Consider the following 52,118-nt stretch of genomic DNA (forward strand, 5'->3'; position numbering starts at 1 on the left):
CAAAGGTTCGAATCCTTTCGCGCTCACAAAAAACCTCACAATTTCTATTGTGAGGTTTTTTGTTTTTATTACCTTCATACAAATTGATCTCCACGATTTATTTTCATCAAAAATCTTGAACTTTTTGATAATTAAGTTTGAGCTAAAGCCTATTTCACAGAAAGCCGGATAATCTCTGTTTAATCCCTGATAAGCTGTTTAATTTCGTCCTGATATTTTCTATTCTGCTTTCTGATTTTTATAACAAAATAGGAAAAGATACTTAGTATAAAAAGTCCAAGAATCATCATCCCAGCCATAAAATAATTATATCGGGTGGCTAGCTTTTCACTTTTTTTCCGGGTCTCTATATTATGAACATCAATAGCGTGATTGATAGAGCTTAATTCACTCTGCTCTCTTTTGAATTTCGTCTCAAAATATTTCTTGCTGTACACCTGGTAAAGATCAGGATTTCCCATTGCCAGATAATTATCCGCCATTTCCATATAAATTCCTTCATTAAGAGTCAGGTCTCCTGCTTCCCTACCCAGTTCTTCAGCTTTTATCAACAGTGTAAGGGCTTCCTGATTCTGATGTTTTTGTTTATTCATCTCCGCAAGGCCTTTTAAAGCAAATGCCTCCAGACTTTTCGCTTTGATTAAGCTTGCCAGATTCATAGATTTCATAAAAGCTGTTCCGGCATTGTCAGGCTGGTTCAGATTGAGATAACAGTTCCCTATATTGTAATAAATGATGCTTTGGTTAAAATATGTTTTCTCCTGCTCTTTTACTTTTTCAAAATTTCTGATGGCAATTAAAAATTCCTGAAGAGCTATTTCCGGATTCGACTGACTTTTATAAATCATTCCTCTTAATGCATAACTTCTCGCCGTTTCAAAATATCTCAGATAAGAATCTTCCGGAAGTTTTGTAAGATATTCATCAGCTTCGTCCAGTGTTTCAAGACTTTTACTGAAGAGTTCCATTTGCTGATACTGCACGGCAGCCGCAATCAAAAAACTGGTGTGAATTTTAGGGTCATTCGTTTTCTGAAGCAACTCTCTTGCTTTTAGAATATATTGCAGAGATTCATCAAAGTTTCTTTTGGCAATTCCCGCTGTGGACAAAATCAGATAAATTTTAATGGATTTCTCAAGTCCGTTTTCTTTTCTAAGCAGTTTTTTTCCAATACTGGTAGCATAATCCGGATTGTTATAAATCTCACGGTTGGCAAGCTTCATCAGGGAATCATCAGAAATTTTCTGTCCTGAAAGAGTTGTCTGGAAAAGCAAAACACTCAGTAAAATGATATGGATAAAGAATTTCATCAGCATTTATTTTTTATAATTTCCTGAATGTAGGTATTTGGAGACATTCCCGTGATCGATTTAAACACATTTGTAAATGCTCCGTGAGATGAAAACCCTGCGTATTCCGCCAGATAGCTTACTTTATAATTCAGATAGGCAGGATCTGTTTTCAGAAGACGTGCAATGTGATCAATTCTGAGCTCATTGATATAGCCGTTAAAATTTTTTCCTTTGTTATTGTTGATCACTTCCGACAAATACTTGGTATTTATTCCTGTCTGAGCAGATAAGATCGCCAATGACATGTTCTTGTTCAGGTAACTGTCAGACTTTTCCCAGTCTTTGAGCTTCTGTAGAATTTCTTCTTCTTTTTCTTTTGAAATTTTAGAGAGATCTTTTTCCTGGGCTTTATTTTCTTTTAAAATTTCGATTGATCTTTCAGCTGCCCCTCCTGCTATTTCTTCTTTAAATTTCAGTTTTTCAAAAAAAACAAGCTGTTTCTTAAGGTCTTTGGATCTTGCGGATTCAATCAGGAAATAAGCAGTTGTTATCAGGATAAGAATTAACATAATACTTCCTGCTATCCGAAGCTGGCTTACCTTATTTTGCTTCTGAAATTCAAGATTTTTATTATGGTACGTTTCAAGCAGCTTTACAACATACTGAATCCCTTCTTTTTTATTGGAATCCAGCTTTGCTTTAAGATCCGTATATAATTTATTGTAGTAGTAATATTTTTCATCATTATTAAGAGCCAGATAGTTGCGGGCAAACAATTCGTAAAAAATAATTTTCAGATCGTTATAAGGAAGATTTTCGATTTCAGAGAATCCTTTTTCCAGCTTTTGGATGGCTGCATTATAGTCTCCTTTCATAAAATAGTATCGGGAAAGACTTTCATAAGCAAATGCAGAGATAAAGGCATTATTTCCATGCTTTTCAATATCCGCAATGACACTATCAAACAATTTTTTTGATTCTTCCAGTTTGTTCTGACGTAAGAGAAAAGTAGACCTGAAAATGCTATTTTCCCATCTGATAATTCTGTTTTCTTCATTTGTACCAGTGAGATAAGAATCACTCTTATCCATATTCAACACAGCAGACTCATAGTCTCTTACCATCCCTGCATTGATAGCCTGAAGCTGAAATAGCTTGGCGAGAACCATACGTTCCTTTGGATTCTGGCTCTTTAGCAGATCCGGATCTTTTAAAATACCTGCAATGATTTTTTTTGACTGCCCATACAATCCTAAATTCTGATACTGATCTGCCAGATTATAATCATCAAACAATTGGATGAATTGTGAAAGATTCCCTCTTTTATCATCTTCTTCCTTCTGATTGGAAATACTTACGGATTGCACATAGTTTCCCTGTAAGGCATAAGCCTGGGAAATAATATTCCGGAGAATGACTTTATGTTCTATATTTTTATCACTAATCAGAAGACTTTGTGAATAGCTGATACACTCTTCAGGATTCTGATATAATTTCTGAAATGCTTTATCGGTTAAAATACTGAAATCCGGAGCCGGCTGCCCATTTATAAAAACCGGGCACCACAGAATGAAAAACAATATTGTCATATTACTTTCCAGTATTTTTCTTACCATGAGGATCATTTTCCCGCTATTATTAACTGATATTTCTATCATTAGTCCTTTTAAACCATAAAATCACATATTGCTGATTTACAGTGTTTTAAATTTTAAACCCTTGTAAATTCAGCGAATTATGCAAGCATATTCCTTGATGAGGGGCAAATATAACGCTAATATTGTTCAAACCTTTAAGTCGATTCAAAATATTAGACTTATTCTCAAATTTCAATGTAGCCATCACACCTATTAACCATTATTATTAAAAGAAATTAAAGAGAATATCACTATCATCTAATATATGATTTTTTAAGACATCAATCAATCATCTGTATTCATTGATATAGAAAAGAAATAAAGATGCAGACAATAAAGGTAGTATCTAATCTTAAAAAAAATAGAAATAAAATGAGAAAACACTACTTATTATGGATGATTTTCTTCCTCTCAGTTTACCAACTGAATGCGCAGGCTTATTGTGTTCCTACTGCCGGAGCTTCAAGCCAGAACAATTATTTAAAAAATGCTGTTTTTTCTGATCAGGGAGGTTTATATTATACAGCCACCGCATATCAGACTTATGCAGATAATTCTTCCAGTCAGATCGTAACTTCCTATCCTGGAGGAACAGTGAACGTTCATCTGGATTTTGCCGGATCAGGAGTAAAATCCTATATCTGGATCGACTGGAATAGTGACGGGGATTTTGATGATTTTTATGAGAATCCACTAGGCCCTTCAAGTTATTCGGTTGTTGATGATCAGTTTTTTATTCCGCCTTCCCAGGCATTGGGAATATATAGAATCAGGGTACAGAGCGGAACTTCATTCCCCAATCCGGTAAATCCGTGCGGACCTAACAATTACGGTAATTTTGCAGATTTCAGCTTGAAGATAGATGCTTCCCCGGCCTGTTTTGTTCCAACAGCTCTTACTTCTTCCGGTATTACCAACAATTCTGCAATTATTTCCTGGACCGCTCCAACGACAGCACCAGGAAGCTATGAATATTATTATACTTCTTCCACTACTATTCCGGATGCCTCTACTCCGATATCGGGAGCCAGTAATACAGTCTCAGCACCAATCAGCGGACTTTTGCCTTTTACGACTTACTATTTTTATGTGAGATCAGTTTGCGGTACATCTAAAAGTGCATGGTCTTTAAGGGGGATATTTAAAACCAAGTGCGATGCTAAAACTTCAATGTTTGAAGATTTCGAAAATGCTGTAAGCGGGCCTAGTAACGCTGATTGCTGGGACAGAATTATTTTGGGAACAGGATATCAGACTATTGCTTCCGGTAGTGGTGTGAATAACAGTAAAGCCATGTATCAAAGTGCTAATGGGGCTGCCAATACAACCATCGCCGTACTTCCAATGTTCAGCAATGTAAATGCAGGAACCCATTGGTTGAGATTTAAAGCCAAAGTAAGCGGTACAGCCGGAGTATTAGACATTGGCTATGTTACCAGTGATACTGATGCTTCTTCTTTTGTGAATATTCAATCTGTGAATATCAGCAGTACAGTTTTTGACGGTTATGAATACAGTGTTGTAGTGCCCAATACCGTTCCTGCCAATGCAAGGCTGGCCATAAGACATGGAGGAATTCCTTCTGTGAGTATTTACTGGGATAATGTATATTGGGAGCCTAAACCAACTTGCTTTGCTCCAACAAATATTGTATTATCCAATGCTACCAGTGCAACAGCGAATATTACATGGACTGCACCCTCTCCTGCACCAGCAATGGGATATGATATCTACTACAGTACAAACAACATTGCTCCAACCTCATCTACTGCACCTAGTATAACAGGTGTAACGGCAAATCCTTATACGATACAGGGATTAAATTCTGCAACAACATATTATGTCTGGGTGAGATCAAGATGCAGCACCTCTGATCAGAGTGCATGGAGTAATATTGCTTCTGTCCTGACTCTCTGCGCACCTGTGGCTGGTTTATCCGAGAATTTTGACTCTTATGCTACAGGGCTGCTAACCAATGCTCCATGCTGGGGAAGAATTGTAACAGGAATCGCTAGCGTAAACATTAATGGAAACGGAGCTCTCTCCGGAACAAGACATATATTACAACGCAGTATTTCTGCAGGAGATGTATCCATTGCCATATTACCTGTGTTTACCAATATTAATGCCGGAACTCATTCTTTAAAATTCAATGCTTATTGCAGTGCCAGTACGGGAAAATTAGAAGTCGGATATATGACCAATCCTGCGGATGCTGCCAGTTTCACGCTGATCCAGCAGCTGGATATCACAAATACATCCTACACTCCAGCTACAGGAAGCAGTGATTACACTGTTACGATTCCCAATACCGTTCCTGCAGGAGCAAGACTGGCCATACGCAATACGTATGCTCTTTCAGGGAATGCACAATATTACTGGGATAATATTTCATGGGCTCCTAGCCAGACTATGAATGTACATGAGAATACAACCCAAACAAAAACCGGCATCTATCCTAATCCTTTCACTGATGTAATTACTTTTACTGAAAGCAAAAATCTAAAGTCAGTCAGAATTTATAGTACCTCCGGGCAATTCATCACTGAGATCAGAAATTTTGAAAATACCATTTCATTAAAGGATCTGGCATCAGGAGTATATGTAGCAAGAATGCAAAAGAAAGACGGTACTTTCCATACCGTAAAAGTTATAAAGAAATAAATGTTGTCTCTGCCATAAAAAGCGGCTGGAATTGATCTGTCGCTTTTATGGCAGTTTTTTTCTCCCTCTAAACTTATTCAATGAAAGACTTTTACTTCGTTTACAAGCCTGCTTCCGAAATAGTAAAGCACTGGCTTCTACTGGTCAGAAAGCTTTTTCTTGCAGTGCTTATTTTACATTTTGCAAGCAATATGCTTTTTTCCCAAAGAGATACAGAACATTGGTTTGCTCCGATAAAACAGGGATTTACAAACAACACCAATAAACAGGCATTGTTTTTGTCTACAGATTCTACTACTCCATTTCCTGTTACAATCTATAACAATAATACCGTTATAGGAACTGTAATTATCAGTAAAGGAAATCCTCAGTCTTTTGATATTCTTAAAGATTATATGATTACCGAATCCCAGTCGCAGGTATTTACAAACACGACCCGGGGACTTTATGTAAAAGGAGAGAAACCTTTTTTCTGTACTTTCAGATTTTCAATAGACAAACATGGAGAAATACTTACGTCTAAAGGAAAGGCAGGCATCGGAACAAAATTCTATGTTGCCCATGTCAACTTACCACAGCCTGATCCTACTTATAATTTCACCTGTAGTATTTTAGCAACGGAAGATAATACTACAGTTACTGTGTCAGGTTATAATCCAGCGGTGCAGTTCTCCAACGGAAACACAGGGGCAACTACTCCTTCCATGACCATTATTTTAAATAAAGGGCAATCTTATACTATTGATGGAAAGGGCTCCTCAGCAGGGAATCTTACCGGTTTCATCGGAGCTAAAATTGAATCAAACAAACCGATCACAGTTACTAATGGTAATTTTAACGGACAGCAGACACTGATTGGTAACGGAGCAGGAGGAAGCGATATCTTTATGGATCAATCCGTACCTGTGGAACGTCTTGGAGATGAATTTGTATTAATGAAAGGTACATCTCCTCTAGCTTATGAACTTGAAGGAGCGATTGTTGTAGCTACTGAAAATAACACACAAGTCTACCTGAATGATGAAACAGTTCCAAAAGCAACATTAAATGAGGGGCAGTTCTACAGAATAGGCGCAACGGGATATATCAGCCAGAATTTCAGCGGGCATTACAATATGCGCATCCGTTCTACTAAGAAAATATATGTTTATCAGCTAATGTCCGGCGGGACTTCCGGAACATATTACAATACAGGTGGAGCCAATTATATTCCACCGCTAAACTGTTTTTTACCAAAGAAAATTGATGAGATCGGGATGATTAATATTCTTCCCTATTTCACACCCATGACTCCTACTGTAAGATTACAGATCATTACTGAATCCGGAGCAACCGTATCTGTAAATGGAAATAATTTATCAGGTATTCAGGGACCTTATCCCGTTACAGGAAATACAAACTGGCAAACCTATTCTGTGGAAAACGTTACAGGAAATGTCACAGTTCAATCAACCAAAGCTGTTACAGCAGGAATTGTAGCTGGATATGATGCTGTCGGCTACGGTGGTTATTTCGCCGGATTCTCTTCTATACCTGTTATTGCAAGGAAAAACGGAACCTGTATTCCCGGTATGACCCTGGAGGTAGATGACAGTTATTCTTCCTATCAGTGGAATTTAAATGGAACAGCTATTCCGGGAGCAAACAGCAATACTTACACTCCTACCCAGCCGGGAAATTATACAGTGATTGTATCAGTGGGAGGAAGCTGTCCGCCTGCGACAACTCCTGTTTATAAAGCATTTTCCTGTCTGGTACATACAACAAAAGCGCTGACAGTATGCTCGACAGGCACCCCTTTGACTATAACCCCAGCTTTTACTAATTCTTCCCAAACTCCGGTTCCGGGTACTGTACAGATCATCACTCCGCCAGCCAATGGTACGCTCCATGTAAACCCTACAACGGGACTGCTTACTTATACAGCTAATACAGGGGCCGCAGCCGATACATTCACTTATAAATTCTGTGGTAACATTCCCGAATTTACCGATTGTGAAGAAGTAAAGGTAAACATTACCGTACAATCAGTGAGTGTTTTCAATACTACAATCAAGGCCTGCAATAATAACGGAACAGGAATTTTTGATCTTACTTCCGCCAATGTGGGAGGTCCGTCGGGAAGTATAAAAAAGTATTACCCAACCTTAGCAGATCTGACGGCCGGAATCAATGAAATTATACAGGCTAATGCTTATGTATCTGCTATTCCTAAAGATATTTATGTAAAAGTTTCAACTCCTGAAGGATGTTCTGCCCAGGCAAAAATCAGTCTTTTGTTCAGTCTTTCCCCACAGGTTCAGAATGCTTCTTTAACGTCATGTTATATGGATTCAGCTCCGGATAAAGGAAGTTTTAATCTTACACAGATTTTGGTTACCAATGAAACAGGTGTTACAAAAGAATATTATAAAACGATACAGGATGCTGTAGCCGGAATCAATGCTATTCAAAACCCTAATGCCTTCATTTCGACCAGCGGAACAATATACATTAAAGTAATTAATGCTAATGGTTGTTATACTATTGCAACGGTAACTCTTACCGTTACCCTGCCTCATCCTTCTCCTTTGCTTAAAGATCAGTTTATCTGTTTTAATTCTACAACCACACTGGATGCAGGAACGGGATATCAGTCATATGAATGGAGCACAGGCGCTACTACCTCATCAATCTCCGATGCAGGAGTGGGAAATTACTGGGTGATTCTGGAACATGATCATTGCTTTACCAAACAGAATATTACGATAAAGGCCGCTCCCCAACCTGTTATCAAAAATATTGATATTGAAAATAATAAAGCTACTCTTACCGTAACCGGCGGACAGCCTCCTTATCTATACTCTCTTGATGGTGCCAGCTGGCAAAGCTCAAATATTTTCATTAACCTCCCGAACGGACAGAACAAATTTTACGTAAAAGATTCTTATAACTGTGAACCTTTAAAAGTAGAATTAACAGTTATTAATCTGATCAGCGCTATTACGCCTAATGGTGATAATATTAATGACACAATTTCGTATGCAGATTTTGCTTATAAAAAAGATCTGTCTTTTACGGTGTACGACAGATATGGCAACAATGTTTTTACCGGGACACGCTTTAACAATTACACATGGGACGGTATGTTCAGTAATAAAAAACTGTTTACCGGAACTTACTGGTACAGCATCACCTGGAAAGAGCCAGCTCTGCAGGATGCCATCATTAAATACACCGGATGGATCTTGTTGAAAAATAAAGATTAATTCAAAGGCGCACAGCCACTGTCGAGTTCAATTTAATTTAATCTTCCCTACAATTTTATGAAAAGGATCATATTTATTTTTATACTGTTATTCTTATCTTCAATTGCTTATGCACAGCGGGATACAGACCACTGGTTTGCTCCCATGGTGGTAAGTTCTTCCAACGGGTCGCCGAAACAGGCACTTTATCTTTCCACAGATAATATAACTCCTTTTCCCGTCACCATTTACAATAATAACACCGTTATTGGAACGGTTACTATCAGCAAAGGAAATCCACAGACCTTTGATGTACCCTGGAATCTGATGACAGGCCAGAATACAACGGATGCCATGAGTGTAAAAACAAGAGGCCTCTATCTTCACGGTGATTTACCTTTCTTTGCTACCTACAGATTTTCAGAAATCAATCACGGGGAAATCTTAACATCAAAGGGAAAAGCTGGAATCGGAACGAAGTTTTATGCAGTGTATTCACCATTGATGAACAATCAGATCAGTCAGAACTTCACTTGTGGTATTCTGGCAACAGAGGACAATACCCAGGTTAAAGTTTCCGGATATGCCATGACTACCTGGTTTTATAATAATTTCAACGGACTTACCCATCCGAGTATTACAATTACTTTGAACAAAGGGCAGTCTTATATATTGGCAGGTTATGCCAATAAACCCGGAAATAAAGATGGTTTTATCGGAGCTAAAATAGAATCTACAAAACCGGTATCAGTAACCAACGGAAATTACCACGGTCAGTTTGGGCTGGCTCCCCCTTATAACGGAGAGGACATTGTGATGGATCAGTCTGTTCCTGTAGAACGCCTTGGTCAGGAGTTTGTTCTTATTAAAGGAATGGGCAACCTTCTTCCAGAAATCGAAGGCGCTATCATTGTTGCTACTGAAAATAATACGGAAATCAGACTGAACAACAACCCTACTCCGGTTGCTACTCTGAACGAAGGACAATATTACCGTGTCAGTGCAATGAATTATATCGTTAACGGGCCATCCCATCTCAATATGTATGTCAAAGCATCAAAAAATGTGTATGTTTATCAGCTTCTTTCAGGCATTGCAGATAATGACGCCACAGAAGGTTTTAATTACATTCCTCCTTTGAATTGTTTTCTTCCCACTGTTATTGATGAAATTGGAAAAATTGGAGAAATGCCCTACTATACGACATTCAACCCGCCACTTTCTGTAAAGCTCAATATCCTGACACAGGCAGGCGCCGGAGTGGCAGTAAATGGGGTAACACCTGCAGCGGCACAGGGACCTTTTCCCGTAACCGGAACTTCAGACTGGGTTTCTTACTCTATTCCCAATATATCCGGAAATGTTACGGTAACTTCCAACAAAGCGGTTACAGCCGGGATTATTGGAGGCAGCGGAAATCTTGGCTACGGAGGATATTTTGCAGGTTTCAATTCCATTCCGGTAATCAGTAAATCCGCCGGAGAATGTGTTCCGGGAATTGTTTTAGAAGTAGAAAGCGGTTTTGACCATTATCAATGGAATCTTAACGGCACTCCTATTCAGGGTGCGAACAATAATACCTATACTCCTACCCAAGCAGGAAATTATACCGTATCAATTACTAAAAGCACCTGTAATCCTCTCACAACATATCCCTACAAAGTATACACCTGCATTGTCAATACTGTAAAATCAATGAATGTCTGCAGCGCCGGAACTCCTACCGCCATCACTCCTGCATTCTCCAATTCTACACAGACTCCCGTACCAGGAACAGTACAGATCATTGCTCCTCCGGTGAACGGGACTTTAACAGTAAATCCTGCAACAGGAATTCTTACTTATACTGCCAATGCAGGAACAACCACGGATACTTTCACTTATAAATTCTGTGGAAACGACCCGGATTTTACAGATTGTGAACAGGTAAAAGTCAATATAACAGTACAGCCTCTGATTTTAACGGATACGACTGTAAAAACCTGCGAGACCAACGGAACTGGTATTTTTGATCTTACTACAGCTCCTGTAGGAGGACCAACCAATGCCATCAGAAAATATTATCCTACCATGGCTGACTTAAATGCAGGAACCAATGAAATTATTCCTGCCAATGCATATCCATCAGCTGCTCCTGCGACAGTATTCGTAAAAGTAACTACAGTAGAAGGCTGTACTGCTAATGCTAGAATTACTCTTCAATTTTATCCTGCTCCGAATGTGCAGAATGCAAATCTTAACGGATGCTTTGTTCCAGGCAATCCTAATACGGGAACTTTCGATTTAACTACAGCTCTTGTTACGACCACGGCTCCAGTGACAAAGAGATATTATCCAACTCTCGCAGATGCCACCAATGGAACGAATGAAATAACTACTCCTACCGCTTATATTTCTTCAAACACAACAGTTTACGTAAAGATAATTACAGGCAATGGTTGTTTTGATTTTGCCCAAATTACTTTAACTGTGATTCCACCCAAGCCTTCTGCTCTTCTGGTGGATCGGTACATATGTCCGGATGCACGCGTTACATTGGATGCCGGGCCGGGCTATACCTCTTATTTATGGAACACAGGAGCAACTACTCCATCTATCACCGCTTCCATAGGTAATTATTGGGTAATCCTGACTTCCAATGGATGTGAAACGAAACAGTTTGTAAAAGTACTATCTGTTCCTGTTCCAAAAATTAAAAAGATAGAAACTACAGGAAATACGGTTACACTTACTGTAGAAGGCGGTACACCTCCTTACCAATATTCAAGGGATGGAATGATATGGCAGGATTCTAATGTCTTTACAGGCCTTCCAAGAGGTAAAAATATTTTTTATGTGAAAGACTCCAGCAACTGCCACCCTGTAGAAGTACAGATTCTGGTTCCAAATCTTATCAATGCCATTACACCAAACAGTGACGGCATCAATGATACTCTGGATTATTCAGAGCTTGGATTTTTGAAAGATCTGAAGTTTGATATTTTCAACCGATACGGACAGCTTATTCATTCATCCGATAAAAATAATAACTTAAAATGGGATGGCACCATCGGAGGTACTCCGGTAAACAGCGGCACCTATTGGTATGAAATAAAATGGACTGATCCGGATACCCAAAAACTGGTTTCCTACACCGGATGGATTCTGGTAAAAAACAGAAATTAATTTCCAGATCAGGATTGTACTATTTTTTGTTTAAAAGACTGTCTCATTTTTTGAGACAGTTTTATTTTTCACCATTCATCAGATTGGATAATAATCTGATATTTATGCTGCACCTTTTATTTTTGCTCCATTCTTAGCAGCTTCCATTTTCTTATTATTCCTAAGCTCACGTTTCATTTTGCGGTAGTCCCAGGGAGCAACCGCATTGATATCCTGCCAAAGGCCTATCTTTTTATTCTTAGCATTTTCCTGGATCTTACCCAAAGAGGCATCTTTGGAATAAGAAAAATACCACCATCCCAATCCGGCTTTGATAAGCTCTCTGGAAAGATATTTTCCATCGTCATAGTATACTTTCGCAATGGATCTTCCATAGCGGTCTGTATTGGTTTCAACAAAGCTTACCGTTTTCCCGAATACCTGAGCAGAAGTAAACTGTTTTGCATTTTTACCGAACGCCTGCCCATTTTCCGGACAATCGACTTCAGCCAATCTCAGTTTTTTTTGCTGGTTGCCTTTTAACAGTAAAGTAATGGTATCTCCGTCTGAAATTTTAATCACTTTTCCGGTCGTCTGTGAGAATAGAAATACAGGGAAAAGTATGTACAGCAGCATTAATCGTTTCATGAGGCAAATATAGGGATTAGTGGGGCTTGTTTAATGAAAAAACCTCGCGTTTTGCGAGGTTTTTAATATTGAATTGAGTTATTTGTTTTTTCACCTCAAAGTCGGGAGACTTTGCGGAGCGGGATTCTAATAATTTTACCAGTTAAAAGGCATTGAGACATAAGTATTTTCAAAAACATTTAAAGGTAAAGTTTCTTCTGTTTTTAAATTCATTTCACTATTTTTAACTATACATACTTTAAGCAGTTCTCCTCGATGATGATAACCATTTAAAATTAATGCATGAATACCATTGGTGTCTAAAATCCTGATAAACGCTTTAAATTTATCAATATTGTCAGTTAATTCCAGAAAACTTAAATTGATATCAGTATAAGATATATTTTCATCAGTAACGATCTGAACAAAACGTTGTCCGATATCGTATGCGGTTAGGTTTTTAAATTTTTTATGTGCAATTACAGGACTGGTTTCCAAGCAATCCAGATATACTTTTCGCCCTCCTGATAGGTAATTTCGGGTATGCAGCTTAGCATCTGGTAAAACGTCAATATTACTTCTCCTGAAAGCTCTTTTCCATTCATCTATCCTTAATAAAATGCCTACATCAGCATATTCCCACAGAAAAGAATAAATTTTTTGATTAGAAAAAAGATCGGCCATTCGAATTCCATTTCTTTGACTATAAAATAACCAAAAGCTATCGTAATTGAGGAATTCACAATTAAAAAATTTTGACAGATAATAATTATTGGAATCTATATAGGATGTCATAAAAATTTAACTGAATATAATCTTATAAAAATATTTGTTTCCATTTTAGATTAAAAAATAAAATACCATGGACAGATGATTGCAGATCCCAAAAGAGGAAAAAAAAATTAAACTTTTTAAAACAAGATAAGTCTATGGTTATTAACCCGGTAAAGGTAATAAAAAAGAAATCAGGAAAATTAATTAAAAAATATTCTTCATTTTCTTTTTTTATTCCAAAAAGAATTGCAACTTTGCAGCCCTAAAAACGATGTAAATTCGTTATTAATAACACTCTCGGGGCGTAGCGTAGTCCGGTCATCGCGCCTGGTTTGGGACCAGGAGGTCGCAGGTTCGAATCCTGCCGCCCCGACTTAAAAAAATTTAGGGTGCGTAGCTCAGCTGGATAGAGCATCTGCCTTCTAAGCAGACGGTCAAAGGTTCGAATCCTTTCGCGCTCACATAAAGACTTACTGGAAACAGTGAGTCTTTTTTTATTCCCTCAAACAATCAATGATTAACCATACTCAATAGAGCATCCCGATTTGTAATCGGGACGGCAAAACTTCGAATCCTTTCGCGCTCACTTAAAGACTTACTGGAAACAGTGAGTCTTTTTTTTTACTACCCATAATTATTACAAACAAAAAAAGAAAATAGAGCATCCCGGTTTCAATCAGAACGGCAAAATTTCGAATCCTTTCGTGCCCACATAAAGACTTAGCGGAAATATTGAGTCTTTTTATTTCTCCTCAGATCCGGGTAAAATAAACCGTTTTAGCATCGAACTATAAAAAACAGCCTAAGGCTATGATTTTTAAATATGTACAATTAATCGAGAAGCAGTCATGAAAAATTAATTAAAAATTATTCCTGATTTTATTTTTTTATTCCAAAAAGTATTGTACCTTTGCAACCGCAAAAACGAAGTAAAATTCGTTACTGATGACACCCTCGGGGCGTAGCGTAGTCCGGTCATCGCGCCTGGTTTGGGACCAGGAGGTCGCAGGTTCGAATCCTGCCGCCCCGACTTAAAAAATTTAGGGTGCGTAGCTCAGCTGGATAGAGCATCTGCCTTCTAAGCAGACGGTCAAAGGTTCGAATCCTTTCGCGCTCACAAAAACCTCACAATTTTTATTGTGAGGTTTTTTGTTTACAATTTTATTTTACAATCCAACAATTTTAATGAATCAAACAGGATAGAGCATCCCGATTTCAATCGGGACGGCAAAACTTCGAATCCTTTCGCGCCCACATAAAGGCTTATTGGAAACAGTGAGTCTTTTTTGTTTTTATTATTTCTCAAAATCAGTAAACAGTATAAAAAAATCAAAATTTACTTTGCCCCAAACTAAAAGTATTTTATCTTTTTCCTAAAAATAGAGATAAATCCTATTTCAAAGACGAAGCATTGCCAAACTGAAACAAAGGGAGGGCTTGTTGTTCATAAGTAGTTATAAAGCTGATTTAACTGTTAAATGGAGCTTCACATTCTGGATGAAACCAAAGTTTCATCAATATTATCTAATAATAAAAAAATTAATTTAATGTTTAAGCTAGAAAATATGAAATAGCTAAATGCAAATTATACATTCTTAAAACTAATATAATTTAAATCAATTATTTCATTTAAATATTAAATTTCAATAAAACAGAATTAATATTTTTTCTAATATATTTTTTTGATATTATAAATAAATTAATACATTTGTGATGTTATTACAAATAAACAAAGCAATTAATTCAACTTTACACAATTATGAAAAAAATTTTATTTACAGCAGTATTATTAGCTGGAACAACATTAGGATTTGCTAAAGGCAACGTTGAAAAGTTTAATATTTCTTCCAACAGTAAAGAGCTATTATCCTTGAAAACAGCAACTGTTAGACTAAACTCCCTTGAAGAAGCTCAAAAAATCTATGGTATTTGTCATACAACTGTAATTACACCAGGTAGTACAACTTACACTGAAACCGATATGATGGGGAATGTGTGGGAGGTGACAGAGTATTATTGGGATGTGACTACTTATTGGTATGGCTGTTAAGCAAATAATAATTTAATCTAAAGGGCTGTTTAACTATTAGGCAGCCCCTTTTAATTAAAAAATGATCATATGAAATATATCCCTTTTATTTCAGTATTCCTTTTGAATTTTATGAGTGCACAAAATTTAAAAGTTGAATATGATGCAATAATTAAACTTCGCACATTGGATGTCAATACGTCACAAGCATTTAAAAATAAAGTTGATGAAGAGTTAAAAAAGCCACAAAAAGAAATTTTATATTTCTTCGATGGAGATACTTTTTTCAAAAATATTTTAAAAGAAGACATAACTATTGATGGAGATAAAAAAAAAGTTGATGAATATACTACTATGAGAAAAAAAGAAAGTTTTTCATTTCCTAAAATCAAGATTTATCATAAAAGAGGAGATAAAGGATTTTACCAATATCAAAAGATGGGGGATGAAGAATTTTACCATTACTCTATTCCCAAATTTGAAAAGATTGATTACAAAGATGAGGTTGAATATATTGAAAAATATAAATGTAAATTAGCAGAACTATTAACTGATAAAGGACAAATAATTAAAGTATGGTATACAGAGGATATTCCGACAAGTGCAGGTCCGTTTGTGTATAATAATCTGCCTGGCTTAGTATTAAAGGTTGAAACTGCAACCCAGTTAGTCTATGCAACAAAAATAAGTAACAATGCAACCAAAGAGGATTTTGAATCAATAAATCCTAAATTAAAGGTTTTAAATGATGATGAATTTTTTAAGAAAAAAGAAGAATATATTGAAGAAAGTAAAAAGGTTAAAAAGACTGAAAAAGATGTTCATTTATAATGAATTCCAAATATTTAATAATTGCTTTTTCATTGTTGTTTAGTTTTTCTTTTTCACAAAACATTAGTATTAATGTAAAAAACAGTAATGGAAAAGCTGTAGAAGAGGCTAATGTGCAGCTTTTAAAAGGAGAGAAAACATTATCTTTTCAAAAAACAGATAAAACGGGTAACTGTATTTTTCAGCTCCCTGAAATAGGAGTTTTTTCATTAAAATTCACTTCTATATTTTACAAGACAAAAATTGTCAATATTGATACCCGTGAAAAGTTAAATTTTGATGTTTCTTTGGAATCTCAAATAACAGTAATTCAAGAAGTAGAAATTAAATCAAGACCCAAAATAGCAAGCGCTAAAGAAGACACCATTACATTCAATTTAAAAGCAATAAAGGATGGCACCGAAAGAACCACGGAAGATTTGATAAAAAAGCTTCCTGGATTAGATATTAATGAGAGTGGAAAAGTAACCTATAAAGGAAATGCTATCGGGCAAGTTCTTATAGAAGGAAATGAGTTTTTTGGGAAAAACCACAAAATGGCAACACAAAATATTTCTGCTGATATGGTTGAAAGTATTGACCTTTGGCAGAACTTCACTACAATAAATGGAAATAGGTCAAAAGCTCTTAATTTAAGACTAAAAGAAGAGTATAAAAGAAAGATAACAGGCAATACCGAGAGTAATTACGGTACTAAAAATTCATATTTAGGTCACACAAATCTGTTTAAGTTTGATAAGATGGGAAATTTAGCATTTATAGCTGATGCTAATAATATTGCAAAAGACCCTATAAACTTTATGGATTTTTATGAGATGAATACCCAGGAGGATATAGATAATTCAGATACAAAAAGTAATATTGATATTCCTAGCTTTTTAAATAACGATGGTAAAGTTAAATCTAAGGATAATCAATTTGGAGCCTTACAGTATTCTAAATCAAAAAAAGATTTTAGTATAACAGCGTTTTCTATTTTAAACAATGCTCAATTAAATAAATCCTCATCCTCGCAAAGAATAGTGTTTGATGGACAACCATTGAATTTTAATTTTTCAGAACAAAAGACAGAGAATAATAAAGGGCTCTTTGGAACTACACAAATAAAGTTCAAAAAAATTTTTTCTGATAATAGTTTTCTTTATTATAATTTCGGGTATAATCCAACTGAAGATAACTTCAGTCAAAAAATAAGTAGAACGTCTTCCGAACCCTACTTTTTTGATATCCAGAACAAAATAATTAATAAAAGTATAAGCAATTATCTTTCATGGAATAAAGATGTTTCCGGAATTAAATTAATACTTGCTTTTAATCAATTGAATGAATCTTATAAAGGATACTTGGATATTGGTTCAAATAATAAATTGTTTTTAGGGGATACCAACGCTCTATCTCAGCAGTTTTCAATGAATTCAAATAAATATGGACTGGATTTTTATTTAAAGAATAAGAATAAGGTTGTAAATGTTAATTTTCATTCTGGATTTTCGTTTAAAAAGGATGATTCTGAACTTATAGAACTATCAGAAGAGGTGCCTGAAAATAGAGTTTTAAATATTTATCATTATATAAATGATTTAAATCTTTATAAGCAGTTGGGAAGGTTTGATTTATCTGCCTCAGTTAGTTCTAATTTTTTAAAGATTAATAAATTTAATGAGCATTATTTTGAAAAGAAAATAGGTCTAAGATACAGCCCACTTACAAAAGCAATTAATGAATTTGGAATTGAATATAGCTCAAGATTTGAAATACCAAATTTAAAACTCTTACAATATAACCCATTATACACTCGGAATTTGTCATTTTTTAAAAATTTTAATATAACTCCTGATTTACTAAGTAAAGTAGACAGTTATAAATTATCTTGGCATAGAACTTATTTTGAAAAAGGAAGTAATCTTTTTTTTATGTTGATGTACAACAAAACAAAACCAAGCTATACAACAAACCTAATAAATTATGGGACATTTTCAGAGATTGACAATGTTATTGGCAAATATAAAAATCGATTAATATTTCTTTTATCTAATGACCAAAGATTTAACACAAACTATGTATTGAAAACAAAACTAACTGGTGTTAAAACTGAGGAGGTAAACTTTATTAATAGTAAAGAAAATATTTCTATTGTTAAGAATTTTGAATTATCTCAAAAACTGTCTACAAACTTTAAAAATAAGCCATTGCAATTTGATTTGGGATATACTTTCAGTAAAGGGAGTTTTGAACAAAGTTTTTATAATACTACCTCAAAGCAAGATAATTTAAAACTATCATTTGGAATAAGGGCAAATATTAGAAAAGAGTGGATTGGCAATGTACTAGGTGAATATTTAATTCAAAAAACAGAACAGAATACACTCCGTGATTTTTTAATAGGAGGTCAAGTCTCTTATAGAAAGGGAAAATCAGATTTTGAATATAATTTACAATTTAATAATATTTTAAACTTAAATTCATTTGAATATATTAATAACTATACAAGTCAGTTAGGTATTGAAGAGGTGTCAACAACTTCCTTACATGGATATATACTTGGGGGGATCAAATATAATTTCTAATTAAAGACTTAAAGATGAATAAAAACATTTGAATTTGGATATTTTTGAGTATTAAAACCTTTAAGTTAAGTTAAAAACTCATTAAGCTATTATATACATTTTCCTTTTTATCAATCCCGTTCCAAAAATAAGAAATCCATATAATATGGTAGTATTTACCTTCTAAGCATAGCAAAACTTCGAATCCTTTCGCGCTTACTTAAAGACTTATTGGAAACAGTGAGTCTTTTTTTTATTCCCTCAAACAATCAATAATTACTGAATAGAGCATCCCGATTTCAATCGGGACGACAAAACTTCGAATCCTTTCGCGCTCACTTAAAGACTTACTGGAAACAGTGAGTCTTTTTTGTTTTAATACCCACAATTATTACAACCGAAAAAAAGAAACAGACAATCCCGATTTCATCATTATGTATTGAAAATAATAAGTTTATTACCCGGATAGCTTATTCTTCCTTTTGAAAAAAATCAATGTATAGTTTGTATAAAACATCTCATTGTAATCCTATCTGATATCTGATGTATTTGATATAATGTTGATTTTTCATCAGTAGATCTATTTTATATCTACTATAAAGTAGGATTTGCAGTGTTAATTCTTAGTAAAAAACACAGGGAAAGAATGACTCACCCTTATTAATAAATTATTTTCTATTTCTTGATGACATCCTTGCGCAAAAGCAAACACAGCAGCCACAACATAACAAAGCCTATCTACAGTACTTACACACTATGGACATACATCATGCATACAACATAATAAGCAACCCTACATATAGCAAAAAACAAAAATGATGTATTTATGATGTATTCAATTATTCTTCCTGTTTGTTTTTTTTTTTGAAATTGCAGACAAATTACTGATTCTAAAACACAAATAGATCAAAAAACCTTTATGATGCCAACAGGTGGGATTAATAGTCCCACCCGTTTTTTTAAATGGCATTATGCTGAATGACAATAATCAATGCACTGCAGATTATATCCTAATGAATTCATTTTATCTTGTATCCATCTCATTCCTGTATTATCTTTAATTCTACAACCATGAACACATTGAAAAACTTTGATAGAATAATCTATTGCCTGATTTTTACATTTTGTTGTTCAAAACTGTTTCCACAGCACTATAATGCACAGCAAATAGATACTTTACTTATAAAAACCAATGAAGAACTCAGAACGAGATTGTCTAACAAGGATCTTATCATCTGGAATCAAAAAATTATAAAATCAGCCATTCAGAATAAATATCCTAAAGGAGAAGCCTGGGGTTATGCCAATATTGCGAATCGTCTCTGGCTGATAGGAGAATTTAAAAAGGCCATAGAATATCTGAATTATGCCGAGGAAAAATCAAAAAAGCTTAATGACGACTTTCTTACGGGTAAAATTATTCAGGAATATTCACAGGTATACAACAGAATGAATCTCCCCAAAATGGCTTTAGATTATAATTTGAAAGCCATGAAATATGCTTTAAGATTAAAAAAAGATAATCAGGACTGCCGTTTTTTTTTACGGTATGTCTATTCAACCCGATCGGTCTATTTCGACGGAATTAAACAGCACGATTCATCATTCGCCTATCTTCACAAAGCGATGAAAATAGACCCTAATCCTTTAGATGTATCCCACATAGCCAGTCATTATACCAAATACAACTGGAATCCAGATTCGGCCAACTCTTATTTTAAAAAAGCCTTTGACCTGTTAGAAACCCAACGGTTTAAGCATAATAAGTACCAAAGAGCAGCAACCTTATATGATTATGGCATTTTTATGCAGGTACAGAAAAAAAATAACGAGGCTATTGATGCTTTCACACAATCTGTTAAACTGGCAAAAGAAGTCGACAGGCCTCAGCTGGTTTTAAATGATTACAGATCGCTTGCCTCAGTGTACAAAGCACTAAAAAAAACTGACAAAGAAGTTGAGTATTTAAACAAAGCATCCTCACTAAATGATAGTATAGACAATAACTTAAGCAGCGCTATTACATTATCTTTTAATAAAATAACTAAAGAAGATGAGGAAGAAAAAAAGAAAACAAAACATCAAGCTGCTTTGTGGTATGGAGGGGGCTCATCGGTAATCGTTATTGTATTGTCTCTTTATTTTTATCTGCAGATTAGAAGAAAGAAAAAAAAGCTTGTAGAAAGCAAAAAGATCATCCTTCAGCAGGAAGAAGAAACAAAAACTCTAAAGAGAAAACTCAGTGAAAATCATGAGCAGATCCTCCAGCTGGCAAAGAAAAACAGTGTTGGCTTTTTATCACTATTTCAGAAAACTTATCCTGAAGTCTGTCAGCAGCTTTTAAAAATCAATCCTCGTCTTTCTCATTCTGATTTATCTTTCTGCGCTATGATATGGTTAGGATTCTCTTCAAAAGAAATTGCACAATATTCTTCAATGGAGCACAGATCTGTACAAACAAAGAAATACCGTCTACGCAAAAAATTATACCTTGATGCAGAAAGTGATCTCTATCAATCTCTCAAATCAATATCTGAAACCGAATAATTTTAATGGAACACAAACAGCTGTTTTCATTAACTCATAAATACGATAGTGATTATCTGTAAACGGGTTTCATCATGACATTATACTAAAAATCCCTCAATTACAGTTGAGGGATTTTTATTGCTTACATTCTGATTTTATTTCAGTCTGTATGTATTTCCATTCCAAAGGTAAGTTTTGGAAGAATGTTTTTTCTTCTCTCTGTCTTTCTCGTCTACTTCCATATCTTCCACTTTTAAGATAAATGCATTGGGAATTCCTCCTTTATCATTTGGAAAAATATATTCTTCACTGTGATAAAAAGCACCGGCATCACCCACATTCATCAATTGCGGAAGGGCAATCAGTTTTTTATCTTTAAAAAGAACATACTGATCATAGCCGGCTATTCCACACGCTTCTCCGGAAACTGAAGCTTTAAGAGTAAATTCAACATTTTGAAGCTTGTGACCGCTTTCTATATTGAAAGATCCGAAACTAAGCTCCTCTCCTTTTCCGGTATCAAAATATACCTCATCCATAAGTGTACTTCCTTCCATCACTTTGATTCCGGCAATATTCTGCTTTTCAGTCTCATTGAATTCTTTGTTCTTCCTGTCAATTGTTTTGGAAAGCCCAAAAAGGAAATCGTACCCGTTTTTATTGCGGTATCCTACACAAAGATTACCACCCCAGATATATCCTTCTACTGTATTTTCTCCTTTCTGATAGGAGATTTTGTACCAGTTGGCAGCTCTTTCTCCCAATTTCAGAACGCCTTCTTCTTTTTTAAGAATCATTATCTGCTGATTGGTATGAAGTGAATCTACAATTCTGGCATTCACTCCCGGATCCAGTCTTACACGGGTCCAATCTGTAAAGATCTTCTGTGCTTTATTTTCTTCGAAACCAAAGATACCATCTGCATATACTTCACTTTCCTGAGCCGTAAAAAACTGCAGCATCAGTAAAAGTAAAGCTGTCCATAAAGTTTTCATATTCGTATTTTGTTTTTTTGTGTGTTATTTTTCAAGCAGAAGGCTTACCCATTCTTCACGCTGCAACTTCTTTTTAAGCTCTAGCCCGCTCTCTTTACATACTTCCAGAATATCATCTACATCAAAGAAGCAAAGGCCTGAAAGTAATAATTTTCCACCGTCATTCAATACCGAAACATAGGTTGGGATATCTGAGATCAGGATATTTCTGTTGATATTGGCTAAAATGATATCGTAATTCTCTTTCCCTAAATTTTCTGCAGTTCCCTGTTCGATATCCAGTTCTACATTATTTCTTACTGCATTTTCTTTTGAGTTTTCTACTGACCATTCATCAATATCGATTGCTTTTGTATCTCCAGCTCCCTGCTGTTTTGCATAAATGGCTAATACGGAAGTTCCGCATCCCATATCCAATACTTTTTTACCCTTGAAATCAATATCCATCATTTGCTGGATCATCAAATGGGTTGTAGGGTGATGTCCTGTTCCGAAAGACATTTTTGGCTGAATAATAATTTCATGCATTCCCGCTACAGATTCATGGAACTCTGCTCTGATCAATACTTTATCATCGATATTAATTGGAGAAAAATTCTTTTCCCATTCTTCGTTCCAGTTGATGTTTGGCATTTCTTCGAAAGAATATTCGATTTTTACGTTTTCGTTTTCAAAGATCGGAAGTGCTTTCAGCTGATCTTCGTGAAACAAATCTGTCTGGATATATCCTAAAATTCCGTCAATTTCTTCTGTAAAGCTGTCGAAGCCTATTTCTATAAGCTCTGCCATTAATATCTCATTCCAGGGTTGTAATGGAGAAATTTTGAAATTGAATTCTAAATAATTTTGCATGTGAATAATTTGCTGCAAAAATACTAATGTTATCACGGTTAAAAAAATGATGGAGTAAATTTTGGCTGAAACCGGGGATTTTTATATTTTTTTAGTGGATAAAAGTCAATTTTTTGAATAAATAAGACGGGAAGGTTTATTTGTGAAATTTTTATCCCACGGATGGCAGTGAGGCCACAGATGACTGCGTATAATATATTCAATAGGGATGGGCTTTAGCCCGTCTTAAAAATCATGACAAATTTCCCTTGGATTCAGCCAAAACTTAAATAGAAACATAAAAAATAAAGCGGGCTAAAGCCCGCTCCTATTGAATTTTATCATTCAAGCTAGATTAAAATGGTTCTTTGTAAAAGCTGTAAACATTAAACTAAACCTTGAACTTTAAATTTTAAAACCTTATTAAGGATTTGTTGAGAATATAGAACCGTTTGCGATCAGCGCTCTTCTGTTCATTTTCAGGATATCTCTTACCCATTCTGCAAAATCTTCCGGTTGTAATACTTTATCAGGATTTCCATCTGTAAGACCGCCCTGGATGCTCATATCAGAAGCAATAGTACTTGGAGTCAGCGTAATGACACGGATATTTTGTTTTCTCCATTCTGCCATCATGGATTGAGAAAGAGATACTACTGCTGCTTTTGAAGCGGCATATGCAGACATATTCGGTCCTCCTTTCAGACCTGCAGTAGAAGCTACGTTCACGATATCACCTTCTCCTTTAGCTTTCATAAATGGATAAGCCGCCTTAGCTGCATAGTACACCCCGAAAAGATTGGTTTTAATCACCTGTTCCCAAGTTTCTGAAGGCATTTCTTCGATAGAACCAAAGTCTCCGATTCCTGCGTTGTTGATCAGGATATCAATACCTCCCAATTGCTCTGCTAAAGATTCTATTCCAGCTTTTACCTGAATTTCATTGTCTACAGAAAATACTGCATAAGCTGAATGTACTCCTAATTTTTTGATTTCTTCAACCGTCATTTTAAGGTTCTCTTCGTTTCTTCCTGTAATGGCAACGTTTACTCCTTCATTGGCTAAAGCTAATGCTACGGCTTTTCCTAGTCCTCTTCCACCACCTGTTACAATGGCATTTTTTCCGTTTATATTCATAGTAATGATCTTTTCTTGATACAAAGTTACGAAAGAACATTTTTATGAGGCGGTGAAAACGCAGATTTAACTTATATTTTATACAACCACAAAAGTCACAAAAGATGATTACTATTGAGGATATTTAAAAGTTACAATCATCCTGTATAAGAGTTAACATAAGATGAAAACTTAGATTTTTATAAAACTTAAGTGCACTTCTTATATCCAAAGTATAGCTTAAAAACTTTTGTGACTTTTATAGTTTATATCAACCTCGATAAAAATTAAAACCGGCTCATAAGAACCGGTTTCAAATCTAAAAAAAGGTATAGTAAAAAAAATAAAAAGCTTAAGGAATCTGGATAGCGTTCTGAACTTCAAATTCTTCTGAAGCTGAGAATTCATTTCCATACATGTCTACAGCTTTCACCTCAACTTTGTGTTTTCCTAATGCTAATTTCTTAGGAAAATCTGCTTCCCAGATATGTTTTGACATTTCAGGATTAGAAGGTCTTCTTCCCGGAAGAATTTTCTCTGTAGAATCCCATTTGAAAACAGAAAGAGCAAAATTCGGGTCGATGGTTTCATCATATGTCATTTCTTCCCATTTTCCACCGTCTATTCTGTATTCTACTTTGTCTTTTTTGCTTCCCATGAAGAAATTGGCCAGTACTTTGGCAGAAGTTCTTGAGGAAGGAATTACTTTCGGAACATATAATTTGATCTGATAATCTTCCGGTTTTCCGGCAGTTCTGTATTTCACTTTATACTGATTGTCTGTAAAGCTGATAAAAGAATATCCTTTTGCCGTTCCGTCTCTCATGGTTGAGGTAGGAAGTCCGGCATCATCCGGTGTTCCTGAATACCAGTCGCCGCAGGTAGTTCCTACGTTATATTCGTGCAGTTCTTTGATTCCGTTCCAGCCTGCTTTTTTGCCGTAGAAAATCTGCTGCTGGATATGGGTATGTGCTGATAAAAGCAATACATTCTGGAAAGGATTTAAGAAATCAAATAACTTCTGACGGTCGGCATTTCTAAAATTGTCTTCATTGTTATGTTCCAACGGAATATGGAAAGAAATGACGATCAGTTTGTTCTTATCAACCAGTTTCAGATCGTTTTCAATAAACTGAAGCTGGTCTTCACGGAATCCGCCCCAATATCCTTTACCGTCTCTCGGATCCGGGTAAAGAATATCATCCAGAATGATGAAATGTACATTACCATAGTTGAAAGCGTAATTGGCCGGACCAAAGTTCGATTCAAATGTTTCATCGGAAAGCTTGTCTTCTTTTGCATCATAATTCATATCATGATTTCCCATCACATTATACCAAGGCAGTCCAACTTCTTTCATAACGTCTGCATAAGGTTTCTGAAGGCTTAGATTATCACCTACCAAATCTCCCAGACTGATTCCCAGTACTGCATTTTTCTTAGTATTTTTCACTTCGTTTACGATTCCTCTTTTGAAGTAATCCAGTTCTTTTTCTGTGTAAGGCTGAGGATCACCGAAAACAAGGATGTCAAAATTTTTGTTCTCGTTTTGCTTATAGAGCGGGAAGTTCAGTTCTTTGGGAAGTTCTCCTGTGGGCGCAACTCCTTTGTATTTAAACTCTGCCGGAGACCCTTTTGGTTTATGATGATAATAAAACTGTGGAAGATTGTTTGCATTTAAAGCAGTCTGATATCCTGAAGGTTTGATAACAAAAACAGTCTGATCTTCCTGAACCGGAAGGCTGTATCTTCCGTTTTTATCGGTAATAACTACCTGAACCCCATTAGAAACGGCTACTCCTTCAATTCCTTTTTCGCGGTTTTCTTTCTTTTGATTTTTGTTACTGTCTTCGAATACATATCCGGCAACAGAAGCCTGTGAGAAGGCCATTGCTGAAACCAGCATGCAAGGCATAATACATTTTATATTGATACTCATAATTTTTTAAATCTTTAAATTATTTTTAAATCTTTCAATTGAAATTACTATTTATTCCACCACATTTTCACATTGATATTATCTCCACCCATGGATTGTACGGCTGCATCATAGTTATCCGCATTCATTACTTTTGTAGCGGTAGGATACATGAATCTCACAGGCATCTGTCCGCCGTTCTGAAGTCCGCCGTTATTTGGAAGTACCGGAAGTTTCGTACGTCTGTACTCATACCATTGCTGATGATCAACAAAAAACAGGGAAATGTATTTCTGAAGCATAATTTTTTCCAGAGAACCGTCATACGCCACTTTAGGATTACTGAAGTAATTGGCAGGAACTGTTGCTCCCCACTGTTCAATAATAGATTTCACCCCGGTTTCGTAATAGGTCTGCTGATTTCCTGCAATAATTCCTTTATTAACCAATTCTGCCAGGATAAACTGTACTTCAGAATAGGTCATGATTAAAATCTTTAAAGGTGCTTTCGCCAGGTTCTGGTTCAGGTTGGAAGGCTGATAGTTGAAAGATGTTCCCAACGCATATCCTGATGGAGCTCCTTTATAACCAAGATCTTCTCCTGATGTTGCTTTAGCTTTTGTGAAAAACATACTCAGTCTTGGATCATTGTTATCTTTCATGGCATTCACAAAGAATTCACCTGCTGCCCTGTACGCTGTAAAATCCTGTGGACGGGCGATCGGCGGTAAGTAAGGAGATATTCCGGAAAGTGGCAGAACTGCGCTGTCTGTATTGTTCTGGAAAATTGGGTATTGTGCCGGATTGTTGATAATTTCCTGAATTCTTTCATACACATTCACTTCTCCGTTCCGGCTTAAAATTCTGGTCAGTAATCTTAATGACAGGGAGTTACAGAATTTTTTCCATCCTAAAATTCCGGTCTGACTATTTGTATTGGCGTTATAAAACAGATCTGTTTCCGTTAATGCCTGATTAGTATTGAATAACGAGTTGGCTGTTTTCAGGTCATTTAACAGCTGGATATAGACATCTTTCTGCTTATCATATTTTGGTTTTAAAATATTTTCTTCAACTCTTAATGCTTCAGATAAAGGGATATCCCCAAAAGCATCAGTAAGATTGGAAGCAATCCATGCGTTCAGGACCATTGAAATAGCCAGATAATTATTATTTTGTTCTTTTGTTGCATATTTTCTAAGATCGCTTACCTGCTTAAGCCATCTGTAAGAAGTATTCCAGTATCCGTTACCACTTTTTTCATCCATATAATATCTGCTGTAGGAATTTCCTTCATTGGGAAAATCTAAAGCGACCTGCATGATATCAAAGGTGAAATCATCTGCCCTGTTATAGCCATAACTTCCCATTTCATACTGGATCGGAGCGAGAAGACTGCCAACTGAAGGGTCTTTCACTTTACTGGTATCTGTATTCATTTCATCAAAGGTTCTGTCACAGGATTGAAGCATGAAAACAGAAACTACCAATGTCAGATGTATGATTATTTTTTTCATTTTTAAAATTTTAGAATTTAAGATTTAACTGAAAACCAACTGTTCTTGCTGTCGGAAGCTGTCCCATTTCCACTCCCGGAGTGATGGTTGCATTGTCCAGTGTAGCCACTTCAGGGTCAAACATCGGGAACTTGGTCCACATCCATAAGTTCTTTCCGAAAATGGCAATGGTAAGATCATCCAGACCTATAGATTTTATGGTTTCTTTCGGGAAGGAATAGGCAATTCTTGCGTCTCTCAGCTTAATAAAATCTGTGCTGAAGCTGTTGGTCTCCACATTGGCTCTCCTGTAATAATCTCCGTAATAAGAAGATACCAGTACTCCTTTTGTGTTGGGACTGAAGGAGCCATCAGGGTTCTGAACTACTCCGTCTCCTACAATCATTCCGCCAGGGTTGTCTCTTCCCGGAAGGGTCGATTTCAGCTTACCTTGTTCAGACATTTTATGATGTGACTGAGAATATGCAATACCACCATACTGACCGTCAAATGAGAAACTGATCGTAAAGTTTTTGATTTTGAAATCATTCTGAAGACCGGCTCTCCATTTCGGAAACGCATTTCCCACTTTTTCAATATCTGCGGGTCTTGCAGGAAGCCCGTTGTCTCCGTAAATTACTTTTCCGTCCGGGTTTCTTAATAATTTAAATCCATACATATCTCCCAACGAACCTCCTACTTCCATTTTATAGAATACTACATCTCCTACGTTGGAAACAATGCCATCAAAGCCTTCAGGTAAGGTCATCACCCTGTTTTCGTTCGTAGACCAGTTTCCACCTACTTTCCATGAGAAATCTTTGCCTTTTACAGCTAAGATATCGGCAGAAAGTTCAAGACCTCTGTTTCGGATTTTTCCCGCATTAATGATCCTTTTGGAATATCCTGCTTCGGTGGGTAACGATACAGGGATAATCTGGTTTTCACTGAAATTCTGATAGGCAGTAAGATTCAGGTTCAATCTGTTTTTGAAAAGGCTGAAATCCATACCGGCTTCTATATTGGTATTTTTCTCAGGTTTAAGGGTAGGATTATTAAAAGTGGTAGGTGCTACTACACTTCCTGTAATGTTGCTTGCTGTATAATAATTGTCCAAAAGATAAGGATCACTGTCAATCCCTACTTTTGCCCATGAAGCTCTCAGTTTCCACAAGTTCAGATTATTGCTTTTCAGATTAAAAATATCTGATAAAATGAAACTGGTACTCACCGAAGGATAAAAGAAAGATCTGTTTTGCTTCGGAAGCGTAGAGCTCCAGTCGTTTCTTCCGGTAATGTCTACAAATACTTTATTGTCATATCCCAAGGTAAGCAAACCGTAAACACTGTCTACATGTTTATCTCTGGGTGCCGGATATTTAACCGGAATAGAAAGTGCGTTGGTAAGGCTGTATTCTCCTGCTGTTTTCAGTCCGATGGCCTGATAATCATTAAGCAGGTATTCATTATAACGGATACTTCCCCCTGCTGACGCTGAAATGCTGAATTTATTCCAGTCTGCTTTGTAAGAGAATAGAAGGTCGTTATTATATTCCTGGTTTTTGATAAACTGCTCTCTATAGAAACCTTTCAGGTAATTGGCAGAACTCCATGGTCTTTTGGTCGTTCTTTTTTCGTTCAGGATTTCAATTCCTGACCTCAACATTAAGCTGAAATTTTTATTAAACTGATAATCTGCCGTGATATTCCCTGTAATGGTCTTCTTTCTGACTCCATTCAGCATTTCGTAAGCAATCATATAAGGATTGTCTATGTAAGAACTGAACGGATGGATCTGATCAACCTGTTCCTGCCCCGGCTTCCAGATCGGCTTATACCACTCCAGATCTACATTGGGATTCTGGAAGATCATGAAATAGGAAATCGACTGATTGTTGTATCCCGTCGCAGGAAGGTTGTCACTGGTAGTAGTGTTATAAGCAAATTTTGTTGATATTTTTAATTTTTGGGTAAGCTGATGGGCAAATGACAACGCAAAATTGAATCTGTCGAAGCCTGTATTCGGCATCATCCATTCGTTATTAAGATAGGTAAGTGAAGATCTGAAGCTGGTTTTCTCATTGGAGCTTTCTACTGAGATACTGTTCGAGTAAGTAGAACCTGTTCTCCAGAAACCTTTAATATTATTTTCATAAGGTCTCCATAATTGTCTTTCCTTGCTCTGTCCCATTACATTAGGATCGTATTGGAAATAATATTGTCCGGCAAATTTTGGTCCGAAAGCACTACTTGTACCACCTGTACTTGGCCCGTCCGGGGAAAGGCCATAAGAGTAGTAAAAGTTTCCTGCTGTATTGGTGGCCAGTGTTCCTTGTCCGTATTCGTATTGCCAGTCCGGCCATTTCAAGACGGAATCAAAGCTTGAGGAAGAATTGAAAGTTACTCTTAGTTTTCCGTTTTTTGTTTTTCCGGATTTTGTGGTGATCATTAAAGCTCCGTTGGCAGCGCGTGATCCGTATAGTGCGGCTGCGGAAGCTCCTTTCAATACCGTTACGGATTCAATATCATCCGGATTGATGCTGTTCAATCCATTTCCAAGATCGATGGGAACATCACCTCCGGAACCAGCTCCATAGGCTGCTGTACCGGAACCTGTGGTGGAATTTCCCAATGGCACTCCATCCACTACAATAAGAGCATAGTTGTGATCCATCATAATGGATTTTTCCCCTCTCAAAGTAATTCTGGAAGTTCCCAACGGCCCTGCTCCGGCGGTCTGGATTTTAAGGCCTGCCACTTTCCCTTCCATGGATTGCGCCCAGTTGTTGTTCTGGGTTTCCTCAAATGTTTTGGCATCTACTTTTTCGGCAACATACCCTAAAGCTCTGTCGTGCCTCTTGATTCCCAAAGCAGTTACAACTACTTCATCAATTCCTTTAATGGTATCCTTTTTAGTTTTCTGCTGAGCTGCCAGATTGACACTGACGAATCCTAACAGCGACAAAACCAACAGTTTTTGTGTCTCTTTACGCATTTCCTTTTTGTTTGCGCAAAATTAGAACGACATTACCAGGATGATCTTAACATGACTTTAACGTTTCTTAAAAATTTATTAAACCATATGTTAATCAAGTCTTAACAACAATATTTAAACAACTAATAAACAAACACTTAAGCAATTAAGTATTTTTAATACGGTGGTAAGGCTGTATTTATGTATCTTTATTGTCTTGCTTTGAGATAATACCACGCAATACATATAATCAACTGATTTAAAACATATTAAAAACCATCGATTTTCAATATCTCTTTTTAATCTCTGAAGTAATTACTGGATAATTCTTAAAAATGAAAAGTCTGCCTCTTTAAAAAGGGGCAGACTTTGTAATTTGTTTATTATTGGGCATTGTTGTAAACCACCTCGTCAAAAATTCTTTGATTTTTTGACACTCCTCCGGCGGAGGTCCTTCAGTTGTTATATTTCTGAAGATTTTAAATCTATTTATTCTTCAACTGATCAGGAATATTGGTTGTTACGAACCCGATTCCCTGTTTTTTCAATTCTTCGTAAACAGCAACGTCATTTACGGTCCATGAATTGGTAATTAATCCTAATGCTTTTGCATCGGCAATCCAGGTAGGGTTTTTCTGGAAGACACTGTAGTGGTAATCCATTCCGTCTAATCCTTCTTGTTTGATCTGCTCAGGAGACAACTCACCGTTCAGATACTGAACTTTAAAGGCAGGAGCCAGTTTTTTGATCTCTTTGCAGATATTAAGACTGAAAGAAATAAATTCACTTTGAGATTCCAGCTTCATATCTTTAATCATTTTGATCGTTTTCTCTGTGATTTCATTTTCTATTTCCGGAGTTTTCGCTGGCTTGATCTCAACGATCAGCTTCAGAGATTTGTCTTTTTTCCCCTGCTTCAAATAATCTTTTAAGGTCGGGAATTTTTCTCCGTTGGATAATTTCAATGCTTCCAGTTCTTTGAAAGGAGTTTCTGAAATTTCCATTTTACCATGGTGTTCATCATGATTGATCACCAATACACCGTCTTTTGTCATTCTTACATCAAATTCCGACCCATATATTTTTAATTTCTGGGCATTTTCCAATGATTGAATTGAATTCTCTGTTGTTGGAGGCTGAGCCTGGAAATATCCTCTATGGGCAATAATCTGGGTTTGTGCTTTCATCATAACTGTACTTAAAACTGCTAACCCTAAGATAAAATTTTTCATAATATAATTTTAAATTATTAAAATAAAGTCGTGAAACTTCCTGATAAAGGTAGTTATTACAAAATAAAAACCAAAAAGACATAAAAGATTTACTGATTAAAGCTAAGTGAGATTTACCATAGCCGGCTCAATTTCTTTTATGTCTTCAGTGGTTAAGAAAGGTAAAAGTTAGAAACTGTATTTCGCACCGATCTGGATCTGGTAAGGATTTCCTGTCAGAGGAACCAAACCGCCTCCACTTACGTTTTTGGTGTATTCGTACTGCATCGTATCTTTATTAAACTTCGTCACTTTATACAGAGAAGTATTTCCGTATGATTTGTTTACACCCCATTCTTTGTTCAGAAGGTTGGCTACATTAAAAATATCTACGGAAAGTTCGAAAGCTCCCACTTTATCGAATTTAATTTTCTTGGCAACACGTACGTCCCAAACACCGTAGAAACCGTTTTTACCACCATTACGTTCTGCAATTTTTCCGTTGTATTCAGTGATATAATCTTTCAGAGCCTGTCCTACCTGTGGATCATCCAAAATAGATTGGGTAAGATTCGGGAAGATAAAAGCAAGGTCGTTGGAATCTACGAAGTCTCCGTTGATATTTCCCCCTGTTGTTGCAGAGAAACGGGTTCCTCCAATCCCTGAGTATCTGATTCCTAAAGTAAATCCTGCAATCGTAGGCGAGTTACCATAAATAACGACTTTATTACGGAACTGGTTGTCTGAATACGTCATTCTTAAATCTCTCGGATCACTCTGAATCATCGTAGACAATGTTGCAGAGTTCGCTACGTTTCCGTTGTATGAAGTATTGTCTTTGATATCAGACCATGTATAACTTGCGGTGATTTCCCCATCTTTCCAGTAACGGTAACTTGTATCCAATACGAATGAGAACTGGTTTACTTTACCATCACTTACCAATTCCAGTACTCTTCCGAAATTATTATTGATTCTTCCCTGTTTCCAGTCGAAACTTACACTGTTATTGGCATTATTGGTAATAGCTCCTGTAGGGATAAATACTCCTCTTCCGCCTTCATTAGCCAGTGTAAAGAAAGGATTGGCCACCATGTTTCTGTCGTAATAATAGTAATTGTTTCTACCTAAAGCCATATATCCTGCAATTCCTGCTCTGAACCTTTCATTGAAGAAGTGGGTATAAGAAATATTGGCTTTATAAACGATCGGGATCTTTGCATCCTTACCGGTATAGTTGATCGTTGGAATCTGCTTCTGAGAAAGTGACGGAACCGTATTGTAATCATCTCTATAGCTGTTGAAATCCGGGAACGGAACATCTTTACCCGTTACATCCACAGTAGCCAGATGCTTTCCGTCAAATACAAGGTTGTTGATGATCATATAATTGTTGATATCGGAAGAGAAAATTCCGGCACCGAACTTCAGGAAGTCTTTATTTCCTTCATTGATGTTCCAGTCAAACTGGAATCTTGGCTGGATGACAAATGATTTGATCTGATTATCGGTTCTGATTCCCATTTCATCAAACAGTTTCTGGTTGAATTCTGCTTTCGGATAACCACTGTAATCTAATCTCAAACCAGCCATTAAATCAAGTCCTTTAGCTACTTTGGTCTGGAATTGCCCATAGAGACCGATGTTCCAGATATTTGACCTGACAGACGGATCGGCCACCAAAGGAACTTCTCTATAGAATCGGTAAGGTGTCATGGTCTCAAAATTGCTCATTCCCTGGAAATGGAATCTTCCGTTCACCTCACTTCCGTATACCGATTTTGCTGTTGTATACATAAGATCTGCCCCAAACGTATATTTTACCTTATCTGTATTATAGTATAGGTTATCTACGATCTGGAACACATTATTTCTGAAGCTTTCCTGAGCAAAGCGGTGTCCGCCGATCTGAATATTCGTAGATCCCGCACTTGAAGAGACTCCTTCAACAATAGCTCTCGGTACAGGTTTTCCTAATTGGTTGTTCTGGTAACTGTCCTGGAAAGTATAAAGATACTGCGCCTTTAATTCGTTGGTTAAGTTAGGTCTCAGATTTGATCTTAAAGTCAATAATAAACTGTTATCAAGGTTTTTGTCATTTCCGTACGACTCAAAAAAATTGATATTGGTATTATCACCTAATCCGTTTTTGTTAAGATCGTAAGTAAAGTTATTTCTGAGGGTTAATAAGTTCTTTTCATTGATCTGCCAGTCTAGACGTAAGAAACCGGCATCAGAGTTTCTCACTTTATCAAAAGTTCCGAATTGCGGGCTGCTTCCTACTCCATATTTTGCTCTTGCAATATCCAGAAACTGATTAAGGGTCTGCGTGGTTGTGTTGAACCTCTTCTCATCATCCGGAGATTTGATATCAGCAATCACTAAAGGTCTTGAATCCAGCTGATGATCCCATGCTACGAAGAAATGTAATTTATTTTTAATGATTGGTCCGCCTAATGAAAACCCGAACTGGGAAGTGGAGAAATCATTATTTCTTTTGTTTCCTCTGATATCATAAGGGCTGGAAAGCCAGTTTGTTCTTAAATATTCCCAGGCACTTCCGGAAAATTTATTGGTTCCTGATTTGGTAACAGCACTTACTGTCCCTCCTCCACTTCTTCCCAATGTAACATCATATTGGTTGGTAGTGATTTTGAATTCACGGACCGCTTCAATGGAGATGGAGAATGGTGCACCGCTTCGGCTCGTTGTTGATCCTGCAGAAGTAGGATTTTTTGCTGTCATCCCGTCAATCGTAAAGTTGGTGGAAGATCCAAGCTGACCGGAAAGGTTTCCTCCTTTTCCACTTAACGGAGATAGTTCCGTAAGATTGGTGAAGTTTCGTCCGTTCACCGGAAGCATGCTGATGTTTTTCGCAGAAATTGCGGTAGCTGCTCCCAGGTTTCCGATCTTATTTTTAAGGTTTCCTGTAATTTTTACTTCCTCAATTGTCTTTTCGTTCCCCAGATCCATATTCACGGTCACCTGATCTCCGAAGTTGACATTATAACCTTCTTTTTTATCGTCATTCACAATGACCGTGTAAGGCCCTCCAAGAGGAATTTCCTTAAAAATATATTCCCCTTTTGAGTTGGTTTCCGTTTCCGTTCTGAATCCTGTAGACTCATTCACGATCGTTACTTTCACTTTTTCCTGAGCCGTACTTCCCGGTCCGGTAACTTTCCCTACAATAGAAGCCTGCGTGGTCTGTGCATAAGCCATTGTCCCAAGCCCTAAAAACAATAATCCCAGTACAATCTTTACTTTTTTCATTTCTTCCGAAGATCTATATTATTAATTTTTTGATGTTAGCCCGGAAACCTCTTTGATTTTCACAATGATAGATCATTCAGAGGTTTCTTTCAATCAGATGTGCAAAGGTATTTTGACTTTAAGAGCGGGGTGTTTAAGAAAGTTTTAACATTCTTTTAATTAAATCAGAACGTTATGTTAAATTACTTTAAACACGTGTTTTATTTTCTGTAAAACCAGTAGGTTAACACATATTAAGCATTTTTAATTTTCCCGTACTATTTTATTCTGTTATTTTTTAAATGCAATTACTTTAGTTATTTTTGCTCAAAAGATAGAAACCCAATGTCTGAAAACATTCAACAAAAGATAGAACAGCTCCGCAAAGAGCTTCACCAGCATAACGAAAACTACTACCAACTGGATACTCCTACCATTACAGATTATGAATTTGACATGCTTCTGGAGGAGCTACAGGATCTGGAGGCCAGATACCCGGAGTTTTATGATGAAAATTCTCCTACAGTTCGTGTAGGTGGTGGTGTTACCAAGGTCTTCCCCACGATTCAGCATAAATTCAGAATGTATTCTCTGGACAATTCCTATGATTTTGACGATCTGGAAGACTGGGAAAAACGAATCATCAAAACGATTGAAGATCCTGTAGAATTTGTTGCTGAGCTGAAGTATGATGGTGCATCAATTTCTATCCTTTATGAAAACGGAAAACTGTCTCAGGCGGTTACCCGTGGTGATGGTTTCCAGGGTGATGAGATTACCCCGAATGTAAGAACCATTTCAGATATTCCTCTGACTTTAAAAGGGGATTTCCCAACTCATTTTTTCATGCGTGGCGAAATTTATCTGACCAGAAAAAACTTTGATAAAATCAATAAACTTCGTGAGGAAGAAGGCCTTGATCCCTTCATGAATCCAAGAAATACGGCCAGCGGAAGTCTGAAAATGCAGGACAGCGCTGAGGTAAGAAAGCGTGGACTTTCTTCCGTATTATACCAGTTTATTTCTGATGAAGTTCCTGCGGAAACTCATTGGGAACTGCTTCAGAAAGCTCAGAGCTGGGGCTTCAAAACCTCCCAGCAGGCCAAATTATGTAAAACGATGGCCGAGGTACAGGAGTTTATCACTTTCTGGGACACAGAACGTCATAATCTGCCATTTGAAATTGATGGTATTGTTTTAAAGGTCAACTCATTACAACAACAGAGACAACTTGGCTATACGGCCAAATCTCCGCGTTGGGCTATGGCTTATAAATTTAAAGCAGAAAAAGTAGAAACAGAACTTCAAAGTGTCTCTTATCAGGTGGGAAGAACGGGAGCTATTACTCCAGTTGCTAATCTTAAACCTGTTTTACTGGCCGGAACCATTGTGAAAAGAGCTTCTCTGCACAATGAAGATATCATCAAAAAGCTGGATCTTCATGAACATGATTTCGTGTATGTAGAAAAAGGAGGTGAAATTATTCCGAAAATCGTAGGGGTAAACACAGATAAAAGAACGGAAGAAAGCAAAGAAATTGAATATATCAAACATTGCCCTGAATGTGGCACTGAACTGGTAAAAATTGAGGATCAGGCCATCCATTTCTGCCCGAACGAGCTTCACTGCCCGCCACAGGTAGTAGGAAGAATGATTCACTATGTTTCCAGAAAAGCGTTGAATATTGACAACCTTGGAAGTGAAACGATTGAACAGCTGTACAGAGAAAAACTGATTGAAAATCCTGCTGACTTCTATGTTTTAACAAAAGAACAGCTTCTTCCCCTGGAAAGAATGGCTGAAAAATCTGCCCAGAATATCATCACAGGAATTGAAAAATCCAAAGAGATTCCTTTTGAAAAGGTATTGTATGGGATCGGGATTAAGCATGTGGGCGAAACAGTGGCTAAGAAACTGGTTAAAAACTTCCCGACTATTGAAGAACTGAAAAATGCTACTGTAGAAGAGCTTTGTCAGGTAGAAGACATCGGAGCTAAAATTGCAGTAAGTATTGTCGATTTCTTCCAGAATTCTGAAAACCTGTTGATGATCGAGCGCTTAAAATCTTACGGAGTACAGCTTGAAAAAGGAGAAAGTACCAATGAGGTTCTATCCAATGTTCTGGAAGGAAAAACGTTCCTGTTCACCGGAAAATTGTCATTATTCACCAGAGAATCTGCAGAAGAAATGGTAGAAAAGCATGGCGGAAAAAATATTTCTGCAGTTTCAAAAAACCTCAACTATCTTGTAGTAGGTGAAAAAGCAGGAAGTAAGCTGAAAAAAGCTCAGGATATCGGAACAATTGAAATCCTGGATGAGCAGCAGTTTCTGGATTTGATTGAGAAACAGTAATAAAATCAAAATAATATTAAATAAACCATTAAGATATTGTCTTAATGGTTTATTTTTGCAATCAATTCTATAAAAGAATAAAAAAAATAACAAACTAATCCATGAAAAAAATCTACTTAATCATTTTGATGATTCTGTTTGCACAGTTTCAGGCTCAGACGTTAAATGTCGATACCTATTTGAAAACAAAATTGTTTACGTACGGAGCAACAAGGGATTCTACTGGAAACGTTATTACTCTGGATACAAATAATGATGGACAGATTCAACTATCGGAAGCTTCGCTGGTTTATAAAATAAATCTATCTGATCTTTCAAATGCTATTACAGGTTTATCCGTACTTACTGAATTTCCGAATTTAACTGAGCTAAAACTAACAAATCCTGATATATCCTCTAATCTGATTTTCAGTAATTATACTAACCTTCAAAAAATAATTTTTTCAGGCGGAACAGTAGGTAACGTAACGATTGAAAACTGCAATGCTATAAATACCGCACAATTTGGCAGCGCGGGAAACGTTATAAATATCCAGAACACTTCGCTACAAGAAATTTCTGTTTCCAACATTAGTGGGTTTAATATTTCCGGACTTCCTAATCTTACAAAATTATCATTGGAGAATTCAGCGATGACTTCTTTAAATTTAAGTAATCTCCCTGCGTTGGAAGAAGTAAATGTTAGTGAAAACCAATTTCTAACAAGTATTAATTTTGCAGGAGATACAGCTTTGAAAAAACTAGAATTATTTCGTAATAAACTAAGCAGTCTTTCGATTCCTAATCCTTCTTTAGTAAACTATTTAAGTATAAGCTTCAATCTTTTCCAGACTTTTGACGTAACCCCTTATACCGGATTGGTAATGTTTCTTGCTAACGACAACCAAATCACAAGTCTGGACTTTAGTTCAAGCCCTCTGATTGGAATGCTTTATATTTACAATAATCAGCTTACCACATTAACACTTAATAATAATCCAATTTTAGGTTATTTGTATGCTAATAATAATCATATAACCAATATTGCATTTGATCAGGCAAAAGGCTTAAAAGGTATTCAGGTAATGAATAATTCGCTTACGAATATTGATCTATCAAAGCAGACTATTCTGGATATTGCTGATCTTGATAATAATCTTACTTTACAGACTTTAAATCTTAAAAACGGAAAGCATAATTATCTTGGCATTGGATTTTCAAATACACCACAGCTGCAATATGTATGCACTGACCCTATAGAAACTGACTATGTAATATCGCAATTAGCATCCTATAATCAACCCAATGCTGTTGTAAATTCTTATTGTTCTTTCACACCAGGAGGCTCTTCTTATTTTATCCTTCAGGGTAAAACAAGATATGACATGAACACAAATGGATGCGACATTAATGACATGATAAAACCTTTTCAAAAATTCAATATTTTAGGGCAAAACATGGCCATTTCAAATGCGTTCGGATCTTATTCTTTCCCTCTGACATACGGAACTAACACTATCTCTCCTGTGTTGGAAAATCCTTCTTATTTTAATATTACGCCCCCTTCATTCACTACCAATTTCCCAACACAGGTAAGTCCTTATACACAGAACTTTTGTTTAACAGCGAATGGTACCCATAATGATCTGGAGATTGTTATAATTCCTATGCAGGCAGCAGTTCCGGGATTTGTTACTCAATATAAAATCTTTTATAAAAATAAAGGAACAGGAACACAATCCGGAAATATAGCTTTTAATTTTGATCATACCCGAATGGGCTATCAGTCTGCAACGACATCTCCAAGCTCTCAATCTTCCGGAACAATGAACTGGAATTTCACGAATCTTCTTCCTTTTGAAACCAAAGAAATTACTGTAACGATGAAATTAAATACACCAACACAGGCTCCACCGCTAAATGGAGGTGATATTTTACATTACACCGCACAAATCAATGGAGCTACAGACGAAACACCTGCTGACAATACCTTCACATTGAACCAAACGGTTGTTAATTCTTTTGACCCGAATGATAAGACTTGTCTTGAAGGAACTACTATTGCGCAAACCCAGGTGGGAGACTATGTACATTACCTGATCAGATTTGAAAATACAGGAACAGCCAATGCACAGAACATTGTGGTAAAAGATGAAATTGACATTACTAAATTTGATATTTCTTCCCTGGTAGCGTTAAACGGAAGCCACAATTTTGTGACAAGAATTACCAATCCGAATACCGTAGAATTCATCTTTGAAAACATCCAACTCCCTTTTGATGATGCCAATAATGACGGATATGTTTCATTTAAGATTAAAACAAAATCGACCTTAAATATCGGGAACAGCTTCAGTAATACAGCCAAAATCTATTTCGATTACAACCATCCGATTATTACCAATACTTATACGACAAGCGTTCAAAATGTATTGGCAACAGCAGAAATTGATAAGGAAAACCAGAGTATTTCTGTTTATCCTAATCCTGCAAAAGATGTTTTAAATATCAGATCCAAGCAGGAAATCATCAAAGCTGAAATCTATGATGCGACTGGAAGAATTATCAGCTCATTAAGTGTAACAGGAAACTCAATTTCTGTTTCTGAACTTTCTAAAGGAAACTATATTCTAAAAGCTTTCACCAAGGACAAAGTACTTGTACAGAAGTTTATTAAGGATTAAATTTATAAAATGAATAACAAAGAAGGCTGTGAAATCTATCACAGCCTTCTTTGTTATTAAGAATCAATATTTGCAGCTATCTTCGGAATATATATAATCTTGTTTACTTAAAAACAATAATAGTATACGGAGCGTTTTCTCCTGATTTTGGCAGAATCATCCTGATATGTTCCTTATTCTTGTAGTAATCTACATAAAGCTCTTTGGTGATAATCTTTCCTTTCTCAGTTTCCTTATATCCTGCTGCTAATATCAGTTTAAGATACTGCTCATATTCTTTTTTGTCCCTAAACTCAAACTCGATTCTGTCTTCAGATTTTTCTTCTTTATATTCAAACTTTCCGATTTTCGAGCTATAGTCTGGAGTTTCATATTCGGTTAAAAGGAAGCTTAAGCCATCTGTTCTGTCATAAAATTTGAACTGAAGCTGTTTCATTTCCTTTTTAAACTCATCCATCGTAAGTTTGTTGAAACTGTTAAGCTGTTCTAATGTGAATGTCTGTGCAGAGACCTGAATACTCAATACAACTGAAAATAATAAGAGCCCTAAAGCTTTTCTCATTGTTATTTTTATCACAAATATAAGAATAACGGTTTATGCTTCATGCTTCTTTAAGTAACGCTTTCCGGAACAGTAAAATTTCTTCCTTGTTTAATCCTTTCAAAGAAATTGTGCGTTTTGTATTGGCCATCCAGTCAGGATAAAGAATCAGTTCTACATGATTGTCATATATATGAAATTCTCTCAGAACTTCCGGGTTTCTTGTATTTCTTCGATCTGATCCAAATCTCAGATTAATACACTTACCGGGAACAATGTAAAAATCTTTAGGAAACAAAAACATAGAATTCTGATTCATGAAAATTTCAAAACTGCACCATTGAAATCTTTTACTATAGCGAAGACCTCCTTTAGTTACTGAAACAATGGTACCATTGATATTTTTAAAAACTACCGCATCCGGCTGTTTATATTTTTCGATAATTTTATTTTTCTGGCTATAAAAGAAAATTCTTGAAATGATAAAAAATACTACACCTGCCAATGGCAAATAGAAAAAAGGATCCATGAATTTAAAAGGATAGAATTACAAATTTTTAAATAAGAAAAATCAAATATTTTCTTATTCAAAGATATAACAATAACTCTTATGAAACCGGCAGTCTGAAATAAAACGTACTTCCATTATTCAGGGAACTCTTCACTCCTATTTCTCCATGCTGTTTCTCAATAAAATTCTTTGAAATTGCCAAGCCTAAGCCAGTTCCATTCTGATGTTCGCCGGGAACCTGGAAATAGCGGTCAAAGATCTGGCGGTGGTATTTTTCATCTATCCCGCTTCCGGTATCAATAATACTGAACTGAATGAATGAATCCAGCTTTTCTACTACAATCTTAATATTTTCGTCCTGAAAAGAGTGCTTTACCGCGTTAGTCAGGAAATTATTCATCACCCAGACGGTTTTATCAAAATCTGCAGTCACTGCATCATTGTCTTCGAGAAAATATTCTGTGCTGATGGAAATGTTTTTCTGCTCGGCAAGCTTTTCAACATTCTTTACAGCAGTCTGTACAATTTCTTTGGGGGAACATTTTTCTACGGTCAGTCTGATATTTCCGGATTCTACCTGGGAAAGATTAAGCAATTCTCCTGTGATATCCAATAAACGCTGTCCGTCTTCATTGATGCTCTTCAACAATTCCTGCTGCTGCTCGTTCAGTTCTCCGAACTTTTGGTTTCCAAGAAGCTGAACACCCATTTTGATCGCAGAAATCGGAGTTTTCAGTTCATGGGAAATGGTCGCAATAAAATTGGTTTTGGCAAAATCCAGTTCTTTAAAAGGGGTAATATTTCTTAGCAGGATTACCTTTCCGATATTCTTTTTTTCTTTTTCCCCTGTTTTTACAATATTGATCGGTATAATATCCTGTTCGAAATAATTTTCCTTGTTATCACGGACAATCTTAATCGGATCTTTTACCGGATGGTCGATATTTTTCAGCAGTTCACGCATCAGATCATTATTGATGGCTACTTCATGAGCCGTTTTTCCAATAATATCTTCTTTATGGAGATTGGTGATCTTTAAAGCTTCATCATTGATCATATAGATAAAATGATTCTCATCCAGACCAATCACGGCATCATGCATATTGTTAACCAGCGTTTCGATCCGTTTTTTATCCATCAGCTGCTTGGAAAGCGTGCTGCTTTCGTACTCCTGAAGCTTTTCCGCCATACTGTTGAAGGAGTCTGCCAGACTGTTGAATTCTTCACTTCCTTTAAAATGAACCCTCTCACTATAGTTTTTATCGGCAATCTGTTTAATACTGAAGGTCAATTGATTGATAGGCTCTGCGATGGTTTGTGGTAAATTGAAAAGCAGGATAAAAGCAATCAGAAAACATACGGTTCCTAAACTTACGATCCAAAAAGTGGCATTTTCTGCTGTAATAATCGCAATATCACTTTTTCGTTCTATCCCTTTCATATTCAAAGACATGATCTTCGAAAGATCTTCACGGATAAGCTTTTCTTTATGGATATCGGGAGCTTTAAGGTAGCTGTTGAAATGGAGATTCAGATTCTGCGTGGCTTCTTTTTCTCCAAATTCTGTAAGGTTCTTTTCCTGAAGCTTATTATTTTTTCGAAAATCTGCTATGGCAACGGTACTGTCTGTACTGATATTATCCAACGCCAAAAGCATATTTTTGGAAAATTCCAGGCTGTTGTAATTGGCCGTAAGGATCTTTTCAGTATCGGATTTTAATTTATTGATGTATACAGAACCTATCACTGAAAGCAGAACGATCAGTAGAAATAAAAGGCCCACGCCTAAGGTAAGTTTCGTTTTAAGTTTCATTACTTTTAAGATAAAATAATAATATCTATCTGTCTTTCATTCAGCCTGTTCATAAGGGTATAGATCCAGCTGTACCCCAACATTCGCTGCCAGAAACTGGCATGGGGCTTTCCAATGCAGACCGTCGTGATATTATGGGCAATTACATATTCCAGAATTCCGTTGTGAACACTGCTTTCTTTGATGCGGACTACTTTGGCGCCTAATTCCTGTGCTAAATTAAAATTATTAATTAAATACCGCTGTTTATCCAATGCAATTTTTTCCGGATTTTCAGAAGGCTTCTGAACGTACAAAACAGTCCATGGACTGTTATAATAGCTGGCTAATCTGGCGGTTTTACGAATAATTGTTTTGGCAATTTTCTCATTGCTGCTGATGCAGGCCAGGAATTTTATGGGCTTAAAATTTTCGGTTTTGATCTCTGTTTCCACCTTTCTTTCCACGTGGGTGGCCACTTCTTTTAAAGCCAGCTCACGAAGCTGGAGAATATGTCCGCTCTGGAAGAAATTACTCAGTGCCGTCTGAATTTTTTCTTTTTTATAGATTTTCCCTTCTTTCAATCGGGTCAGCAGCTCATCTGCGGTAAGGTCAATATTCACGACTTCATCCGCCAATGCAAGAATTTTATCCGGAACCCGCTCTGTTACTTCTACTCCGGTAATTTTCTTTACCTCTTCATTCAGGCTTTCGATATGCTGGATATTCATGGCACTGATGACGTTGATTCCGTTATCAAGAATTTCCAGCACATCCTGCCATCTTTTTTTATTTTTGGAACCTTCTACGTTGGTATGGGCAAGTTCGTCCACTAACACTACTTCAGGATGTTCATTGATAATGGCCTGAAGATCCATCTCCTCAAGGTTCTTTCCTTTATAAAAAACTGATTTCCTTTCAATTTGAGGAATTCCTTCTACAAGAGCTTCAGTTTCTTCACGGCCATGCGTTTCAATATAGCCAATCTTTACATCAATGCCATTTCGCAAAAGGGAATGAGCTTCCTGAAGCATACGGAAACTTTTTCCTACCCCTGCACTCATCCCGATATAAATTTTGAATTTTCCTTTACGGGATTTTTGAATCAGTTCTAAAAAATCTTTTGCTGATGACATTGATTTTATTCTTTTTAATTTTACTTTAAGCACTTTCCTGTGGCTAAATTCTTTTTTAAAACCAAACCGCTAAGCTTGACGTTATAAAGAAATTTCCTTTTTTAAATTCATCATTTTTAGCAAAAATGGCGTCTTTTGAAGTAAAACCTCGCGCTTCTGTACGGAAAACTACATTTTTGAAAACAGCATAATCTACATTAAGAGAATATCCGAAAGTTTGAAATCCATTAGGCGTATCTGTGCTGATGATCACCCCATTTTTATCATTATAATATTCCAGTCTTCCCGCTAATGCCCATTTGCTGTCCAATTGATATTTCATCTGAACATTCGGGCTATACCAGATATTATACTGCTCGCTTCCTTTTGATTTCTGCTCAGCACCGATATCAAATCCCAATATAGCAGAAAACTGATCCGTTATCTGAAAGCTTCCATACAAATCATGGAAGTAACGCATCCTTTTGTCCTCTTTTGCTTTATCATTCCCTATGAATGAGCTGCTGTTCAGGGTAATTTTATCAGTTGGTTTATAGGTTACCTGGTGACCAAAAGAAATACTCTGATTTCCCTCAGCCTTTGCGATACGCTGCCATCCGTTCAATACCAATCCACTTAAAAACCATTTCCCATTATCTGAAGTGTAGGAAATTTTGGCTCCGGTTTCAAAATACGGAGAGTTCTCTGCAGCTAAGCTTCTTGTCAGGTTCACATTATCCTTTCCTATGGCACTTTCCCATCCAATATGGGAAGGCATAATCCCCGCATCAATCCATAAGTTTTTATTCTTTGATAGTCTGATTCCTACATTGGCTTCATTCACGTACCGTAATGCATTTTGTTCTGCTGCCATATTATCCTGGGCATAGGTTCCGGCCATTAAAGCTACATTAGCACGGATATTTTCGCTCTGATAATTGGCTTTAACCAATCCCAGGTTAAGGTTCATTTCATTGTGCCTGTTATAGGAATACAAAAAGTTTTGACGAATATGATTTCCAGGCTCATTAAAATCATAGGTATAAAAGAGTTCTGCATAAGCGGAAAATGTCACTTTATTACTTGTTTTTAATGAATCTGATGATTGTGCTTTGGCTAAAAACAGCCCTGATAGTGCACTTATAACTAGATATTTTTTCACTTTAGTTGTATGGTGTATGAATCATGTCAAGGTTTAAAACCTAGACATGATTATCGGTTATTAAATTTATTATTTTAATTGATCCAAAGCAATGTTAAGCTTCAGAACATTTATTTTTGTGGGTCCGAAAAGTCCTAACAACGGCTTTTCCGTTTGATTATTAATTAAGCTTTTAACTTGCTCTTCTGAAATATTTCTCACTTTTGCAATTCTTTTTGCCTGGTATAAAGCTCCTTCTACAGAAATATCCGGATCCAGTCCGCTTCCACTTGCGGTAACAAGCTCTACAGGAACTTTTGCATTACCCATTTCAGGGTTATCCATTTTCAAAGTATCAATTCTTTTCTGTACAATTTCCAGATATTCTTTATTGCTTGGGCCTTTATTGCTTCCTCCGCTTCCTGCTGCGTTATAATTGACTGAAGAAGGACGGCCGTGGAAATATTTTTCAGATTTGAATTCCTGTCCGATATTGGCATAAAACTTCTGCCCTTTGTTGTAAATAACTTCTCCGTTTCCTTTGTTAGGAAGTATTTTAGAACCTCCATAAACCACTGCCAGATAAAGACCTGTAACGATCAACATGACAAGAGTTAATCTGAATGCTGAAACAATATGATTTTTCATTTTTTAAATTTTAATAAAATAAACTGATTACCAGATCAATGATTTTGATCCCGATGAACGGAACGATTACTCCGCCTAGCCCATAGATCAAAAGGTTTCTTCTTAATAATGCACTGGCACCAATCGGCTTATAAGCTACACCTTTCAACGCCAGTGGAATCAGGAACGGAATAATCACCGCGTTGAAAATAACTGCTGATAATATGGCTGTTTCAGGACTGTGAAGGTTCATAATATTCAGTTTCTGCAGAGAAGGAATAAAAGTGATAAAGAGTGCCGGAATAATGGCAAAATACTTCGCTACGTCATTCGCAATACTGAAAGTAGTCAATGTTCCTCTGGTCATCAACAGCTGCTTTCCTATTTCCACAATTTCGATCAATTTTGTAGGGTCATTATCCAGGTCTACCATGTTACCGGCTTCTTTTGCGGCTTGAGTTCCACTGTTCATCGCTACCCCAACATCGGCTTGTGCCAGTGCCGGAGCATCATTGGTTCCGTCTCCCATCATGGCCACCAGTTTACCTTCCTGCTGTTCCTTTTTGATGTAATTCATCTTATCTTCAGGTTTAGCTTCAGCGATAAAATCGTCTACTCCGGCTTTTTCTGCAATGAATTTTGCCGTCAGAGGGTTGTCACCAGTTACCATTACCGTTTTCACCCCCATTTTTCTCAGTCTCTGGAAACGTTCCTGGATTCCGGTTTTGATGATATCCTGAAGTTCAATAACGCCCCATACTTTTTCATTAACGGCTACTACCAAAGGAGTGCCTCCGTTTTCAGAAATTTTAGTTACTGCATCCTGGGTCTGCTGCGGGAAGATATTCCCGGCTTTTTCAGTCAGTTTTTTTATCGTATCGTAAGCTCCTTTACGGATTCTTGTTTCGTCAAAATCGATTCCTGAAGTTCTTGTTTCTGCAGTAAAATCGATATACGTAGGATTGGAAACCAATAAATCTTCAGGTTTTAAAGCACTTAGTTCAATAATAGATTTCCCTTCCGGTGTTTCATCCGCTACAGAACTTAATGCTGATGCTTTAATAAATTCTTCAAGCTGAATTCCATTCGCAGGGTGAAATTGAGTTGCTTTTCTGTTTCCGATGGTAATTGTTCCGGTTTTATCCAATAGCAATACATCAATATCTCCTGCAGTTTCCACTGCTTTTCCGCTTTTGGTAATCACATTTGCTCTTAATGCTCTGTCCATCCCAGCAATCCCGATTGCAGAAAGCAGACCTCCGATGGTTGTCGGAATAAGACAAACGAAAAGAGATATAAATGCCGCTATGGTAATCGGAGTCTGCGCATAGTCTGCAAAAGGTTTTAAAGTGAGGGTAACAATAATAAATGTAAGCGTGAATCCTGCTAAAAGTATGGTTAATGCGATTTCGTTGGGTGTTTTCTGTCTTGACGCTCCTTCTACAAGAGCAATCATTTTATCTAAGAAGGATTCTCCGGGTTTTGTGGTTACTCTTACTTTAATTCTGTCTGATAATACTTTCGTTCCTCCTGTTACAGAACTTTTGTCTCCACCCGCTTCACGGATGACAGGTGCACTTTCTCCGGTAATAGCAGACTCATCAATGGTAGCAAGACCTTCAATAATCTCACCATCCATCGGAATCTGATCTCCGGCTTCACAAAGGAAAATATCACCTAAGGTCATTTCAGCAGACATTTTCAGTCTTGTTTCTACCTGGAATCCCGGCTTGTTATCAAGTACCAGTTTGGCCGGAGTCTCTTCCCTTGTTTTTCTGAGGGTATCAGCCTGCGCTTTTCCCCTTGCCTCTGCAATAGCTTCTGCAAAGTTGGCAAACAGAACGGTGAAAAATAAAATAATAAATACTAAAAAGTTATAGGAAAAGCTTCCTTGGGTTTTATCACCGGTAAGGCTGAACATGCTTACGATAAACATGACAATGGTTCCGATCTCCACCAGGAACATTACCGGATTTTTAAACATAATCTTCGGATTCAGCTTTACGAAGGACTGTTTTATCGCTTCGTTGACCAAATCTTTTTGAAACAATGTTTGTGACTGATTTTTCATTTTTTTGAAAGAATTTATATCATTGTAAATCAATAGTAACCATCAAGGTTTGCCAGATAATGAGGATAGATATGGATAATATTAAGTGAACGTTTCAGTAAGTGTCAGACTAGCTTCCTAACTTTTCGGCTTCCTTAATGGTTGAATATTGATTTTAATTTTTAATGTTCACATTTATTTTGAGAAATACTGAATCTGTTCTGCAATAGGCCCTAGAGTCAATGCAGGGAAGAAAGACAACGCTGCAATCAGTAAAATCACTGCCAGAGTCATGAATCCGAAAGTTGCCGTATCTGTTTTCAGTGTTCCTGAACTTTCAGGGATATATTTCTTCTGTGCCAACAGACCTGCAATGGCTACTGGTCCAATAATCGGGATAAATCTCGAGAGTAACAGTACAATTCCCGTTGAGATATTCCACCAGGGTGTATTGTCTCCCAACCCTTCAAATCCGGATCCGTTATTCGCTGCGGAAGAAGTAAACTCATACAGCATTTCACTGAAACCATGGAAACCTGGGTTATTCAATGTTTTTGCCCCAAATTCCGGGAGATAAGCCGTTAAAGCGGTTCCTGCAAGAATCAGGAAAGGATGGAATAAAGCGACGATCATAGCAATTTTCATTTCCTTCGCTTCAATCTTTTTACCCATAAATTCCGGCGTTCGTCCTACCATCAGACCACTGATAAACACGGACAGAATGATAAAGATAAAATAGTTCAGAATTCCGACTCCACAGCCTCCGTAGAAGCAATTGATCATCATCGCAAGCAATTCATTCATTCCCGAAAGAGGCATTGTACTGTCATGCATTGAGTTCACTGATCCTGTTGAAATTACCGTTGTAGCAATACTCCAGTAGCCTGACGCTGCACTTCCGAAACGGATTTCTTTACCTTCCATAGCTCCCAGGCTGTTATCTGTTCCCATTTTTGTGATCAAAGGATTTCCTCCTGTTTCATTCACTATATTCGGAATGGTAAGTGCCAGAAAACCGACCGTCATTACCGTAAAGATTACCCATGAAAGTTTTCTTTTATTCAGATAAAATCCCAGTGCAAATACCAACGCAAACGGAATGATCATCTGAGCGATCATCTCTGTCATATTGGTCATATAATTCGGATTTTCAAGTGGGTGCGCAGAGTTGGCTCCGAAAAATCCACCTCCGTTAGTTCCTAAGTGTTTGATCGCAACAAATGCTGATACCGGACCTCTGGAGACATCTGCTTTCTGGCCTTCCAGTGTTATAATATGATCTTTTCCTTCGAATGTCATCGGACTTCCGTTAATAGAAAGTACTAAAGCAACAATTACACTTACCGGAACCAGGATTCTGACCATTGATTTGGTGAAAAAATCGTAGAAGTTCCCAAGTTCGGTACTTGTTTTTTCTTTAAAAGCCTTGAAAAGGACAGCCATTGCCGCCATTCCCGTTGCAGCCGTAACAAACTGTAAAAACATCAGATAAAGCTGGCTCAGATAACTTACTCCTGTTTCTCCTGAATAATGCTGTAAATTACAGTTTACTAAGAATGAAATGGTAGTATTAAAAGCCAGATCGGGTGACATATTCGGGTTTCCATCAGGATTTAAAGGAAGCCACGCCTGATTCATTAAAAGAAGGAAACCTATGATGAACCAAACCAGATTGATCGCCAGCATGGCATACATATTCTGTTTCCAGTTCATCTGGCGGGCAGGATTAATTCCCGAAACTTTATAAATTAACTTTTCAATGGGTTCAAAAACCGGATCCAGAAAAGTCTTTTTGTATCCGTACACATTAGCTATATATTTCCCTAAAAATATTCCGATAACTAATGTGATAGCAAACATTGCTATAATGCCTAAAATCTCTGTATTCATGACTAATTAAAATTTTTCAGGTTTCATTAAAACATAACAGATATACACGAAGGCAAGTATTGAGAGGAAAAATAAACTCCACATAATTTATATTCTATCAAAAAATTCAACTGATTTATACAAAAGCCAAAACAATACTGCAAAAAGCAGAATTAAACTTATGAGCATCATATTTTAATCATTAGGGTTAAAAGGGTCAACAATACGTACGATACAATCAGCAGACTAAAAGTCGAGTGCTCCCGTTTTTTAAACGTTTTTCTTGAAATTGTCATTTTTAAATATTTTATTCGAAGACTATATGCCAAAAGAAATTCCATTTTGAAAATCAAACATTTACTTAATTGATTAACAATATATTATAACAAAACACAAAACTATATAAAAACAGAAAAGCCTATCAAAATGATAGGCTCTTTATTAAAATGATAAAAGGTTTATTTTAATCCGTATTCTTCAAGTTTACGGTACAATGTGGCAATACCGATTTCCAGTAAACGGGCAGCTTCTGCCTTGTTACCTTTTGTATACTGTAAAACTTTCTGTATGTGTATTTTTTCCAGTGATCTGATACTTAAAGAATCACTTTCAGGAACAGCTTTTTCCGAATAATGGGGAAGACTTTCTGCGTCAAGAATATTGTCATCCATTAAAATCAAACTGCGCTCTACAGCGTTCCTCAACTCACGGATATTTCCTTTCCAGTCGTTTCGTTCCAGTACTTTATAGTAATCAGGATTTACCTGAACCGCTGTAAGATGAAGTTTATGAGAAAAAATATCTATAAAATGATTGGCAATAGCTTTCAGATCTTCTTTTCGTTCTCTTAATGGCGGAAGCGTGATCTCAAAGACATTCAGCCTGAAATAAAGGTCTTCTCTAAAATTCCCCTGCTTTATTTCATTTTCCAGATCTCTGTTAGTCGCTGCAATCAATCTGAAGTCAGATTTAGAAACTTTGGTTTCACCCATTTTGATAAATTCCCTGGTTTCCAAAACCCTGAGCAGTTTTGCCTGAAGCTCTATAGGCATCTCACCGATTTCATCTAAAAACAGAGTTCCTCCGTTAGCTTCTTCAATCAATCCTTTCTTATCTTTCAAAGCTCCAGTAAAAGCACCTTGTTTATGACCAAAAAGCTCGCTTTCCAGAATTTCTTTACTGAATGCTGAACAGTTGATCGCTACAAAACTGTTTTTCTTCCTGTCACTCCCTTCATGAATAGCACTCGCAAAAACTTCTTTACCCGTTCCGGTTTCTCCTGTAAGAAGCACAGCAGCATCCGTTAAAGCGACTTTCTCAGCCAACTTCTTAGCCTGCAAAATAAGTGGTGACTTACCAATAATCTGATCAAATCCTTTCGTCACAACCTGCTGAACAACCCTCGATTTATTGTCTTTTACCTTATCAAGAGCCTTATACACCAATGGGATTATTTTCTCATTATCATCTCCTTTCACCAGATAATCATAAGCGCCATTCTTCATAGCCTGTACAGCATCCGTAATATTCCCGAATGCCGTCATCAGGATAATTTCAAGCTGTGGATATTTGGTCTTGATAGACTTTACTAGCTCTACTCCAAAAGCATCAGGCAGACGAACATCGCTCAGAACAACATCAAATTCATATTGCTCCAGCATCGTCATTGCCGAACGTGCTGTAGAAGCTTCTTTTACATTAAAATTCTCTTGGGAAAGGATCATTCCTAGTAATTTAAGGAGTTTGATCTCATCATCGATGATCAGAATATTTCCTGACATTATAATTATTTTTGGAAAACTACTACAAACTTATTGAATTTATTCGAGGAAAACGGGGTAATAGAAGGAAATAGTTTACTTAACATCACTTGAGATTTCAGGAGCTGTTTCCCGCTATCCATTCATACTCCTCGCGCCCATACACTCCCACGCTCCACCACATTCACTCCAACCCAAGCTGCGGGGTAACCATTCCTATCGGGGCTATGATAGTGAACGAACGATCAATGATACGTTATAAATAATGTGACGAATTCGGGATACGGGTTCCGTGGTTATCTTTTCCAAATGGAGTAATTTAATTAATTCCTATGGCGTCTCTCTTTTTCATTTGCTCCGTTTCTTTCCACTGTGTCATTCCGCAGGAATCCAGCCTACTTTATTAGAGTCTTTATGATTCCTTTAATCCAGACGATTTAATACTGTAAATTATTTGATAATACTTTGTTGAGACTCCTGTGGAGTGACCATTGGAGGGTGTACTGTCCGGTTACCATTGATAATTGATCAATGATGAATGATAAGTGATGGATGATCAATCATAGTTGATGAATGATGAATAATCGATGTATTACTCATTACC

At 36.6% G+C, this 52,118-nt stretch carries 30 protein-coding genes and 4 tRNA genes; 13 read left to right on the plus strand and 21 right to left on the minus strand.

Annotated features, from left to right (window positions below):
- Positions 1-179: 179 nt before the first annotated feature.
- A complete protein-coding gene (locus AC5YGI_RS20970; protein WP_496169644.1) occupies positions 180-1,310 on the minus strand; it encodes a hypothetical protein in 1,131 nt (376 codons plus the stop codon).
- Positions 1,310-2,950 carry a helix-turn-helix domain-containing protein gene (locus AC5YGI_RS20975; RefSeq protein WP_330745491.1) on the minus strand — a complete coding sequence of 547 codons (1,641 nt, stop codon included), beginning with the start codon at positions 2,948-2,950 and terminating at the stop codon, positions 1,310-1,312. Before AC5YGI_RS20975 ends, AC5YGI_RS20970 begins: the two co-directional genes overlap by 1 nt.
- A 351-nt stretch (positions 2,951-3,301) precedes the next feature.
- Between AC5YGI_RS20975 and AC5YGI_RS20980 the strand changes: the two genes are divergently transcribed.
- From AC5YGI_RS20980 to AC5YGI_RS20990, 3 genes are all read left to right on the plus strand, one after another.
- Positions 3,302-5,593, plus strand: coding sequence for a fibronectin type III domain-containing protein (locus tag AC5YGI_RS20980; RefSeq protein WP_496169647.1), 2,292 nt, complete (start codon positions 3,302-3,304; stop codon positions 5,591-5,593).
- Positions 5,594-5,673: 80 nt separating this feature from the next.
- Positions 5,674-8,841, plus strand: a complete 3,168-nt coding sequence (locus AC5YGI_RS20985) for an FIDD domain-containing protein (RefSeq protein WP_496169650.1) — start codon at positions 5,674-5,676, stop codon at positions 8,839-8,841.
- Positions 8,842-8,898: 57 nt separating this feature from the next.
- Positions 8,899-11,985 carry an FIDD domain-containing protein gene (locus AC5YGI_RS20990; protein WP_330745488.1) on the plus strand — a complete coding sequence of 1,029 codons (3,087 nt, stop codon included), beginning with the start codon at positions 8,899-8,901 and terminating at the stop codon, positions 11,983-11,985.
- 102 nt (positions 11,986-12,087) lie between these two features.
- On the opposite strand, the gene AC5YGI_RS20995 is transcribed toward AC5YGI_RS20990, so the two are convergent.
- The gene (locus tag AC5YGI_RS20995; RefSeq protein WP_330745487.1) at positions 12,088-12,612 is read right to left on the minus strand and encodes a thermonuclease family protein; all 525 of its coding nucleotides are present in this window, start codon (positions 12,610-12,612) and stop codon (positions 12,088-12,090) included.
- 135 nt (positions 12,613-12,747) lie between these two features.
- Positions 12,748-13,275 carry a hypothetical protein gene (locus AC5YGI_RS21000; protein WP_496169655.1) on the minus strand — a complete coding sequence of 176 codons (528 nt, stop codon included), beginning with the start codon at positions 13,273-13,275 and terminating at the stop codon, positions 12,748-12,750.
- A 388-nt stretch (positions 13,276-13,663) separates the two neighbouring features.
- Here AC5YGI_RS21000 and AC5YGI_RS21005 point away from each other — a divergent pair.
- The 8 genes from AC5YGI_RS21005 (at position 13,664) to AC5YGI_RS21040 (ending at position 21,318) form a co-directional block, all read left to right on the plus strand.
- Positions 13,664-13,738, plus strand: a tRNA-Pro gene (locus AC5YGI_RS21005).
- Between the two features lie 14 nt (positions 13,739-13,752).
- Positions 13,753-13,826: transfer RNA gene (locus AC5YGI_RS21010), tRNA-Arg, on the plus strand.
- Positions 13,827-14,320: 494 nt separating this feature from the next.
- Positions 14,321-14,395 (plus strand) — tRNA-Pro (locus tag AC5YGI_RS21015).
- 13 nt (positions 14,396-14,408) lie between these two features.
- Positions 14,409-14,482 (plus strand) — tRNA-Arg (locus AC5YGI_RS21020).
- 642 nt (positions 14,483-15,124) lie between these two features.
- Positions 15,125-15,415 (plus strand): hypothetical protein, encoded by a 291-nt coding sequence (locus AC5YGI_RS21025; protein ID WP_496169657.1) that lies wholly within the window; start codon positions 15,125-15,127, stop codon positions 15,413-15,415.
- 69 nt (positions 15,416-15,484) lie between these two features.
- Positions 15,485-16,225 carry a GLPGLI family protein gene (locus AC5YGI_RS21030; protein ID WP_496169659.1) on the plus strand — a complete coding sequence of 247 codons (741 nt, stop codon included), beginning with the start codon at positions 15,485-15,487 and terminating at the stop codon, positions 16,223-16,225.
- Positions 16,225-18,792 (plus strand): hypothetical protein, encoded by a 2,568-nt coding sequence (locus AC5YGI_RS21035; RefSeq protein ID WP_496169661.1) that lies wholly within the window; start codon positions 16,225-16,227, stop codon positions 18,790-18,792. The genes AC5YGI_RS21030 and AC5YGI_RS21035 overlap by 1 nt, the downstream gene beginning before the upstream one ends.
- Positions 18,793-19,842: 1,050 nt before the next feature.
- Entirely contained in the window at positions 19,843-21,318 is a 1,476-nt protein-coding gene (locus AC5YGI_RS21040) for a hypothetical protein (RefSeq protein ID WP_496169663.1), read from the plus strand.
- 137 nt (positions 21,319-21,455) lie between these two features.
- Here the strand turns inward: AC5YGI_RS21040 and AC5YGI_RS21045 are convergent, their stop codons facing one another.
- The 8 genes from AC5YGI_RS21045 to AC5YGI_RS21080 all read right to left on the minus strand — a co-directional run bounded on the left by AC5YGI_RS21045 (position 21,456) and on the right by AC5YGI_RS21080 (position 35,114).
- Positions 21,456-22,295: an SH3 domain-containing protein gene (locus tag AC5YGI_RS21045; protein WP_496169666.1), complete on the minus strand. Its 840-nt coding sequence runs from the start codon at positions 22,293-22,295 to the stop codon at positions 21,456-21,458.
- Between the two features lie 24 nt (positions 22,296-22,319).
- Positions 22,320-23,147, minus strand: coding sequence for a 50S ribosomal protein L11 methyltransferase (gene prmA / locus AC5YGI_RS21050; protein ID WP_454512125.1), 828 nt, complete (start codon positions 23,145-23,147; stop codon positions 22,320-22,322).
- A 402-nt stretch (positions 23,148-23,549) separates the two neighbouring features.
- The gene (locus AC5YGI_RS21055; RefSeq protein ID WP_062676455.1) at positions 23,550-24,263 is read right to left on the minus strand and encodes a 3-ketoacyl-ACP reductase; all 714 of its coding nucleotides are present in this window, start codon (positions 24,261-24,263) and stop codon (positions 23,550-23,552) included.
- Positions 24,264-24,594: 331 nt separating this feature from the next.
- The gene (locus tag AC5YGI_RS21060) at positions 24,595-26,157 is read right to left on the minus strand and encodes a calcineurin-like phosphoesterase C-terminal domain-containing protein (protein WP_496169689.1); all 1,563 of its coding nucleotides are present in this window, start codon (positions 26,155-26,157) and stop codon (positions 24,595-24,597) included.
- A gap of 71 nt (positions 26,158-26,228) precedes the next feature.
- Positions 26,229-27,677 carry a SusD/RagB family nutrient-binding outer membrane lipoprotein gene (locus tag AC5YGI_RS21065; RefSeq protein WP_496169669.1) on the minus strand — a complete coding sequence of 483 codons (1,449 nt, stop codon included), beginning with the start codon at positions 27,675-27,677 and terminating at the stop codon, positions 26,229-26,231.
- 10 nt (positions 27,678-27,687) lie between these two features.
- Positions 27,688-30,651 (minus strand): SusC/RagA family TonB-linked outer membrane protein, encoded by a 2,964-nt coding sequence (locus AC5YGI_RS21070; protein ID WP_496169671.1) that lies wholly within the window; start codon positions 30,649-30,651, stop codon positions 27,688-27,690.
- A 464-nt stretch (positions 30,652-31,115) separates the two neighbouring features.
- Positions 31,116-31,862: a glycerophosphodiester phosphodiesterase family protein gene (locus AC5YGI_RS21075; RefSeq protein WP_446106566.1), complete on the minus strand. Its 747-nt coding sequence runs from the start codon at positions 31,860-31,862 to the stop codon at positions 31,116-31,118.
- Positions 31,863-32,030: 168 nt separating this feature from the next.
- Positions 32,031-35,114, minus strand: coding sequence for a TonB-dependent receptor (locus AC5YGI_RS21080; protein ID WP_496169675.1), 3,084 nt, complete (start codon positions 35,112-35,114; stop codon positions 32,031-32,033).
- Between the two features lie 324 nt (positions 35,115-35,438).
- Between AC5YGI_RS21080 and ligA the strand changes: the two genes are divergently transcribed.
- Both ligA and AC5YGI_RS21090 read left to right on the plus strand, forming a co-directional pair.
- The gene (gene ligA, locus AC5YGI_RS21085) at positions 35,439-37,445 is read left to right on the plus strand and encodes an NAD-dependent DNA ligase LigA (protein WP_496169677.1); all 2,007 of its coding nucleotides are present in this window, start codon (positions 35,439-35,441) and stop codon (positions 37,443-37,445) included.
- Between the two features lie 101 nt (positions 37,446-37,546).
- Entirely contained in the window at positions 37,547-40,108 is a 2,562-nt protein-coding gene (locus AC5YGI_RS21090; RefSeq protein WP_454512130.1) for a DUF7619 domain-containing protein, read from the plus strand.
- Positions 40,109-40,211: 103 nt separating this feature from the next.
- Here the strand turns inward: AC5YGI_RS21090 and AC5YGI_RS21095 are convergent, their stop codons facing one another.
- The 9 genes from AC5YGI_RS21095 to AC5YGI_RS21135 all read right to left on the minus strand — a co-directional run bounded on the left by AC5YGI_RS21095 (position 40,212) and on the right by AC5YGI_RS21135 (position 51,535).
- On the minus strand, positions 40,212-40,670 hold the full coding sequence (locus AC5YGI_RS21095) for a hypothetical protein (protein WP_330745474.1): 459 nt from the start codon (positions 40,668-40,670) through the stop codon (positions 40,212-40,214).
- Positions 40,671-40,710: 40 nt separating this feature from the next.
- Entirely contained in the window at positions 40,711-41,178 is a 468-nt protein-coding gene (locus AC5YGI_RS21100) for a hypothetical protein (RefSeq protein WP_330745473.1), read from the minus strand.
- A 79-nt stretch (positions 41,179-41,257) separates the two neighbouring features.
- The gene (locus tag AC5YGI_RS21105) at positions 41,258-42,973 is read right to left on the minus strand and encodes an ATP-binding protein (protein ID WP_330745472.1); all 1,716 of its coding nucleotides are present in this window, start codon (positions 42,971-42,973) and stop codon (positions 41,258-41,260) included.
- A 5-nt stretch (positions 42,974-42,978) separates the two neighbouring features.
- On the minus strand, positions 42,979-44,088 hold the full coding sequence (locus tag AC5YGI_RS21110) for a histidine kinase (protein ID WP_110011850.1): 1,110 nt from the start codon (positions 44,086-44,088) through the stop codon (positions 42,979-42,981).
- 55 nt (positions 44,089-44,143) lie between these two features.
- Entirely contained in the window at positions 44,144-45,229 is a 1,086-nt protein-coding gene (locus AC5YGI_RS21115; RefSeq protein ID WP_496169679.1) for a porin, read from the minus strand.
- A gap of 69 nt (positions 45,230-45,298) precedes the next feature.
- Positions 45,299-45,856, minus strand: a complete 558-nt coding sequence (kdpC, locus tag AC5YGI_RS21120; RefSeq protein ID WP_496169681.1) for a potassium-transporting ATPase subunit KdpC — start codon at positions 45,854-45,856, stop codon at positions 45,299-45,301.
- Positions 45,857-45,866: 10 nt separating this feature from the next.
- Complete coding sequence (gene kdpB / locus AC5YGI_RS21125; RefSeq protein ID WP_496169683.1) at positions 45,867-47,906, minus strand: potassium-transporting ATPase subunit KdpB; 2,040 nt, start codon at positions 47,904-47,906, stop codon at positions 45,867-45,869.
- Positions 47,907-48,080: 174 nt separating this feature from the next.
- Complete coding sequence (gene kdpA / locus AC5YGI_RS21130) at positions 48,081-49,775, minus strand: potassium-transporting ATPase subunit KdpA (protein ID WP_496169685.1); 1,695 nt, start codon at positions 49,773-49,775, stop codon at positions 48,081-48,083.
- 437 nt (positions 49,776-50,212) lie between these two features.
- Entirely contained in the window at positions 50,213-51,535 is a 1,323-nt protein-coding gene (locus AC5YGI_RS21135; RefSeq protein ID WP_496169687.1) for a sigma-54-dependent transcriptional regulator, read from the minus strand.
- Positions 51,536-52,118 lie beyond the last annotated feature (583 nt).

The sequence above is a fragment of the Chryseobacterium sp. CS3K3.1 genome (assembly GCF_059515165.1).

Excerpts from the sequence above, each read along its gene's own strand:
- AC5YGI_RS21025 (WP_496169657.1), top strand. The coding sequence starts at position 15,125 with ATGAAAAAAATTTTATTTACAGCAGTATTATTAGCTGGAACAACATTA.
- AC5YGI_RS21065 (WP_496169669.1), bottom strand. The coding sequence starts at position 27,677 with ATGAAAAAAATAATCATACATCTGACATTGGTAGTTTCTGTTTTCATG.
- AC5YGI_RS21055 (WP_062676455.1), bottom strand. The coding sequence starts at position 24,263 with ATGAATATAAACGGAAAAAATGCCATTGTAACAGGTGGTGGAAGAGGA.
- AC5YGI_RS21030 (WP_496169659.1), top strand. The coding sequence starts at position 15,485 with ATGAAATATATCCCTTTTATTTCAGTATTCCTTTTGAATTTTATGAGT.
- AC5YGI_RS21035 (WP_496169661.1), top strand. The coding sequence starts at position 16,225 with ATGAATTCCAAATATTTAATAATTGCTTTTTCATTGTTGTTTAGTTTT.
- AC5YGI_RS21000 (WP_496169655.1), bottom strand. The coding sequence starts at position 13,275 with ATGGCCGATCTTTTTTCTAATCAAAAAATTTATTCTTTTCTGTGGGAA.
- AC5YGI_RS20985 (WP_496169650.1), top strand. The coding sequence starts at position 5,674 with ATGAAAGACTTTTACTTCGTTTACAAGCCTGCTTCCGAAATAGTAAAG.
- prmA (WP_454512125.1), bottom strand. The coding sequence starts at position 23,147 with ATGCAAAATTATTTAGAATTCAATTTCAAAATTTCTCCATTACAACCC.
- AC5YGI_RS21090 (WP_454512130.1), top strand. The coding sequence starts at position 37,547 with ATGAAAAAAATCTACTTAATCATTTTGATGATTCTGTTTGCACAGTTT.
- AC5YGI_RS20990 (WP_330745488.1), top strand. The coding sequence starts at position 8,899 with ATGAAAAGGATCATATTTATTTTTATACTGTTATTCTTATCTTCAATT.
- AC5YGI_RS21105 (WP_330745472.1), bottom strand. The coding sequence starts at position 42,973 with ATGAAACTTAAAACGAAACTTACCTTAGGCGTGGGCCTTTTATTTCTA.
- AC5YGI_RS20975 (WP_330745491.1), bottom strand. The coding sequence starts at position 2,950 with ATGATAGAAATATCAGTTAATAATAGCGGGAAAATGATCCTCATGGTA.
- kdpC (WP_496169681.1), bottom strand. The coding sequence starts at position 45,856 with ATGAAAAATCATATTGTTTCAGCATTCAGATTAACTCTTGTCATGTTG.
- AC5YGI_RS20970 (WP_496169644.1), bottom strand. The coding sequence starts at position 1,310 with ATGAAATTCTTTATCCATATCATTTTACTGAGTGTTTTGCTTTTCCAG.
- AC5YGI_RS21045 (WP_496169666.1), bottom strand. The coding sequence starts at position 22,295 with ATGAAAACTTTATGGACAGCTTTACTTTTACTGATGCTGCAGTTTTTT.
- AC5YGI_RS21080 (WP_496169675.1), bottom strand. The coding sequence starts at position 35,114 with ATGAAAAAAGTAAAGATTGTACTGGGATTATTGTTTTTAGGGCTTGGG.
- AC5YGI_RS20980 (WP_496169647.1), top strand. The coding sequence starts at position 3,302 with ATGAGAAAACACTACTTATTATGGATGATTTTCTTCCTCTCAGTTTAC.
- AC5YGI_RS21070 (WP_496169671.1), bottom strand. The coding sequence starts at position 30,651 with ATGCGTAAAGAGACACAAAAACTGTTGGTTTTGTCGCTGTTAGGATTC.
- kdpB (WP_496169683.1), bottom strand. The coding sequence starts at position 47,906 with ATGAAAAATCAGTCACAAACATTGTTTCAAAAAGATTTGGTCAACGAA.
- AC5YGI_RS21060 (WP_496169689.1), bottom strand. The coding sequence starts at position 26,157 with ATGCCTTGCATGCTGGTTTCAGCAATGGCCTTCTCACAGGCTTCTGTT.
- kdpA (WP_496169685.1), bottom strand. The coding sequence starts at position 49,775 with ATGAATACAGAGATTTTAGGCATTATAGCAATGTTTGCTATCACATTA.
- AC5YGI_RS21095 (WP_330745474.1), bottom strand. The coding sequence starts at position 40,670 with ATGAGAAAAGCTTTAGGGCTCTTATTATTTTCAGTTGTATTGAGTATT.
- AC5YGI_RS21075 (WP_446106566.1), bottom strand. The coding sequence starts at position 31,862 with ATGAAAAATTTTATCTTAGGGTTAGCAGTTTTAAGTACAGTTATGATG.
- AC5YGI_RS21110 (WP_110011850.1), bottom strand. The coding sequence starts at position 44,088 with ATGTCATCAGCAAAAGATTTTTTAGAACTGATTCAAAAATCCCGTAAA.
- AC5YGI_RS20995 (WP_330745487.1), bottom strand. The coding sequence starts at position 12,612 with ATGAAACGATTAATGCTGCTGTACATACTTTTCCCTGTATTTCTATTC.
- AC5YGI_RS21040 (WP_496169663.1), top strand. The coding sequence starts at position 19,843 with ATGAACACATTGAAAAACTTTGATAGAATAATCTATTGCCTGATTTTT.
- ligA (WP_496169677.1), top strand. The coding sequence starts at position 35,439 with ATGTCTGAAAACATTCAACAAAAGATAGAACAGCTCCGCAAAGAGCTT.
- AC5YGI_RS21100 (WP_330745473.1), bottom strand. The coding sequence starts at position 41,178 with ATGGATCCTTTTTTCTATTTGCCATTGGCAGGTGTAGTATTTTTTATC.
- AC5YGI_RS21135 (WP_496169687.1), bottom strand. The coding sequence starts at position 51,535 with ATGTCAGGAAATATTCTGATCATCGATGATGAGATCAAACTCCTTAAA.